47 protein-coding genes and 2 pseudogenes (1 of these 49 only partly in view) are annotated in these 57,671 nt (G+C 60.7%); 22 read left to right on the top strand and 27 right to left on the bottom strand.

Features of this window, described 5'->3' with window-relative positions; translation table 11 throughout:
* On the top strand, positions 1–1,288 hold the 3' end of the coding sequence (gene otsB, locus BDB13_RS23100) for a trehalose-phosphatase (protein WP_094273866.1). 1,955 nt of this gene lie to the left of the window's left edge; 1,288 of the gene's 3,243 nt are visible here — the last part of the coding sequence; its start codon lies off the left edge, out of view; the stop codon is at positions 1,286–1,288.
* 3 nt (positions 1,289–1,291) lie between these two features.
* Here the strand turns inward: otsB and BDB13_RS23095 are convergent, their stop codons facing one another.
* Entirely contained in the window at positions 1,292–2,053 is a 762-nt protein-coding gene (locus BDB13_RS23095; RefSeq protein ID WP_254922932.1) for an HAD family hydrolase, read from the bottom strand.
* 5 nt (positions 2,054–2,058) lie between these two features.
* The gene (locus tag BDB13_RS23090) at positions 2,059–2,949 is read right to left on the bottom strand and encodes a universal stress protein (protein WP_094273865.1); all 891 of its coding nucleotides are present in this window, start codon (positions 2,947–2,949) and stop codon (positions 2,059–2,061) included.
* A gap of 242 nt (positions 2,950–3,191) precedes the next feature.
* On the opposite strand from BDB13_RS23090, the gene BDB13_RS23085 reads away from it, so the two are divergent.
* The 4 genes from BDB13_RS23085 (at position 3,192) to BDB13_RS23070 (ending at position 7,920) form a co-directional block, all read left to right on the top strand.
* A complete protein-coding gene (locus BDB13_RS23085) occupies positions 3,192–4,163 on the top strand; it encodes an Acg family FMN-binding oxidoreductase (protein ID WP_094273864.1) in 972 nt (323 codons plus the stop codon).
* A gap of 73 nt (positions 4,164–4,236) precedes the next feature.
* Positions 4,237–4,884: a response regulator transcription factor gene (locus tag BDB13_RS23080; protein ID WP_094273863.1), complete on the top strand. Its 648-nt coding sequence runs from the start codon at positions 4,237–4,239 to the stop codon at positions 4,882–4,884.
* Entirely contained in the window at positions 4,881–6,572 is a 1,692-nt protein-coding gene (locus tag BDB13_RS23075) for a sensor histidine kinase (protein ID WP_094273862.1), read from the top strand. The genes BDB13_RS23080 and BDB13_RS23075 overlap by 4 nt, the downstream gene beginning before the upstream one ends.
* Positions 6,573–6,912: 340 nt before the next feature.
* Positions 6,913–7,920, top strand: a complete 1,008-nt coding sequence (locus BDB13_RS23070) for an Acg family FMN-binding oxidoreductase (protein WP_094273861.1) — start codon at positions 6,913–6,915, stop codon at positions 7,918–7,920.
* A gap of 3 nt (positions 7,921–7,923) precedes the next feature.
* On the opposite strand, the gene BDB13_RS23065 is transcribed toward BDB13_RS23070, so the two are convergent.
* Positions 7,924–9,381, bottom strand: coding sequence for a bifunctional aminoglycoside phosphotransferase/ATP-binding protein (locus BDB13_RS23065; RefSeq protein WP_094273860.1), 1,458 nt, complete (start codon positions 9,379–9,381; stop codon positions 7,924–7,926).
* Positions 9,382–9,434: 53 nt separating this feature from the next.
* A complete protein-coding gene (locus tag BDB13_RS23060; protein ID WP_441347207.1) occupies positions 9,435–10,061 on the bottom strand; it encodes an Rv1733c family protein in 627 nt (208 codons plus the stop codon).
* 291 nt (positions 10,062–10,352) lie between these two features.
* Between BDB13_RS23060 and BDB13_RS23055 the strand changes: the two genes are divergently transcribed.
* A complete protein-coding gene (locus BDB13_RS23055; protein ID WP_369597460.1) occupies positions 10,353–13,109 on the top strand; it encodes a cation-translocating P-type ATPase in 2,757 nt (918 codons plus the stop codon).
* Between the two features lie 17 nt (positions 13,110–13,126).
* Here the strand turns inward: BDB13_RS23055 and BDB13_RS23050 are convergent, their stop codons facing one another.
* The 9 genes from BDB13_RS23050 to BDB13_RS23010 all read right to left on the bottom strand — a co-directional run bounded on the left by BDB13_RS23050 (position 13,127) and on the right by BDB13_RS23010 (position 20,291).
* Entirely contained in the window at positions 13,127–14,536 is a 1,410-nt protein-coding gene (locus tag BDB13_RS23050; protein ID WP_094273858.1) for a wax ester/triacylglycerol synthase family O-acyltransferase, read from the bottom strand.
* A 54-nt stretch (positions 14,537–14,590) separates the two neighbouring features.
* Positions 14,591–14,869 carry a DUF1876 domain-containing protein gene (locus BDB13_RS23045; protein WP_094273857.1) on the bottom strand — a complete coding sequence of 93 codons (279 nt, stop codon included), beginning with the start codon at positions 14,867–14,869 and terminating at the stop codon, positions 14,591–14,593.
* A gap of 44 nt (positions 14,870–14,913) precedes the next feature.
* Positions 14,914–15,150: an ANTAR domain-containing protein gene (locus tag BDB13_RS23040; protein WP_254922931.1), complete on the bottom strand. Its 237-nt coding sequence runs from the start codon at positions 15,148–15,150 to the stop codon at positions 14,914–14,916.
* A 183-nt stretch (positions 15,151–15,333) separates the two neighbouring features.
* Complete coding sequence (locus BDB13_RS23035; protein WP_094273855.1) at positions 15,334–15,813, bottom strand: hydrogenase maturation protease; 480 nt, start codon at positions 15,811–15,813, stop codon at positions 15,334–15,336.
* A complete protein-coding gene (locus BDB13_RS23030) occupies positions 15,810–17,102 on the bottom strand; it encodes a Ni/Fe hydrogenase subunit alpha (protein ID WP_094273854.1) in 1,293 nt (430 codons plus the stop codon). The genes BDB13_RS23035 and BDB13_RS23030 overlap by 4 nt, the downstream gene beginning before the upstream one ends.
* A complete protein-coding gene (locus BDB13_RS23025) occupies positions 17,092–17,859 on the bottom strand; it encodes an oxidoreductase (protein ID WP_094273853.1) in 768 nt (255 codons plus the stop codon). The genes BDB13_RS23030 and BDB13_RS23025 overlap by 11 nt, the downstream gene beginning before the upstream one ends.
* Positions 17,859–18,683: an FAD/NAD(P)-binding protein gene (locus BDB13_RS23020; RefSeq protein WP_254922930.1), complete on the bottom strand. Its 825-nt coding sequence runs from the start codon at positions 18,681–18,683 to the stop codon at positions 17,859–17,861. The genes BDB13_RS23025 and BDB13_RS23020 overlap by 1 nt, the downstream gene beginning before the upstream one ends.
* Entirely contained in the window at positions 18,673–19,137 is a 465-nt protein-coding gene (locus BDB13_RS23015; RefSeq protein WP_094273851.1) for a Crp/Fnr family transcriptional regulator, read from the bottom strand. The genes BDB13_RS23020 and BDB13_RS23015 overlap by 11 nt, the downstream gene beginning before the upstream one ends.
* Positions 19,137–20,291 (bottom strand): 4Fe-4S dicluster domain-containing protein, encoded by a 1,155-nt coding sequence (locus BDB13_RS23010; protein ID WP_094273850.1) that lies wholly within the window; start codon positions 20,289–20,291, stop codon positions 19,137–19,139. The genes BDB13_RS23015 and BDB13_RS23010 overlap by 1 nt, the downstream gene beginning before the upstream one ends.
* Positions 20,292–20,463: 172 nt before the next feature.
* Here BDB13_RS23010 and BDB13_RS23005 point away from each other — a divergent pair, with 172 nt between their 5' ends.
* The 3 genes from BDB13_RS23005 (at position 20,464) to BDB13_RS22995 (ending at position 22,894) form a co-directional block, all read left to right on the top strand.
* Complete coding sequence (locus tag BDB13_RS23005; protein ID WP_094273849.1) at positions 20,464–20,964, top strand: GNAT family N-acetyltransferase; 501 nt, start codon at positions 20,464–20,466, stop codon at positions 20,962–20,964.
* Positions 20,951–21,916 (top strand): 1-phosphofructokinase family hexose kinase, encoded by a 966-nt coding sequence (locus tag BDB13_RS23000; RefSeq protein WP_094273848.1) that lies wholly within the window; start codon positions 20,951–20,953, stop codon positions 21,914–21,916. The genes BDB13_RS23005 and BDB13_RS23000 overlap by 14 nt, the downstream gene beginning before the upstream one ends.
* A 129-nt stretch (positions 21,917–22,045) precedes the next feature.
* On the top strand, positions 22,046–22,894 hold the full coding sequence (locus BDB13_RS22995; RefSeq protein ID WP_254922929.1) for an alpha/beta fold hydrolase: 849 nt from the start codon (positions 22,046–22,048) through the stop codon (positions 22,892–22,894).
* Positions 22,895–22,916: 22 nt separating this feature from the next.
* Here BDB13_RS22995 and ppsA read toward each other — a convergent pair whose 3' ends face one another.
* On the bottom strand, positions 22,917–25,214 hold the full coding sequence (ppsA, locus tag BDB13_RS22990) for a phosphoenolpyruvate synthase (protein WP_094273847.1): 2,298 nt from the start codon (positions 25,212–25,214) through the stop codon (positions 22,917–22,919).
* 229 nt (positions 25,215–25,443) lie between these two features.
* On the opposite strand from ppsA, the gene BDB13_RS22985 reads away from it, so the two are divergent.
* Together BDB13_RS22985 and BDB13_RS22980 are read left to right on the top strand one after the other, a co-directional pair.
* A complete protein-coding gene (locus BDB13_RS22985; RefSeq protein ID WP_094273846.1) occupies positions 25,444–26,022 on the top strand; it encodes a CBS domain-containing protein in 579 nt (192 codons plus the stop codon).
* A gap of 31 nt (positions 26,023–26,053) precedes the next feature.
* Positions 26,054–27,451 (top strand): wax ester/triacylglycerol synthase domain-containing protein, encoded by a 1,398-nt coding sequence (locus BDB13_RS22980; RefSeq protein WP_094275130.1) that lies wholly within the window; start codon positions 26,054–26,056, stop codon positions 27,449–27,451.
* Between the two features lie 4 nt (positions 27,452–27,455).
* Here BDB13_RS22980 and BDB13_RS22975 read toward each other — a convergent pair whose 3' ends face one another.
* The 3 genes from BDB13_RS22975 to BDB13_RS22965 form a co-directional block, all read right to left on the bottom strand.
* Positions 27,456–29,093: an ABC transporter permease gene (locus BDB13_RS22975; RefSeq protein WP_094273845.1), complete on the bottom strand. Its 1,638-nt coding sequence runs from the start codon at positions 29,091–29,093 to the stop codon at positions 27,456–27,458.
* Positions 29,090–30,016: an ABC transporter ATP-binding protein gene (locus BDB13_RS22970; protein WP_094273844.1), complete on the bottom strand. Its 927-nt coding sequence runs from the start codon at positions 30,014–30,016 to the stop codon at positions 29,090–29,092. Before BDB13_RS22970 ends, BDB13_RS22975 begins: the two co-directional genes overlap by 4 nt.
* A gap of 166 nt (positions 30,017–30,182) precedes the next feature.
* Entirely contained in the window at positions 30,183–31,439 is a 1,257-nt protein-coding gene (locus tag BDB13_RS22965; RefSeq protein WP_094273843.1) for a serine hydrolase domain-containing protein, read from the bottom strand.
* Between the two features lie 289 nt (positions 31,440–31,728).
* Here BDB13_RS22965 and BDB13_RS22960 point away from each other — a divergent pair, with 289 nt between their 5' ends.
* From BDB13_RS22960 to BDB13_RS22945, 4 genes are all read left to right on the top strand, one after another.
* Positions 31,729–32,019, top strand: a complete 291-nt coding sequence (locus BDB13_RS22960) for an SHOCT domain-containing protein (RefSeq protein ID WP_094273842.1) — start codon at positions 31,729–31,731, stop codon at positions 32,017–32,019.
* Positions 32,020–32,183: 164 nt separating this feature from the next.
* The gene (locus tag BDB13_RS22955) at positions 32,184–33,287 is read left to right on the top strand and encodes a 3-oxoacyl-ACP synthase III family protein (RefSeq protein WP_094273841.1); all 1,104 of its coding nucleotides are present in this window, start codon (positions 32,184–32,186) and stop codon (positions 33,285–33,287) included.
* A complete protein-coding gene (locus tag BDB13_RS22950; protein WP_094273840.1) occupies positions 33,271–34,194 on the top strand; it encodes a 3-oxoacyl-ACP synthase in 924 nt (307 codons plus the stop codon). Before BDB13_RS22955 ends, BDB13_RS22950 begins: the two co-directional genes overlap by 17 nt.
* Before the next feature lie 472 nt (positions 34,195–34,666).
* Positions 34,667–35,341: a TetR/AcrR family transcriptional regulator gene (locus BDB13_RS22945; protein WP_094273839.1), complete on the top strand. Its 675-nt coding sequence runs from the start codon at positions 34,667–34,669 to the stop codon at positions 35,339–35,341.
* 70 nt (positions 35,342–35,411) lie between these two features.
* Here BDB13_RS22945 and BDB13_RS22940 read toward each other — a convergent pair whose 3' ends face one another.
* The 3 genes from BDB13_RS22940 to BDB13_RS22930 form a co-directional block, all read right to left on the bottom strand.
* Positions 35,412–36,188, bottom strand: coding sequence for an SDR family oxidoreductase (locus tag BDB13_RS22940; RefSeq protein ID WP_094273838.1), 777 nt, complete (start codon positions 36,186–36,188; stop codon positions 35,412–35,414).
* Positions 36,189–36,322: 134 nt separating this feature from the next.
* The gene (locus BDB13_RS22935) at positions 36,323–36,634 is read right to left on the bottom strand and encodes an EthD family reductase (protein WP_094275129.1); all 312 of its coding nucleotides are present in this window, start codon (positions 36,632–36,634) and stop codon (positions 36,323–36,325) included.
* Between the two features lie 132 nt (positions 36,635–36,766).
* Positions 36,767–38,284 (bottom strand): fatty acyl-CoA synthetase, encoded by a 1,518-nt coding sequence (locus tag BDB13_RS22930; RefSeq protein ID WP_254923054.1) that lies wholly within the window; start codon positions 38,282–38,284, stop codon positions 36,767–36,769.
* A 207-nt stretch (positions 38,285–38,491) separates the two neighbouring features.
* Between BDB13_RS22930 and BDB13_RS22925 the strand changes: the two genes are divergently transcribed.
* The 5 genes from BDB13_RS22925 to BDB13_RS22900 all read left to right on the top strand — a co-directional run bounded on the left by BDB13_RS22925 (position 38,492) and on the right by BDB13_RS22900 (position 45,442).
* Complete coding sequence (locus tag BDB13_RS22925) at positions 38,492–40,342, top strand: flavin-containing monooxygenase (RefSeq protein ID WP_094273836.1); 1,851 nt, start codon at positions 38,492–38,494, stop codon at positions 40,340–40,342.
* A 4-nt stretch (positions 40,343–40,346) separates the two neighbouring features.
* Positions 40,347–41,294: an alpha/beta hydrolase gene (locus BDB13_RS22920; protein ID WP_094273835.1), complete on the top strand. Its 948-nt coding sequence runs from the start codon at positions 40,347–40,349 to the stop codon at positions 41,292–41,294.
* Between the two features lie 95 nt (positions 41,295–41,389).
* Complete coding sequence (locus BDB13_RS22915; protein ID WP_169635809.1) at positions 41,390–42,775, top strand: MFS transporter; 1,386 nt, start codon at positions 41,390–41,392, stop codon at positions 42,773–42,775.
* 529 nt (positions 42,776–43,304) lie between these two features.
* Positions 43,305–44,498, top strand: coding sequence for a thiolase family protein (locus tag BDB13_RS22905; RefSeq protein WP_094273832.1), 1,194 nt, complete (start codon positions 43,305–43,307; stop codon positions 44,496–44,498).
* Between the two features lie 182 nt (positions 44,499–44,680).
* Positions 44,681–45,442 (top strand): SDR family NAD(P)-dependent oxidoreductase, encoded by a 762-nt coding sequence (locus BDB13_RS22900; protein ID WP_094273831.1) that lies wholly within the window; start codon positions 44,681–44,683, stop codon positions 45,440–45,442.
* 201 nt (positions 45,443–45,643) lie between these two features.
* On the opposite strand, the pseudogene BDB13_RS33845 reads toward BDB13_RS22900, so the two are convergent.
* The 7 genes and pseudogenes from BDB13_RS33845 to BDB13_RS32600 form a co-directional block, all read right to left on the bottom strand.
* Positions 45,644–45,829 (bottom strand): annotated as a pseudogene (locus BDB13_RS33845) (hypothetical protein); the annotation flags it as partial.
* A gap of 46 nt (positions 45,830–45,875) precedes the next feature.
* Positions 45,876–47,981, bottom strand: a complete 2,106-nt coding sequence (locus tag BDB13_RS22890) for a phosphocholine-specific phospholipase C (RefSeq protein ID WP_094273830.1) — start codon at positions 47,979–47,981, stop codon at positions 45,876–45,878.
* Between the two features lie 446 nt (positions 47,982–48,427).
* The gene (locus tag BDB13_RS22885; protein ID WP_094275128.1) at positions 48,428–50,797 is read right to left on the bottom strand and encodes an acetyl-CoA acetyltransferase; all 2,370 of its coding nucleotides are present in this window, start codon (positions 50,795–50,797) and stop codon (positions 48,428–48,430) included.
* Between the two features lie 66 nt (positions 50,798–50,863).
* Entirely contained in the window at positions 50,864–51,952 is a 1,089-nt protein-coding gene (locus BDB13_RS22880) for an NAD(P)-dependent alcohol dehydrogenase (RefSeq protein WP_094273829.1), read from the bottom strand.
* A 37-nt stretch (positions 51,953–51,989) separates the two neighbouring features.
* Positions 51,990–53,483 (bottom strand): aldehyde dehydrogenase family protein, encoded by a 1,494-nt coding sequence (locus BDB13_RS22875; RefSeq protein WP_094273828.1) that lies wholly within the window; start codon positions 53,481–53,483, stop codon positions 51,990–51,992.
* 65 nt (positions 53,484–53,548) lie between these two features.
* A complete protein-coding gene (locus tag BDB13_RS32605) occupies positions 53,549–54,925 on the bottom strand; it encodes a CaiB/BaiF CoA transferase family protein (protein ID WP_217902147.1) in 1,377 nt (458 codons plus the stop codon).
* Positions 54,925–56,016, bottom strand: coding sequence for a CaiB/BaiF CoA transferase family protein (locus BDB13_RS32600; RefSeq protein ID WP_217902146.1), 1,092 nt, complete (start codon positions 56,014–56,016; stop codon positions 54,925–54,927). The genes BDB13_RS32605 and BDB13_RS32600 overlap by 1 nt, the downstream gene beginning before the upstream one ends.
* Positions 56,017–56,317: 301 nt before the next feature.
* On the opposite strand from BDB13_RS32600, the gene BDB13_RS31760 reads away from it, so the two are divergent.
* On the top strand, positions 56,318–57,271 hold the full coding sequence (locus tag BDB13_RS31760; protein ID WP_176459655.1) for a LysR family transcriptional regulator: 954 nt from the start codon (positions 56,318–56,320) through the stop codon (positions 57,269–57,271).
* Between the two features lie 157 nt (positions 57,272–57,428).
* Positions 57,429–57,509 (top strand): annotated as a pseudogene (locus tag BDB13_RS31755) (AMP-binding enzyme); the annotation flags it as partial.
* Positions 57,510–57,671: the final 162 nt, after the last annotated feature.

The following is a 57,671-nucleotide window of genomic DNA, read 5'->3' as shown; positions in this document are numbered from 1 at the left end:
CCTACCTAAGCTGACCCGGTCGTTGCTCCGGTACCGGTACCGCCGTTTGGGGGAGGCCCGCCGGGCCGCGATAGAAGCCGGTCAGCAGGGCGCGATGTTCCCGTGGCAGTCGGGTAGCGACGGACGGGAGGAGAGCCAGCAACTGCATCTCAATCCGAGATCCGGTCGCTGGAACCCGGATCCGAGCCGGCGCCAGCACCACATCGGCATCGCGATCGCCTACAACGTCTGGCAGTACTACCAGGTGACCGGAGATCTCGAGTACCTGATCGATTGCGGCGCTGAGATGTTGGTGGAAATCGCTCGCTTCTACGCGGGCCTCGCCTCCTTCGATCAGGTACGGGGTCGGTACGTCATCCGCGGGGTCATCGGCCCCGACGAGTTCCACTCCGGATACTCGAACGCTCCCTACGACGGGATCGACAACAACGCCTACACCAACGTCATGTCGGTCTGGGTGATCCTGCGGGCACTCGAGGCGCTCGACGCGGTCCCGCTTCAGATCCGGTCGGACCTCACTCAGACGCTGGGCCTTCCTACGGAGGAGATCGAGCGTTGGAGGGATATCGCTCGCAGAATGTTCGTCCCGTTTCACGATCAGGTCATCAGCCAGTTCGAAGGATACGCGGACCTTCCGGAACTGGATTGGGAAGAATATCGCTTGCGCTACGGCGACATCCAACGTCTCGACCGACTCCTCGAAGCAGAGGGCGACGACGTCAATTGTTACAAGGCGTCGAAGCAGGCTGACGTCGTGATGCTGTTTTATCTGCTGTCCGCTGACGAGTTGCGTTGCATCCTCGAAGGTTTGGGCTACGAATTTGCGGGTGATGCTATTCCGAGGACCATCGACTATTACATGGCGCGTACGTCGCACGGTTCGACGCTGAGTGGCGTCGTCCATTCCTGGGTGCTGGCCAGGGCCAATCGCGACCGGGCGATGGAATTTTTTGACCTCGCACTCAAATCCGACATTGCCGATATTCAGGGTGGAACCACCGCGGAGGGAATTCACTTGGCCGCCATGGCCGGCAGCGTGGACCTATTGCAAAGGTGCTTCACCGGGCTCGAGACACGAGGTGACCGCCTGATCTTTTCCCCGCACTGGCCAGAACCGCTCGGTACCCTGGAGTTTCCCATTTTCTACCGGGGACACCGTCTGCGTCTGCGCATTAACGGGAAGGTAGTCCAGGTCAGCGCCGGGATGGGAAATCAGCCGTCGATCGAGATCGAATGCCGCGGTCAGGTTGTGCAACTCCATCCGGGTGCCACAGTCCGACTGGCGTAGCGATCATGGTTCTAGGTAATCGATCTGGCTGACATCGGATACCGCCACGTCTGCGCCGTTCTCGGTCAAGGCTGCAAAATTCTCCGCGGGACCCAAGCCGACGCACAGTCCGAAGCCTCCGGAACGGCCAGCGCGGATTCCGGCGGTCGCGTCTTCGACGACAACACAATCAGATGGTGAAACTGAAAGTCTCCGTGCAGCTTCCACGTAGGTGTCGGGGTCTGGCTTACCTCGTAGGCCCAATTTCGCGGTGTCGATTCCGTCTACGCGAGTATCGAAGTAGTCGGTGAGTCCTGCTCGATCTAGTACATATCGCGCATTTTTGCTTGCCGACACAACAGCCGTGCGAACGCCCATCGAACGCAACTGCTGAATCCACCGAACCGTGGGAGTGATCACCTCGACGCCACTTCGATCGAGTTCGTCCAGAAAGTAAGTGTTCTTGCGGCGAAGGAGGTTACGGATTGTGATGGCGTTCGGGGCGTCGTCAGGGGTACCGGGCGGTACAACTGCGTGGCGCGAATCGAGATAGGACTTCAGGCCGCGCCCCCGGTCCTTTCCGTCGATGTATTGCCGGTAGTCGTCGTCACTGAGTTCCACGTTTCCCACATCGCCATGCTCGGTCAGGTCCTGGAACAGACGACGCCACGCCGCGAGGTGGAGACGCGCGGTGTCGGTGACCACGCCGTCCATGTCGAACAGAACCGCACGAAAGACCTTGCCGCCGATCATGATGGAGGCCCGAGATGGTGTGTCTGTGTGCACCACGGTCACCGATGACTGTTGACGACCATGAGCGGACACTGCGCGCCGTGAAGAACTTCCCGGCACGTACTTCCGAGAAGCATGCCGCTGAACCCACCGCGTCCCCGTCGGCCGAGAACGATCAATTGCGCACGTCCGGAATGGTCGATCAGATTCTGGCCAGGCTTGTCCTTGACCACGATGGTGTTCACACTCACGTCCGGATATCGGTCGCCGAATCCGGCCAGACTTTCTGCCAGCAGTGCGCGTTCGGTGTCCTGTCGCGCTTGCCAGTCGACGTTCTCGAACTTCGAGAAGACAACTTCCAGAACCACATCCGACCAGGCGTGGACCGCCACCAGATCGACGCCCCGCAGTGAGGCCTCCTCGAAGGCTGCAGCAATGGCAGGTTGACTGTGAATACTTCCGTCGACTCCGACGACCACGGGGCGCGCGTCATCTTCGAGTCCGTCACCAGCGACGCCACGAACGACGATGACCGGACACAGTGCGTGCACTGCCAGGGACGAGCTCACCGAACCCACCAGCCCACCGGTGTATTCACCGTGCCCACGGGTTCCGACGACCACGCTCCGGGCGGTCTTGGAAATCTGCCGAAGTACAGAAATTGGTGGATCCGAGGCGAGTTCGACCTCGATCTCGAGTTCGCGTTTGCCGATGGCAGATTTGGCGAGTTCGCCGGCTTCCGTCAATCGCTTCTTCGCCGCCCCTTCCTGCTCGTCGAAGTAGGTTGCGGGCATACCGATCGGAACGCCGTAGGTGGTCGGCGTGAATATCGTCGTGACCAGGAGCAGTGGCGCGCCGCGAAGAGCGGCGTCACGTGCACCCCACCACACGGCGTCACACGATTGCGTCGATCCGTCGAATCCGACGACGACCGGTGGATTGATTCTCACGACTGTTCTCCTTCGGCATTCGAGACACGAGTAGTGGGACTGTCTTTGAATCGTCGGACAGCGGCGGGTGAACTAGCAGAGGAAAAGGTCCTTTCCGTTGTCACCTTCTTTCTTCGTGTGTGCCTTCGATTCCAGATTTCGGTAAAGCGGTGACAATCGGCACTTCTGCGGATGGTCGAGTGCTGCGACGCTTCAACTGACAGCCGCATCCGGGCCGTTCATCAGTCGATATCGGAGTAGAAATGGACCCCACCCGACCCGACTCGAGCGTTCTACAACTCGCCGTTGATCTGGCGTGCCGAGCACCCTCGCTGCACAACAGTCAGCCGTGGCGATGGAAGTACGTCGACGGTCAGCTGCAGCTTCTCGGTGACCACACCAGACTCTTGCCGGCGACAGACCCGACCGGTCGACAGCTTCACATCAGCTGCGGCGCTGCACTACACCACTTGAGTGTGGGACTTCTGGGACTGCGCTGGAGCGCCGACATTCGATACGAAGAGCGTGCGGTGTCCCCGAATCTGCTTGCAACGATCAGCTTTCGGCGTGATGCCCGTCCACGCTCCCATGATTTCGACATGCTAACGGCTATCCGTCGTAGGCGAACGGATCGTCGGGCATTCGGGGTCTTCGAGGGTATCGACGCGCTGGTCGAGTGTGCTGTTGATCAGGCCCGGGAATTGGGGGTCAGCGTTGTCGCGTTGGATCCGCTCCAGAGAGAAGGACTTCTCGAGGCAACTGAATCGACGGCGTCGGCGCGGCGCTATGATCCGGAGTATCAGGCCGAGTTACATTGGTGGGCAGGGCATTCCCTGGCAACAGGCGGTATCCCGGAGACGTCGCTCGTTTCGGGTGTGGCAGGAGTTCCGATCGGTCGTACCTTCCCTTCGCGGCAGAATGCACCGCCGGAAGAATCCGGTTCGGTTGACGAGTCGACTGTACTCGCATTCGGAACGCCTTCGGACGCGAGAACCGATTGGCTGCACTGTGGGCGGGCACTGTCCGCCGTCCTGCTCGAAGCGACGGTGCGAGGGGCGGCGACCTGCCCGCTGTCACACGTGACCGAGGTACCGAGGAGTCGTTCGGTGATTCACCGGATTGTGCCCGAGATCGGGGTACCGCAGATGCTGCTGCGCATCGGACGTGCCCCGAGCGGTACGCCGCCGGTATTGACGGCCCGCAGGTCGGTGGCCGAAGTTTTCTCGCCGAGTTGATTGGGTCGGTCGGTGATGGGTAGTCGAGGAGTGTGGGTATTCGCGCCTACCTGCGTGGAGAACGGACGTCTTGATGATCGATGTATTTCTGGTCGACGACCATGAGGTCGTGCGCCGTGGTCTCGCGGAGTTGCTCGACGACGATCCAGAACTCCGTGTCGTCGGTGAAGCGTCGAACTACGCACACGCGATTGCGCGAATTCCGGCACTCGACCCAGACGTGGCCGTTCTCGATGTTCGACTACCCGATGGAAACGGCATCGAACTGTGCCGGGAACTGCTGTCGAAACTACCCGGACTGCGTTGTCTGATTCTCACATCGTTCGAAGACGATCAGGCGATGTTGGACGCGATCCTGGCCGGCGCCAGTGGATACGTCGTCAAGGACATCCGGGGTCTGGATCTGACCCGGGCAGTCCGTGATGTCGGATCGGGAAAGTCTCTGCTCGACAACCGTGCAGCCGCGGCATTGATGGCGAAGCTGCGTACCGACGCCGCAGACAAGAACGGGCCATTCGAGGAACTGACCGAGCAAGAGCGTGTCTTGCTCGGGTTGCTGGGAGAGGGCCTGACTAACCGGCAGATCGCGGCGAGGATGTTCTTGGCGGAGAAGACCGTGAAGAACTACGTATCTCGATTACTGGGCAAGCTGGGTGTCCAACGTCGTACGCAAGCGGCGATTCTCGCAACCAAGATGCGCGAACGCTTGCCACGGACATGACTGACGAAAAACCAAGTTCAGAACGTCTTTTCGAACCGGCTCGGGTCGGAGCGGGTGTCCGATCGGACGGTGGCGCTCATCTCGACGGACTCCTGGAAGCGTTGCTCGCAGTGTCCGCAGGACTTGATCTGGATGCCACACTGCGCACGATCGTAAGATCTGCAATCACTTTGGTCGACGCGAAGTTCGGTGCGCTGGGTGTTCGTGGTGAGGGCGACGAGTTGGAACAATTCGTGTACGAGGGAATTGACGAAGCTACCCGTGAACTGATCGGGGATCTGCCACGTGGACGCGGTGTACTCGGCGTCTTGATCTCGGATCCGCAATCACTTCGCTTGGATGATCTGTCGCAGCACGAGGCGTCCGTCGGATTCCCGGAGCATCACCCGCCGATGCACACCTTCCTCGGTGTCCCCATTCAAACCAGAGGCACTGTGTTTGGCAACTTATACCTGACCGAGAAGTCCAACGGTCGGTCCTTCACGGCGCATGACGAGATGATCGTTCGAGCTCTCGCATCGGCAGCGGGAATCGCGATCGACAACTCTCAGTTGTACGCACTGGCTCAGATCAAACAAGAGTGGCAGTACGCGACCAGTGAGGTGGCAACCGCGCTATTGGCGGGTGTCGACGCGCTCGAGGTTCTGCAATTGATATCGGACAGGTCCTTGTCGCTCACACAATCGGACTGTGCGTTCCTGGCGGTGCCGCCCGATCCCGAACTGACGTCGGCGGACGTGACCGAGTTGGTCATCACCGTCGCGAGCGGTCCGAATTCCGAGATCCTCGTCGGGCGTGGAATCCCTTTGGACAGTTCGACATCCGGGCAGGCCTACCGGTTGAAGAAGCCGATTACCGTCGACTCTCTGGAGTTTGATCCGGGCTTCAGTGACGAACAGACGTACGGTCCCACAATTGTTCTACCGTTGCGCGACGGTCAACAGGTCATGGGTGTACTGGCAGTTCTGAAAGCTCGAGATGCTCAGCCTTATCGGCCGGATCAAGTGTCCTTGATGTCTGCGTTTGCAGATCAAGGTGCCGTTGCGCTCCGCTTGGCCGGCAATCAACAACGGATGCGTGAACTGGACGTACTCTCGGATCGTGATCGGATCGCCCGCGACCTGCACGACCACGTCATCCAGCGTGTGTTTGCGGTAGGCCTGTCGGTGCAAGGGACTTTGCAACGCGCGCGTTCGCCAGAAGTTCAGCGAAGGCTCAAAGGGACGATCGATGACTTGCAGGACATCATTCAGGACATCCGTCGAACTATCTTCGATCTGCACGCCTCCGACGACGAAGTACCCACTCTCCGTAGTCGCCTCCACAGCGTTGTCGCAGCGGCGACTGCCGACACAGACCTGAAGGTGACCTTGCAAGTGAAAGGTCCACTCTCCGTGGTGGATCCGCAGATGGGGGACCATATCGAGGCTGTGCTGCGCGAGGCGCTGAGTAACGTGGTGCGACACGCGGAGGCATCAGCGGTCATTGTCACCGTTGACGTGCAGGACGATTTGACGCTCACCGTGGCGGACGACGGAGTCGGAATTCCGCTGGGAATCCGCCGTCGAGGATTGAACAATTTGGCTGATCGGGCGTCCGAACTCGGCGGAACATTCGAACTGCGAACTACCGCTGGAACAGGCACCACCCTGGCCTGGTCGGTTCCGCTCCCGGAAGGGACCGAGTGACGATGACACGGATTCTGATCGGATACGCGAGCGCCAAGGGAAACACGGAGATTGGCCACTGTTCGGTCGAATTGTCTTCGCACTCATGGGCGGTAGATACGGTGACGCACGAGACTGGTCGGACATCGAGATGTGGGCCGACACTATTGTCGGGCAACTTCGAAGTGGAGTACCCGACTCGGCTTGAGTTGATGGTGGCGGCTGGTGGTGCCGAGATGACCAAGGACCGTAGCGAGCACCCGGGCTGTCATTGCAGAATTGAAAGAGGCATCTGCGGCAGGCCTGCCTGAGATATCGCGGGGGGCTGCCTGCGGAAGATTTCCGACGAGAGTGGTCTGCAATGGCGCACTACGCAAGCGCATGTCCCGAAACGATCACCAGTGCAGTCGAGTACGCCTGTGCGGCACCGTCCGTTCATAACGTTCAGCCGTGGTCGTGGCGACTGCAACGCGGTCAACTCAGCCTGTACGTCGATCGTCGACGCTCGATTCCGGTCGAGGACCCAGACGGTCGGCAATTGATCATCAGTTGCGGCGGCGCGCTCCACCACTTGAGAATTGCCCTGGAACACAATCTCCTCGAACCGATCGTCACGATACTTCCGGACCGCTCCGAACCTGATTTGTTGGCCTCGATCACGTTCCGGGGGCGGGCGCATCCGGAAGGATCCAGTGCGGCCCTGTTCTCGTCCTTGGAGCGTCGACGGACCGACCGGCGTCCGTTCGATGCGCCTCCGGTGGGATCAATGGGCGTACTCTCACACGGCGCCAACGAATTCGGCACGTCGATGACTATCCTGGCGCGGCAGTACGGATCCATGCTGGAGCACGCGTCGGCTATCGCTACGCAAGAGCATCGCAATGATCCCGATTATTGGAATGAGCTCGAGGAGTGGATTCGTTCAGCCGGATCCGACGAAGGAATTCCGCGGGATGCACTGCCTGATGCGCTGTCGTCGCACGAGTCTGCCTCTGCCCGAGCATTCCCTTCCGGGCATCTGAAAATCGAACGTGATGCTCGGGACCACGCTGCGCTGGTTCTGCTCAGCACGCCTTCGGACGCGCCGATCGACTGGTTGAATGCGGGACAGGCGCTGTCCTCGGTGTTGCTACACGCAACGGCATCGCACCTGGCGAGTTGTCCGCTGACACATTTGACCGAGGTGGAGGCGAGTCGCGAGATCGTGCGCGACGTCGCATCTAGGTCCGGTGAGACATTTCAGAATCCACAGGTCATGATCCGGATCGGACTGCTGGAGTCGGACACGGAGGATGCGGACTCAGGTTACAACGAACCGGTTGCCTCGGGCCGACGCGCGATCGAGGATGTTCTGACGATCGTGCACTGAACCTTACGGCCCTTTCGCAGCCGAGTTCCACACGTCCAGAGCTGCGTCGACGCTTACGTCGACAGGGACATCGGTATCGATCGCGACGGCTTCCGGCCACGGATCATGCTCTCGTTCGATGGCCGTCGCAGTTGCCGCGGTGGCGTCGGAGAGCGATTCCGTGCGCAGCGCTATTCGTTGCACTGCAACCGGTAGGGTTGCACTGCAGTAGATTTCGATCAATGCCGAGGAAGTGGACGCCGTCAGTGCACCTGCTTCACGTCGATGCCGGGAATCAGACCACGTCGCATCCAGAATCACAGACTGCCCCAGGATCACTTGCTCGTGAGCTCGAGTGAGCATCTCGGAGTAGACCGTATCCATTGCAGCGGGGGAGTACAGGCCTTCCCGGTACTCCCGCACGCTGCCGGTGAGTGTGCCGTCGTCGACCAACTCGCGGCGTACTCGGTCACTCGAAATAATAACTGCGCCAGTATGTTCGGCGAGTGCCGCCGACAGAGTCGACTTACCCGAGCCCGGGAGTCCGCCGACGAGGCACAACCGCACCTCGGCACGTCGAAGGTGGGAATAGGCAAGAGCAAGATGACGTTCGAGCCTGGCGACACTGCCCGTGCCGCCTTGACGCATACGCAATGCGTCGACTTTTGCGCGGACAGTCGCTCGATAAGCGATGTAGTGGTCGATCAGCGCTCGCGGTGGCCGGTCTTGCGACACCGTCGCCATCGAAGTGAGAAATGCGCCTGCCAGGTCCTCTCGCCCGAGAAATTCCAGATCCATGGCGAGGAAGCTCGCGTCGTCTACGGTATCGATGAATCTGAGTCGGTCGTCGAAGTCGAGGCAGTCGAGGATTCTGGGACCGTCGGGGAGAACGAAGATGTCGTCGGCCAGCAGATCGCCGTGTCCGTCGACGATGTGTCCCTCGGCAATTCTCTTGTCGAACAATGCTGTTCGTCCGAGTATGAACGTCTCGGCTAGTTTGTCGAGTTCGTCGACGGTGTCACCGGGCACGGTCCCCGCACATATCTCTCGTAGTTCGGCAAGGTTGGTCTTCCATCGCGGGCCGATACTCTCGGCTGTTGCATGTTCGTCGATCCGAGTGTCGCGGGCCGCACGGCGGTGGAACTCGGAGACTGCAGAAGCGATGTCGTGCAATTCTTCTGTGACATCCTGACCCGACGTGATCATCGACGACAGTCGTCGATCGTCAGGCATGCGGGCCATCACCAGAATCGGCTCGTTGGACTTGTCGAGCGGATCTGTCAGGTGAGTCACACCCAGATACACGTCCGGGCACATCCTCCGATTCAATTCGAGTTCGCGGACCAGTGCAGCCTCTCGCTGCGCCGAGCTTCCGAAATCCAGGTAAGCAGTCGTTACTGCCTTCTTGATCTTGTAGGCGCGGTCACGGACAAGGATGACGACGCCCGTAGTCGTCTCGCGTACGTCGATGTAGGAATCCACCTGACTTCGCTCCTCGAGTATGTTCGGTAGCTCCGGTTCCGGTCTCGATCAACTCACGAGTGTTGTTGAAATTTGTTCTTCCACTCCAGGTCCCACATTCGATGGTTGTGGAGAGCGATCAGATTGCGGGCAACCGCGACCATGAGGTACATCGTGAGGGTGACCGCGCCCCACAACACGATCGCAACCGCGACGCCGTCGACAGCCGCTATCGACGTCTCGGGGGGTGGCTGAACCTGATCGCCCTTGCCGTTCGTCCACACTGTGATCGTGTCACCGACTTGCGCGCCGAAGTGCGCGATCAGCGGTTCGGTGCGAGATGTTCCGTTCATAGTCCACGTCACTGCCTTCTTCGCGCCACCGACGTCGTTTGCCGCAATCTCGGGGGCCGCCGGCACCACTGGTGGGGCACTCGGGGTCGTGCCATTCGACTGCACGACCGTGCCGTTCCACTCTTGATACGTGCTGTACTCCTGTTCGATACGTGCTCGGTCGGACGTGTAGGTCGAGGTCCCCATTGTTGCCGAGACAGGTACCGCGAGTGCCACTATCGCAACAGCCGCAATGACCAAGGAGGACAGGAATCGGTCAGAGGGACGCATCAATCGATTGGAGGACCACGGCGCTTGCCTCCACCATCGACTGGGCCGAGAGATCGTGCGATCCGGGTGGTTACGCATGGTGTCCGCCTTCCGGAGCGGCGTGGCTGCAGGGAACATCACGAACGGCTGACACTGGCGCCGATGCTCAATACGTGAGGCATGTCCTGTCTACCGTTCAGCCTTGCGTGCACGTGATGGTCACCTAAATGGTCGAATGTCACTTGTTGAATGGCCGTCGACCCCGATTTCTAATCCGGTAGGCCGTACGGCAAGAGTTGGCGACCGATGACCCTGGTACTGCGCTCTCGCACGGAGAAACCTCGAACGGAGTAGTTATTCGCGGAGTTTCGATCCAGGTGGGCGGTGGGCGTGTCCGAGACAGTTACTGATTCGGAATCAGACGCAGTCAATCCTCGTGAATCCATGGAGCGGATGTTTCGGGATCTGAGGTCGGGGCGGCAAGGACTCGCATCGAGGGAAGCCGAACGTCGATCAATCGTCCACGGATCCAACGAACTCCAGCGTCGGCGTGGCCGAGAGTGGCCAGGTCAGGTGCTTCGGCAGTTGACTCATCCGCTCGCACTGCTTCTGTGGATGGCCGCGGCGCTCGCTGTTGTCAGCGGGGCGTCTCCACTGGGTGTGGCCATTGTCTTCGTGATTCTTGTCAATGCGGTATTCGCATTTGTCCAGGAACTACACGCGGAGCAGGCGGTGGAGGCGCTCTCTGCATTCCTTCCTGCCCAGGCGACGGTGCTGCGGGACCGCATCGAACAGTTGGTTGATGCACGGACCATCGTTCCGGGCGATGTCATTGTTCTCGATGAAGGTGGCCGGGTATCGGCAGATGCACGGTTGGTTTCCGGTTCCGTTCAGGTTGATCTGTCGGCACTGACCGGAGAGTCCGTACCCGTTTCCGTTTCTGCCGATGCGGGTGGTGGCACGGGCCCTCTGGTGGCAGCTCGCGACATCGTCTTCAGTGGGACAGACGTGTTGGGTGGCAAGGCAATCGGATTGGTCTTTGCGACCGGTATGCGTACGGAGATCGGACGTATCGCAGCTCTGTCCGAACGGGTCGGGCGCGACGAGAGCCCGCTCGAAAAGCAAGTGAAGAAAGTGGCTTGGTTGATTGCCTGCGTGGCAGTCGTGATGGGGGCGGCATTCATACCGCTCGGGAGTCTGATTGCGGGGCTGTCCTGGGGTGATTCGGTCAATTTTGCAATCGGACTACTGGTGGCCAACGTTCCGGAAGGACTACTGCCCACTATCACGCTGGCCTTGGCCGTCGGAGTCCGCACTCTTGCCCGGAAAGGTGCTCTGGTCAAACGTATTTCGGCGGTGGAGACGCTCGGTTCCACCAGTGTGATCTGCACCGACAAGACCGGCACGCTGACCGTGAATCGTATGCGCGCGATCAAAATCTGGACGCCGTCCGGAGTTCTCGCCTTCGACGGAGACAAACAACCACAGCCTTCGGGATCCCTGCCGCGTCGGATGGCGCACGCCGTCGCATCCTGTTGCTCTGCCGAACTACGTGATGCGACGACGGCCGGGGAGAGCGAGGGGACCGGGGATCCCACCGAGTTGGCGATGTTGCGCGCTGCGGCCCTGAACGGCGAGCCCGTATCCGCGACACGGAACGACCATGACATCACCTTTCCGTTCGATCCCGAACTGCGACGGATGTCGACGGTGGATCGAGTCGACAATCGGTTCGAGATTCATGCAAAGGGTGCGCCGGAAGAGATCTTGTCCCTGTGCTCCTACCTTGCGGAACCCGAAGGCACTCAGCACCGCCTGACGTCCGCGGAGCGCTCCGACATCGCCGCGCTGGTGCATGACTGGGCGCGCGAGGGATTGCGACTGATCGCAGTGGCAGAGCGCTCGGTAGCCGTTGACGGTGGGGAACCGCTCGTTCGTCGAGATACCGAGCGAGAGATGACATTGCTGGGCATCGCAGCCATGATCGATCCACCGCGACCCGAGGTCAAGGATGCCGTCGCGAAATGCCATACGGCTGGAATACGAATCATCGTCGTGACAGGCGATCACGGACTCACCGCCCGCGGAATCGCGGAGAGCGTCGGAATCGGGAAACTAGGGCTGCAGGTGGTGACCGGCGCTGAACTCGAAGCTATGTCCGAGAAGGATCTCGACGCACTCCTCTATACCGGCGACGAAATGATCTTCGCTCGTAGTTCGCCCGAGGACAAGCTGCGGATCACGGACGCGCTGCGCGCCGGCGGCTATGTAGTCGCCATGACAGGCGACGGCGTCAATGATGCACCCGCACTGCGAAGATCGGATATCGGAGTGGCAATGGGCAGATCCGGTACCGACGTCGCTCGAGAGGCGGCGACTATGGTGCTGACCGATGACAATTTTGCCACCATCGTAGAAGCAGTCCAAGCCGGACGCAGGGTGTACGACAACGTGCGGAAGTTCATCGTCTACATTTTTGCGCACGCAACACCGGAAGTGGTGCCCTTCCTCGTCTACGCGTTGTCCGGTGGTCAGATTCCACTTCCGTTGACGGTGATGCAGATCCTGGCAATCGATTTGGGTACGGAGACGTTGCCCGCGCTGGCACTCGGCCGCGAAAGGGCGGAACCCGGGCTTATGGATCGCAGGCCGCGAAAGGCGACGGAGAACGTCGTGGACAGGGCAATGCTGATTCGATCCTGGGGGCTACTCGGCGGGGTGTCGGCGCTGGCAGTCATGGTTCTGTTCATGGCAACGCTCGTCTCTGGCGGCTGGACCTTCGGTGCGGATGTGTCGACGGGTCCTCTCGAACACACCTGGAAGTTGGCGACGACAATGAGTTTCCTCGGAATCGTGTCGTGTCAGATCGGCACGGCAGTCGCCGCTCGCACCGAGCATGCGTCCTTGCGGCAGATCGGGCTGTTCTCGAATCGACTGTTGCTGTGGGGAATCGTATTCGAAGTTACCTTCGCCGCAGTCGTCGTGACGGTGCCGCCGATTCAGCGTGTATTCGGGACAGTCACCCCAGAGTGGTATCAGGTTTTGTGGTTGCTGCCGTTGCCTATTCTGGTGTGGGGATGCGACGAAGTGTGGCGGTGGATGCGTCGGCGTCGATCTGAGCAGTCCCTTGCCAAGGGGCCGTCGTAGCCGGAGTCCAGTCGAAACTACGGCTGCTCGGCAGTGCGCTGGTCGCTGGACTCTCGCGCGCTTTTCCTTTGGGCGCTCATCAGTAGGACCCTCAGCTCACTCTCCAACCATGTTGGTAGAAGATCGATTTCGGAGACAGAATCGTAGTCGGCTGTGATTCCGAACGCTAGCTGATCGTTGTAACTGAGAATTGCGAATCCGAGTCTCAGTCGCACCGCAATGGGTACGAACGGATAGATGCTCACGATGTCTCGGCCCATCAGTCGACATTCTGAAGCCGGCCCGGGGATGTCGGTGACAACCGTGACAATGCTTTGTTGTGGAACCCGCGCAGCTAGTCGAACGAACCACGCAGACGACATGAACGGCACATACTGAGCGAGCGTCGTGACAAAGTGGCCACTGCGAGATTCTCCTCCTCGCTTGTACCGTGAGAGCCTCTCGTGAATCAACTGCAGACGGTCGACGGGATCTGGCACTTCGACGGGAAGAAACGGGAGTAGAAGCGAAACTTCGTTATGTGGTGATGTGTCATCATCCGACGTTCGAACTGACACAGGCACGAGGCAACGTACAGCATTTTCGTCGGGTTTTTCGTTGCGGTGCAGGAGAAGTGAACGTAGGGCGCTGGTCACACAAGCCAGTGCCACGTCGTTGACGGTCACCTCGAAGGTCGAACAGATCATTTGGACATCGTGCATTCGCATGTTGGCAGTGGTGTATCTTCGCTGGCGGCCGATCGGTCCGATCAAGCTCGTGAGTGTGCTCGGGGTGAGCACATCACCAATCAAGTGCGCGAAACCCTCTGCCCGGCGTAGTACCCGGCGCGTTAAACGGAGAGGTGCACCGAGAATGGATGCGGAAACGCCGATGACCGTGTCGATCAGGGATTTCGACTGTTCCGGTGCAGTAATTCCGGCGGTAGTGGTGTGTTCGGAAATCGGCTCGGATTCTGTTGGCATGTCGAACAACAGGTTGAACAACCGGGCACCGCTCACGCCGTCCAGTAGCGAGTGATGCACTTTCGTGAGTACTGCCCACTGGTCGTGTTCGAGGCCTTCTATCAGCCAGCATTGCCAGAGCGGACGATCTCGATCGAGTCGTTCGGACATTATCCACGCGACGGTCTCCGAGACATCCCTCAGTTGACCCGGTGACGGAACTGCGACCCTCATGACATGACGTGCCGGGTCGAAGTTCGGATCGGGCGTCCACGTGGGTGCGGCCAGATCGACAGGAACTGTGTGAAGGAGGTCTGTGCCGTGCGGGATGAATCGTATCCGTGAGGTCAATCGTTCGAGGTACTCGCGATCACTCGGCACTGGGCCCTCGGCAACCACCAATGCGCCGATCGCGAGACTTGCGTGCGCATCCGAGTCCTCGAGTTCGAGGAACCCGGCATCGAGCGGAGTCAACCTGTCCGACATCGACTTCTCACCTTCTTCACACTGGCCGGCTTCACACTGGCCGGGCGAAACGGGTTAGGACGTCAGCCGAATAGGTTCGTTTGTCATACTCGCGAGATCTGTAGTGGTGGCTTCGATCAATTGACGGGAAAGGTCGGCGAGTGCACGCGCGACGGCGAGTTCGTCCCCGATCTCGGGCACATCGCGGTCGGACGGGTTGCAGCGTGCAAAACCTGCTCCGGCGAAGTGCGTGTCGTCCCGCGAATGTAGGCGCGCGATGGCGCGAGTTCGGTTACCGGTCTCTGAAGTGTGCTCGTCGATGGTGATGTCCACCGACCAGTGCTTCTCGTTCATGAGTCGACTCCTCATTCTCGGTTTTTCCTGGGCGGAGCGGCGAACTACGGCGCAGTGTGTACCCGGTGGACCAGTTCGACCCATTCGGTCGGCACGTAGTCCGACGTGCCCTGGACCGCGTCGATCAATTGCCGCGCGGCCGAGACAACCGACACGTGCTGACGTTTGGCGACGTCCATCAACTCGTCGAAGGCTTGGCGCTGGTTGTATCCACGGCCGGTGGCCAAGATCCCTCGGGCCGTCGTCACCACGTCGCTTCCACTGGATCTTGTTGTATCCATCGAGGAATGGATCGGATCGTGATTCGGAAACATCTCGCTCCTGCCGACATTAGCGGCTCCACGATGTCACGTGAGCCTTGGTGTCCTTCCTGTTTCATTCTCCGCGGATCAGGTGTCCGGGAGTAGAGGCAAAGGGAGGTATTCGATGACAAAAGTCCCTGACGTCGAATGCGGGTACGAAGACTATCCGGGTGATTGCCGGTCGCGGTCAGGATCCTCGGCCAGGATCGCGGAGACGACAAGGGGGACGGAAGCCGCAACGGTGGGTGACAGTCCGACACCGTAGCCGGTGTCTTGCGCCTCGATCGTGTAGATCACCAGGTGAGGTGGTTGTCGGCCGAGTGCTGCAGCCAGGGCCAGCGCCTCCATGATGCCCAGTCCATGTGTGCTGGTGAGTTTTCCGAAGTTTTCTACCGACCGGTCTGTGATTCGGCGAACCTTCCCAGGATGTGCCGTACCGGCGGACGGATTCCGCACAACAGCGTCGACGATGATCACCAACTCCGACCCCGCCCACGTATCCAGCAGTGTCGAAGCCTCGCCGTTCTCGATCACCACGTCCATTCCGGCCGGGTTCCTGAGTTGTATTGCTTGTGCCACAACGGGTCCGACGCCGTCGTCTCGGCGGAATTCATTCCCAGTTCCGACCACCGTGACAGTCATCCGCGGTCGATTGTCAGGTCGAGAAAATGAGTGGCACACGAGATGCAGGGGTCGTAGTTCCGGATGGTCCGTTCGCACAGTCCTGTCAGCTCGGTGTCTGTCAGTCTCAGGTTCGCGGAGAGGGTGCTGCGGAGGTCGTTCTCGATTGCTGCCTGGTTCTGGGAGGTGGGCGGAATGATTGTCGCGCGCAGGATGCGGCCTTCGAAATCGAGTTGGTAGCAGTGGTACAGCATGCCTCGCGGGGCTTCGCTGACGCCGTACCCGGTTGCGGCACGGGGCGAGATGTCGACGTACGGGCGATTCGGGTATTGGTACTCGCGTATCAGGCGTAGCGCCTCGTCCACGGCAAACACCGTTTCGACGGCACGCACCACAATGCTCTGAAACGGGTTGCGGCACACTGTTCCCAAGCCCGCCTCGGTGGCAGCTTGACGAGCGGTGTCCGACAGTTCGGCGGAGTGGAGGCTGTACCGCGCCAATGGCCCGGTGAGATAGGCATGACCGTCGAGGTGCGCGTGCAGCGCGGTCGAATAGGAAACCTGACGTTCCTCGACGTGATCGCAGAATTCCTCGGGTGTGAAAGACAATCCGGATGTGGTTGTCAACATGCCGTCTTCGATCGCGTAGCGTCCCGGCTGAGCTAGTGCGAGTAGTTCGGAATCTATCTCGGCATCGGGGAATTCGAAGTGCGACACCCACCGCACCGTCGCGAGAGCGTCGTCGAGCGCCGTGCGCAATTGTTCGGCGAGGGGCGCCAGTTCACTCGGCGTCGGCGCTCGATAGAAGCCGCCGAGACGAACGTTCACCGGGTGAATTGATCGGCCACCGATCAATTCGAGAATCGCGTTTCCCGCCTTCTTCAAAGCGAGCCCACGTTCGACTTCGGGACGCGCGATTCGGGCGAGTTCGATGGCATCGGCGGCGCCCAGGAAATCAGGCGCATGCAGCAGGTAGATGTGCAGTGTGTGACTGGCGATCCACTCGCCGCAATAGAGGAGTCGTCGCAGATCGAGAATCGGTTGGGTGAGGTGCGCGCCGCAGGCCTGCTCGATCGCGTTGCAGGCGCTGACTTGATAAGCGACAGGACAGATTCCGCAAATCCTGGAGGTGATGTCGGGAGGCTCGCGGAAATCGCGTCCCCGGAGAAATGATTCGAAGAACCGTGGGGGTTCGTAGATGTTCAACTCTGCGGCTTCGACGCGGCCGTGTCGGACCGTGAATGCCAGACGGCCTTCCCCTTCGACACGGGCGAGGGAACCCAGCGTCAGCCGGGTGTTTTCACTGTCCATCTCGCCTGATCCCGTCGAACTCGGGGGAGGCGACGTTGAACGTCGAGAAGACCCGCTCGATACCCTCGTCGGTCATCCCGCAGGTTCGAAGCCACCCGGACATTGCAGTCAAATTCGGATCGGACGACGGGCCGAAGCATCCGTAGCAACCCCGCGAATGTGCGGGACACAGTGCGCCGCAGCCGGAATGGGTAACCGGCCCCAAGCAGGGTGTGCCGTCGGCGACCATGACGCAGGTGAGGCCACGTCGCTTGCATTCGGCGCAGACGCTGGTGTCCGGGATGTTCGGCTTGCGTCCCACCAGGTACGACGAAATCACCTCGAGGAGTTGCCGACGATCGATCGGGCAGCCTCGGAGTTCGAAATCGACCGGGACATGGGCGGCGATCGGTGTGGACGTCGCGAGAGTATCGATGTATTCGGGGCTTGCGTAGACCACGGACATGAACTCGGAAATGTCCGCGAAGTTCCGGAGAGCCTGTATCCCACCAGAAGTCGCGCAGGCGCCGATCGTCACCAGGTACCGGGAGTTGTCCCGGATCATGTGTATGCGTTCGACATCGGCCGCGGTGGTGATCGACCCCTCGACCAGTGAGAGGTCGTAGGGTCCAGTTTCCACCGCGCTCGACATCTCGAGGAAATGCGAGATGTGAACGGCGTCGGCCAAAGTGAGTAATTCGTCCTCACAGTCGAGCAGCGTCAGCTGACATCCGTCGCAGGATGCGAACTTCCAGACCGCCAGGGTGAGTGTGCTCATCACAACTCCTTCACTGCGAGGAGTGGCTCGGCCACGCCGTAGTCGACTACCGGACCGTCCCGACAGAGTAGAAGTTCGCCGAGTTGGCAATGCCCGCACAGCCCGGTCCCACACTGCATGTTCCGTTCCAGCGAGACTCGAATATTCTTGCGCCCAACGCCTTTGCCGAGCATGGTACGAGCTGACATCCGCATCATCGGCTCGGGACCGCACAGCAGTACCGTCGTGCGTCCGGGCTCGAGAACGAGGCGGTTCAGGGACTGCGTGACAAAGCCGACATGGCCCGGCCAGTCAGGTTCCGTCACGTCGACGGATAACTCGAGGTCGACCAGGTCTCCCTGGCTCCAGGCGTCGAGATCTGGGCGGTACAAGAGATCGGACGGTCGGCGAGCGCCCACGCTGAGGACAACTCGACGAAATCGACCGCAGGACTGTGCCTCCAGGACTGCGGAACGTACTGCCGCCAAGCCGACGCCTCCCGCGACGACGATCAGATCGTCCTTTGCGGAATCCAGATCCCATCCCTTTCCGAAAGGTCCTCGTACACCGACTACGTCTCCGACAGAGGCATCGCGCAACGCGCGGCTGACGGCACCGACAGCCCGAACGGTATGGACCACAGTGTGATCGGCGTGAGCCGGGTCTCCACTGATCGAGAGTGGAATCTCGCCCACCCCCCGCGCATAGACCATCATGAACTGGCCGGGGCGGAACCCGGGAAACCACTGCGCCGGTGCGGCGAGGGTCAGGGTCGAGGTATCGCTGTTCTCGTCCCGGCGGGCGACAACCTTGCACGGCGTCGGGACGAGTTGATCACCGAACATGTTCGCGTGCATAGAGATCGAGCAGGCGTGCGCGCGTAGCCTGCAATCGATGGAGGAGTGTGTTCGCCAGGATCGAGTAGATCGCCCGTCCGAGATCCGGATCGCTCTCGGTGACGGACTGCAACATGGTGGCATCGACCTCGGCTGCTGTCACGGAAGTGACCGCAGTCGCTGTCCACTGCCACTGTCGAGGTGGGCGGAACCAGGACACACCCAGAATCTCACCGACAGAAAGTGTTTCGACAGTTTCCTCGCCGCGTCCGGGAATCCTGGTGGTGAGCGCAATCCGGCCTGACCGAAGAAGCCAGCATCTGTCGGCGTGTTCGCCTTCGCGGAACACCACGGTACCGGCCGCGAACTGAACCTCGCGCGAGATAGCAGCGAGTCTATGACGTTGATCGTCGGCCAGAGCTTCGATTTCTCTCGGACAGTACTCGCCGGCGTGATCGTTCATCAGTGACCACCAGCATCGATGTCGGGTTCTACATTCAAGGCACCAGTGAGGCGGGCCGCTTCCGCCGTGATGTCGATTCCCACCGGACACCAGTCGATGCATCGACCGCAACCGACGCAGCCGGACGAGCCAAATTGGTCGTGCCAGGTGCCCAGCTTGTGAGAAATCCACTGTCGATACCGGCTCTCACCACTGACACGCACCGCGCCGCCGTGTAGTTGCGAGTAGTCCAGGTCGAAACATGACGACCAGTGCTGCCAGCGCTCGACATTGTCGCCCGCGAGATCGGAGACATCCTCGGTAGTTGTGCAGAAGCACGTCGGGCACACCATCGTGCAGTTTCCGCACGTCAAGCATCGCGACGCGACGTCCTCCCAGACATCGGCGTCCCGTGCGTCGCGGAGCATGCCGCGAAGATCGACGTCGGGCATTTCGCGGCCCATGTGGTGTGCTGCATCGGCGACAGCGCGTGCGGCCTCGGCAGTTTCCTCGTCCGTCGCTTGTCTGCGACGGACCAGCGCGAGTATCCGGGATCCTTCCGCGGTGCCCACTCCGGTGACGAATCGGTGGCCGTCGTTGTCGATTCTTTCGGTCAGACACAGGTCGTACCCGGTTTTTGCCTCCGGGCCGGTATTCATCGACGCACAGAAACACACCCCGCCGGGTTCCGTGCAATTTGCTGCGATCACGAACAGATTCTCGAAAAGACTTGTCGCGGACTTTCCTCCTGCGGAAAGTACTGTCTCGAGTATTCCGATCGCTGCGAGGTCGCATGCACGTACGCCGAGAAATGCGTATTTCACCGGTTCGGTCGGCGGTGCGTGGAATGTGCCGTCCTTGGATTCGCTCCAGAGTTGTTGACGCGACGGGTGGAGGTACTGCTTCCAGGATTGCGGCCCGGCGGAGTGACCGAAGACGGCAGAATCTGCTCTCTTCCTCAGTCGATACCGGCCCGGGCCAGTCTCGACACCCCATCCCGCCGGCAATTGGTCACCGGACTCGAGAGTGTCCAGGACGATCGCGCTGTCGCGGACAGTCGGGCCGATGACGCGATAGCCCTCGGCACACAACACCGAGATCAGTTTGTCGAGCCCGACTCGGTCTATGACAACGTGATCGCGCGTGAGGTCGGTGGGTGATCCGGCAGCGGTCATGGATCCTCCTTTCGGGCGACATCCGTATTCCTCCACGATCCAGCTTGGTGCATGAGCTGCCGGCAGGGGTAGGGGCGAAGGACGATATTCGATGACAAAAGTCTCTGCCCACTGCAGGCAATGCCACGGTTCAATCGGGTGGTATCCCTCCAGCCGAATCAGGTGATGATCGATGGCCGTGACTGGCAGCGGAATCGGCACGACAACGGTTCGATGCCTCGGAGCACATGACGTCGGTGCGGTTCAGCGGTTACATGCGCGTCTCGACCAGCACGATTCGTACATGCGGTGGTTCGGGCCGCAGCCGAAACAGCTCACTGCCTTTTCCGATCAGTTGTGCGAGTGCAACGATCGGCGATGCGCTCTAGGCGCGTTCATCGGCGAAGAATTGGTGGGTGTCGGAAGCTTTGCCGTGTTGGACGGGGTTTCACCGACCACCGTGGAGTTCGCCCTCGTAGTAGCGCAAGACGAGCGGTTGCACGGAATCGGTACCTTGATCTTGGATCGGCTCGAGGCTCAGGCTTACCGATACGGTGCGCGATGTATGGTGGCCGAGGTGATGGGGGAGAACGCACCCATGCTTCAGGTCATTCGTGAACGAGGCTGGGCACATTCACTCCGTCGTGACGGATCCACACTTCACCTCGAGGTGAAACTACATGTCGCAGAATAGCTCTCGTGTCGTGACGGTGACGATGAATCCGGCGCTCGATATCTCGACCAGTGCGCCCGCGGTGCGTGCCACGGACAAGATGCGCTGCACTGCTCCCCGTCGTGACCCTGGAGGCGGCGGATTGAACGTCGCCCGAGTTCTGCACTCTCTCGGGGAAGACGCGACAGCGGTCTTTCCATCGGGTGGACACTGCGGACGGGCGATAGCGGATCTGCTCAGTGGTGAACAGGTGCGGTTTTCTGCCGAGCCGATTTCCGGTTCTACCCGCGAGAGTTTTACCGTCGACGACATCTCGACGGGTCAGCAGTACCGCTTTGTTCTGCCGGGGCCGACGCTGACGGATGCCGAGGTGGATTCGTGTCTCGCGCGGGTGCGCGAATTCGCAACAGGATCCCGCTTTGTCGTCGTGAGTGGCAGCCTGCCACCAGGAGTCGGTTGCGATTTCTGTCAGCGGCTCGCCGACCTGCTCACCGACGCGGGGGCGCAACTGGTTGTCGACACCTCCGGCGGTGCGCTGCGCGCGTTGCAGCGAGGCGTCTACCTCGTCAAACCGAGTATTCGAGAGCTCCGTGAATGGGTTGACCGGCCTCTCGAGACGAAGGCGGAACAAGCGGCTGCGGCGAGCAGCATCGTCGAACGAGGCGTGTCCGAAGTGGTGGTCGTCTCGCTCGGCGCCGACGGCGCACTAGTGGTCACGGCTGACATCTGCGAATACGTCCCATCGGTGGATATTGCGTCGATCAGTGGGGTCGGCGCCGGTGACAGCATGGTTGCGGGCATCGTGTATTCGCTCGTGCATAACCGTTCGCTGGTGGAAGCGGTGCAGTTCGGTGTTGCGGCGGGGGCTGCAATGCTGCAGACGCCGGGTACTGCGGCATGTAAACCTGCCGACGTCGAGATGTACTACGCGCGGATACAAGAACTGTCTGACCTGGGGGTATTCCCGTCCTGACCCAGGTCATTCCAACTCTGTGAGCCGAAAAACAGGTATGTCCCAGGTAGTTCGGCCGTCGTCTCGCGCAGGTATCTGCGAAAGGCTGTGACTCAGTCCAGTCACTGCTATTTCGAGGAATGCCCACCTATGTCAGAACACGATCTTCGCCGAGCCGGCCGCGTTGCGTGGCATCAGGTGGTTACCGGAGTCGGAACCGTGTCCTACGGTGCTGTTGGGCAGGGTCCTCCGGTGGTGTTCCTTCACGGATGGGGTTTGACTCCACGGTCCTACGATCACGCGCTGCGTCAACTGGCGGCGCATGGCAGGCGGGTGTTCGCGCCGGCGCTTCCCGGCTTCGGCGGTACCGCCGAACTACCACCGGGCGAGCGGAATTTTGTCGGCTACGCGCACTGGCTGGAGCGTTACCTCGATTCGGTCGGTATCGACGAGCCGGTCACCATCGTCGGACATTCATTCGGCGGTGGTGTCGCGATCGCGGCCGCACACGAGTTCTCGAGCCGAGTGTCGCAGCTCGTGCTGGTCAATGCAGTGGGCGGCGGTGCCTGGTCGACAGATGACAACGTTGCACGACCGATACACGAGCGACCGTTGTGGAAATGGGGCGCCGCCGCCGTCGGTGAGGCGTTCGCTGTCCGGTCGGTCCTGGGGATGACAGCGACCATTGCAGACTGCGCCATATCCAACGTTCTCGGCAATCCCGGTGCGTTCTGGCGTGTCGGCCATCTGGCGCGGACCGCTGATTTCACGGCTGAACTCGAGCAACTCGTGCTGCGGAGGGTGCCGATCGCACTGCTCTGGGGCCTCGACGATCGGATCATTCCTGCGGCCAGTTTCCAATCGATGCGATCGGTGTTGACGGATTCGCCCGTGATCACGGTTCCGGGAGCCCACAGTTGGCTGATCGACGATCCAGAACGCTTTGGTGCGGCAATGAAAACAGCGTTCGACAAGTGCCCTCAAGAGGTACTGGCATGACGGCGGTTTCTGGGCGGCACGTTTACCCGGCGCGAGCCTGACCGAGAAGAATTCGGCGCTCGGCTACCGCAATTGCGCGCCGAGTCGTATCGGCCGCATCGGGAGTGACGGAGACAGACGTGATTCCTTGTCTCACCAGGTGTTCCGCCAGTGCAGGATCCGTGGATACCGCTTGGCCGCAGAGTGAGGTAGACATACCGGCGGCGGTGGCACGTTCGATGATCGTGTCGATGGCGTCGAGGACCGCAGGATCCATGGTGTCGAAGAGGTCCTTGCAGATCTCCGAATCCCGGTCTACGCCGAGAACCAATTGCGTGAGGTCATTGGTGCCGATGGATACTCCGTCGATTCCCATTGCCGCGTAACGGGGAATCCAATACGCCACCGAAGGTATCTCGGCCATGACCCATCGCAGCATCCGATGATCTGACCCGAGGGGATGGGCATCCAACTGTGCCAGGCACTGGGACAGTTCCCAGCCGGTCCGAACGTACGGAATCATGAGATGCACGTTGGGGTAGCGCTTTCGGGTTTCGGCGATGACATCGAGATCGAGTGCAAACAATTCGGGTTCCCGGATGTAGCGGAAACATCCGCGGTAGCCGATCATCGGATTGTCTTCGTGTGGTTCGACTTCGCCTCCTTCGAGGTGCGCAAATTCGTTAGTACGTAGGTCAATTGCGCGATAGATAACGGGCCGTGAGCCGAACGCGGCCGCGATGCGCGAGAGAGCCGAAGACATTTCGGTTACGTACTTCTCATGCAGTCCACGCGCAATCATCGTGCGGGGATGTAGGCCTTCGAGGGCGTCCATGATCAGGAACTCCGCCCGAAGTAGACCGACACCGTCGACGTCCGTGGCGGCCACTCTTTCTGCAGCTTCCGGTGTTGCCAGGTTGACGTAGACGGATGTTGCCGTGGTCGGTCCGCGGGTCGACGCCGCCGAAGGTGCGGTTGGGGTCGTCGGTGCGCTCGTAGTGACGGCAGTCGCCGCATCCGCTTCCCTGACCGTTCCCGCGGTGCCGTCGACAGTGATCAGCATTCCGTCGACAAGATCTGTTGTTGCCGTGCGCGTTCCGACGATAACGGGTCGACCGAGCTCGCGGCCGACGATGGCGGCGTGGCACGTGATGCCGCCGCCGTCGGTGACAATTGCGGCGGCACGTCGGAGAACAGGAAGCCAGTCCGGCCGGGTCATCGGTGCCACGAGAATTTCACCGTCAACGAGATTGCGGCCGTCTGCTACTGAACGTAGGACCCGTACCCGGCCGGTGGCTTTTCCCGGTCCGGCGCCCAATCCGTGCGCCAGGATCTGTGCACTCGAACCATCTGATTGCGAGTCAGGCGGTTCTGTTTCTGCGTGCTGTCCGAGCGTAGTGATCGGACGTGTTTGGACAAGCCACAGTTGCTCTCCGCTGTAGGCGAATTCGAGGTCCTGGGGCCGCTGATAGTGCTCTTCCACCGCTGCGGCGAGCACCGCGAGCCGATGGATCTGATCTTCGGTGAGTATCTGTTGTTCACGTTGCAGTAGAGGAATTTCCGACGATTTCTCAGTCCCGCCGGACAATGTGATCGCGAAGGACTGCGAACCGATGTGCACATCGAGTACCGACAAATCCGGTTTCGACACCACATACGTGTCTGGTTCCACCTGTCCGCCCACGACCACTTCACCCAAGCCGGTCGCAGCTTCGATCACGATGCGATCCCTCGCGCCGGTGCGGGGGTCGGCAGTGAACACGACACCAGACTGGTCGGCGTCGACCATGCGTTGCACAACAACGGCCAACGACGGTTCTTCGTGTACTCCTTGGAGACTGCGATACGTCAATGCTCGATCAGACCACAGCGATGCCCAGCACTTTCGGACCGCATCGATGAGATTCTTGTCTCCGGACACGTTTGTGTAGCTCTCGTGAATGCCGGCATACGACGTATCGGCCGCGTCTTCGGCAGGCGCTGACGAACGGACGGCGACGCGTGTGGTCGAAGGCCCTAGTTCACGATAAGCGTCGATAATTTCCGCGCGCATTGCGTCGGGAACGACGGCGGAGCCGACCGCGGCCTCGGTGCTGTCGGCGCGCGGCAGAGGTCCCTTTTTCAACGTTTCTCGAAGGCCGGAAGCATCCATTGCATCGAGATAGCCCGCAGTGTTGATCACGAATGCAGGCGGAACCGGGAACTTCGACCGAATCAACTCGCCGAGGTTGGCGGCTTTGCCACCGATAGTAGGTGCATCGTCGGGTCCGACGGCATCGATCGGTACAACCCACCGGTATGCGGCGACTGGATGCGTGGCGGTTGAACGACTCGTCTTCATGGGCTCTCCCGATCCGAGTGGGGCCGCTTACCGGATCGCGGCCGACAGTGTTCAGCGAACTCTGATGCGTGTCGAGTCGACAGAGGCGGAAGTCACTGCACTCGAGGTCGATTACCGGTACACGCACGGTGCCCATGGCCCTTCCGCCGCGGGATAGGAGTTTGTCACGCTGGATACATCAGTCCTTCGATGTCGGCTGCCTCAACCGGGCAGCTAAAGGAGAATCGGCATGCTTGCACGACACATCATGAGTAGTCCTGCGACGACGATCGATCAGGCGACCGGTACGGACGAATGTCTACTGGTGATTTCACGGTCGGGATTTTCGGTTCTTCCCGTGATCGACGAACAGAAGCACCTTGTCGGGATCGTTTCGGAGGGTGACCTTCTCCGGAGTAGGTTTCAAGACTTGTCGCAGAATGATCAGCCCGCCTCCGGCGGCGACTCGGTCGCGGATGTCATGACCAAGCCTGTGATTGCGATGACTGCAGATGCGGAGATCAACGCCGTCGCCTCGGCGATGCTCCGCTCCGGCTTGCGCGCGGTGCCGATCGTCCATGAGGGGGATGTCATCGGAATCGTGACGCGCCAGGACCTGATCGGGGTCTTGGCGCTGGACCCTGATCGCATTGTCGACGAAGTACGGCATCGACTTGACCTCTACGGTGGGCCGGACCTGTGGGCGGTGGAGTTTGCCGACGGAACACTCACTATCAGTGGTGTTTCCGAGGATGACCCGCAGCGAGGAGTTGTCATTGCACTTGCATCGTCGGTGCCGGGAGTGGATGAGATACGGCTACAGCCCTGAGGGTGGGTGACGACAAGGGAATCGAGTGGTGATGAGCGCAGTGGACGTGCGATCGATGACGCAGACGGATCTGATGTCGTGGCGGATGGAGGAGGATCCGATCCTTCGCTCGACAATCGTCTCAATTGTGCTGTTGGACAAGGTTCCTGACCAAGATCGATTGGTCGATGTCATGTACCGCGCCATCGACGCGGTACCGATGTTCAAGTGTCGAGCCGTTGCGAGTTCGTTTCCCTGGACTCCGCCTCGATGGGTGGACGATCGCGACTTCGACCTCAGCTGGCACCTGCGTCGGATGACACTGCCGGAGCCAGGTACTTGGAAAGAGGTTCTGGAATTCGCGCGCATCGCCGGGATGGCCGCATTCGACAAGGATCGTCCGCTCTGGGAGTTCACAGTGCTCGACGGACTGGCCGACGGCGCCGCGGCACTGGTGGTCAAGGTCCATCACTCTCTGACCGACGGTGTCGGGGGAATGCAACTGACACGTGAAATCACTGACAAGACAAGGGAAGGCATGTCAAGAGACGGCACATCGAGTCTGTCCGCGCCGACCGCGGTAACGCCTATCGATCATCTGACCGGCGCGAATGCTGTGGCGCACTCGGTTGGGACTGCCGCGGGGTCTGCTGTTCGAGCGGGTGCGCGTACATTGCGCCACCCTGTCGATACCGTCCGCGGCGCCGCCCGAATTCTGGGTTCGACATCACGTATGGTGCGACCGGCGACAACCACATTGTCGCCGGTGATGACTGAGCGTAGTGCGCGTCGTAGTTTCGGCGTGCTCGAACTTCCGGTTGCGGCCCTTGCCGCTGCCGCGACAGCTACACAGTGCTCGATCAACGATGCGTTCTTGGCTGCTGTTCTTCTCGGAATGGCTGAGTACCACCGACGCTGCGGTGCTGTACCGCCGGAGCTGATGGTGACCTTGCCGATAAGTTTGCGCACCGATCGAGACCCGTTGGGCGGCAACCGCATTTCGTTGGCAAGATTTGCGCTACCGCTCGATATCTCGGATCCGGATCCGCTGATGCACCGGGTCCACACCACCGTAGAGAGCTGGCGGAATGAACCTGCAATTCCGCTTTCGCCCCACCTGGCCGCGATGCTGAATCTGCTGCCGGTTGCAGTGACGGGCAACATGCTCAAGCACATGGATTTTGTCGCCTCAGACGTGGTCGGTTCCACGACTCCGCTGTATCTTGCGGGCGCGGAGATCACCCGGCAGTGGGCGTTCAGTCCTACTCTCGGTTCAGCATTCAACGTGACGTTGATGTCGTACACCACGCATGTGTGTGTCGGAATCAACGCCGATGCGGGTGCAGTTCCTGATCTGCCGGCGCTGATCGCGGCGGTTTCCGATGGATTCCGTGCAGTGTTGGCCGTAGGTCCGCCGGGAATCGACGTCGCAGTGACGGTGGCATGCTGAATGGTCAGCGTAGGTCCCGTCGTCGGAAAGCGGCTAGACCTGTCGCAATCAGTGCCGCTGCGATGAGCGTCAACCACACGAGAGGTGTTGCTTCGAATGGTGCACCGGGCAGTTTCGGTGCGTGGGTGAACGGTTCGAGATCGAGTACCAACTGGGGGAGTTGCGCGATCGATCCGACCAGGAAGATGAAGAGAAAAGCAACGAAGACGCCCCACGCGACCGGCGTGAATCTCGGGATCACTCCGAACAGGAAGACAGTGACTCCGGTGAGTACCCACACCGCCGGCAGTTGCACAAGTGCAGCACCGAGAATGGACGGCAAGGTGCCTCCCACATCGCCGTTGGCCACTCCGTACGTCACTCCTGCTGCAACTCCGGCAACGAGGAGTGCGATTGCCGGGCCGAGCAGTGCAAACACGATGTGGCTCGATGCCCAGCGGATTCGGCCAATCGAGCCAGCGGTTACGGGTTCGACGCGTTGGGCAGTTTCCTCGGAGTGCAGGCGTAGCGACGCAGACACCGTGTAGGCCGCAGCTGCTATTCCCAGCATGATGAATGCGTAGCCGATGAATGACTTCTCGAGTGAAGGGGATCCGCCCATACGCGTGATGATGTCGCGGATGGCTTGGCTGTCACCGACTTGTCCGCCGACGCCCTGTGCAGCACTGCCGATGAGCAGACCGTACAACCCCAGACCGACAGTCCACGCTGCAAGTGTGCCGCGCTGCATTCGCCACGCCAGCCCCAGAGTTCCCGTGAGGCTCGAGGATGCAACCGCTGGGCCTTCGCGCTCGGCAATCAGTCCTCCGCCGACGTCGCGTCTGCGTAGGAGTGCGTAGGCGCTCCAGGTAAGTGCGGCAGCAGTAACGAGGGTGGGTAGTAGAACCCACCAACGTTCGTCGGCATAGGCGCGGATCTGCAGGGCCCAGCCCAAGGGTGAAAACCATGAGAGCGTCCCCGATCCTGCGTCACCGATGGCACGCAGCGCGAACGCGACGCCAAGCGCCGACATCGCGATTCCGCGGGCGACTCGGGCGCTGGGAGTCAGTTGCGCCGCGACGGCTGCAACACCAGTGAAAACCATACCGGAACCGGCGAGTGCGGCGCCGAATGCGACCGAACCTGCAGTAGGAAGATTGTGAGTGAGAAGTGATGCGGTACAGAGAATTCCGGTGAGGATCGATGCACCGCCGGCGACAATCAGCGCTGCGGTCAGACTCGAGTATCGTCCAACGGAGGTGGAGTCGAGAAGCTCGGTTCTGCCGTTTTCCTCTTCGGCTCGCGTATGACGAATGATCGTGAGGATCACGGCAATTGCGATCAGGGTGGAGTATATTCCAGCCTTCCAGACCCCGACCGATCCCAGACTGGAGTTGAAGATCGGGCCGTACATCGCGATCTCGGCCGGACTTGCCGCTGTTGTTGCCGCGAACGCGGCGAGTTGCTCAGGGGAAGTGTAGATGCCGGAGATGCTGGCCACGTACAGACCAGGCGCAGAGGCGAAGATCAGAATCCACAGGGGGAGTGCAATTCGATCTCGGCGGAGGTACAAGCGCAAGAAGTGAAGGGTTCCTGTGAAATTCGAGTTCGAGACTGGTTCGTGCTCGCTGAACTGTGGGCGCGAGATCGTGGGGGTGCTCATGCCTTCACTTCCTCCGCAGGCTCGGGGGACGACGTCGCGTCGTCGATCCCGTAGTGGCGCAAGAAGAGTTCCTCGAGAGTGGGCGGCGCACTGATGAGACTGCGCACTCCGGTATCGCCCAGCACACGGATGAGCGCGCCCAGATGCTCGCTGTCTACCTGACAATGCAACGTCGACCCGACGAGTTGGATGTCTTCCACACCTTTGATTTGGCTGAGATCGCCAGGGTCCCCGAGAAGTTCGGCGGTAATGGAGGTGCGACTCAGATGCCGCATGGACTCGAGTGTTCCGGATTCAACCGTCCGCCCGGACCTGATGATGGTGACGCGTTCGCAGAGCGCCTCCACCTCGGACAGGATGTGGCTGGACAGTAGGACGGTCACTCCACGGTTACTGGCCTCCGAGACGCACTCGCGAAAGACCTTTTCCATCAAAGGATCCAGGCCGGAAGTCGGTTCGTCGAGAAGGAGCAGTCGAGCGTTTGAAGAGAGCGCCGAGATCAGCGTGACCTTCTGACGATTGCCCTTCGAATACGCGCGACCCTTCTTCCGCGGATCAAGGTCGAAACGCTCGATCAGCTCCTTCTTGCGCGGGCTGTCCAACCCTCCTCGCATTCGCGCCAGGAGATCGATTGTTTCCCCACCCGACAACGACGGCCACAGTGTCACGTCGCCTGGGACATAAGCCATGTCGCGGTGCAGTTCGACGGCATCTCGCCACGGGTTGCGTCCGAAAACGGTAGCCTCGCCGCTGTCCGGATGCAGGCTGCCGAGCAGGACACGGAGGGTGGTCGATTTACCCGCGCCGTTGGGGCCGAGGAATCCGTGTACCTGCCCTTCGTCGACGGTGAGTTCGAGCTCGTCCAACGCCCGAGTTCGTCCGAAAGTCTTCACCAACTCGTGAACTTCGATGATCGTGCTCATTGCTACTCCTAGTTCGTGGAGTCTGTGTTTTCGTTGAGACCGTGGCAAAGCTGTGGTTGCGCCTCGAGCAAATGTATGCGGACTCGAGCGCATACTGACTACGCTAAACGGCCGTTCACCTTTGGTACAGGGTTCCCAGACCAATCGCTGACAGTGCGTTGCCGGTTCACACTCTGCGTGCGATCGATTCCGCCTGGGCGCCCAGTTTTGCCAACCTGAGGTCGGCAAACGGAGTGAGGGCACCGCCCATTCGGTTGGTCACGAATGCCACAGACAAGCCTGTCTCCGGGTCGGCAAATGCCCCTGATCCGCCGAGTCCGTAGTGCCCGAAGGCCTGCAGCGACGAATTGCGGCTGGCAACAAAGGCCGAGTGATAGCCGAGTCGCCAGTTCATGCGGATTCCGAGCACATAGTCGCGCGCCGTGGTCTGTACCTCGCCCATCTGTTCCAGGGTTTCTTCACTTAGAAATCTGTTGCCTCCCACCATTCCCTGGTTGGCAAGTGCTGCGTACATTCGGGCAAGGGCGCGAGCACTGAAAACGCCGTTCCATCCGGGCATGACGTAATCGTGGATCGAGGGATTGCGGACCAACTGGTCGAACCCCGCCGGCATACCGGCATCCGCGATATTCCTGAGCGCTGGCAACCGGGTCAACGCGAAGGAAGCGGTGTCCCACGGAACCTTGAACTGATTGATGCGGGGGAACAGCTTTGCGATGCGATGGCGTTCGTCCTCGGGTACCTGGAACCAGAATTCCGGAATTCCGAGAGGTTCCGCGATCTCTGTGCGGACCAGGTCCGTAAACGATGAACCAGTTGCGCGAGTTGTCAGTTCGGCGACCAGCGAACCGAATGTGACTGCGTGATAACCGGGTGTGGTGAGACGGCGACGGTCCGGTGCGGCCAATGCGAGGGCGCCGACGATGCTGTCGTGATCGAGCAGCGCCAATCGGCCCGGAACCAGGCCGCGTACACGATGCAACCCGGCCTGGTGGGTCATCAGTTGCCGCACCGTCACAGTTTCCTTGCCTGCACTTGCGAACTCCGGCCAATACTCGGCGACCGGTGTGTCGTAATCGATCAGCCCACGTTCCACGACACGGTGCAAAACCGTACTGGCAACACCCTTTCCAGTGGAGAAGGACACAGACACGGTGTCGGGTAGCCAGCGGGTATCCCGAGTCGACCACCCTGCCCAGATATCGACGACGGGCTCCCCGCCGAGATAGACCGCCAATGCTCCACCGCCGCTGGAAGGGCGTTCGAAGAGGCGAAAGAATTGCCCCGCCAGCTGGCCGAACCGCGGGTCGACCAGCATGACGCGTGGCGTGGAAACAGTGGGAATCACGGCTGAAATGTCGCGACGGACCGTCGGTGCAAGGTCGGTCGGAAGCAACTCCTCGAACTCGGGGAGGTTCGTCATAATGTGCACTTCTCATTCAACCGGGGGTCGCTGATTACCACCCTGTTACTTCTCTGAAACGCTCCGGAAACCGGCAGGATTCCACGGTTGGGGCTAGTGGGGCAGATGGAGCAGAAGTGCCCTAAGACAAGGACTTGCGGCAGGACGGATGACACTTTTTTGCTCGTGGAAGTCGAGCAGAAAGACCCTGTGGATGCGTCGGGGAACAGCGCATCCTGAGGGAAGGCGCGTGAGACGCCCCTTCGAGGGAGTGCGCACGGCCGCATGGAGAACTTGGAGGCCCGTTGTGATGTACGACCATTATTCCGGTAGTTGGGGTTGGGGTTACGTACTGATGTTCGTTGGTATGGCCCTGTTCTGGGGCCTGTTGATCTTGGGTATTTTTCTGCTGATTCGCTATGCCGGACACGGACCCGCGGAGTCTGGGAGTAGGTCGTCCGGAAGCAGTCCGTCGGCAAGTTTTCCGCCGCCGCATCACAGCGCAGAGCAACTTCTTGCCGAGCGTTACGCGCGTGGGGAGATCGACGAGGCCGAGTACAGGAGCCGCCTGACTGTTTTACGAACAGAGCCGTCCCCCTGAGTAATTCGCAGTGAATCTCGAAGGAGGTGATGGCAATGGATGCGATGCAGATGTTCCACATGTTCATGATGTTTCTCCACGGCATGGGCATACTGCCGCCCATGCAGATGATGCCGATGAAGTAACTCCGGAGTGAGGAATCCCAGAGCGAGGAATCGAGTGAAATGGTCAAACACTGGCTGGTGACGGACTCGGAATGCCACGACACACGAGAGCCGTATCGAACGAGGGTGGCCGGGGCAGGTCGGCATCTTCCCGTCACACGACTCACGACCGAGGATTTGATGGCAACAACACGCCACGAAACTCATGTCGACCTCGAACGACTGACTGGAATCCACGAGCGTCGGGTCAGTGTGGGCGACGAGGATTCCTACACACTTGCGATTGCAGCCGCGCAGGATGCATTGCGACGGTCGGGTTGTGCCGCCGAGTCGATAAACGTGGTGATCAGCTGCAGCATCACCAAGTTTCGTGGCGGCCTCACTCAGTGGCTCGAGCCGACAATGAGTAGTGGCGTTGCGCAGGCTCTCGGGGCCGACAAGGCTATGACTTTCGATTTATCGAATGCTTGCGCTGGGATGCTCACCGGTGTGATGGTGGCCAACAACTGGATTCGCCAGGGCTTGATCGAGCGGGCGCTGGTCGTGAGCGGTGAGTACATTTCGCAGCTCGGTCAGAATGCAGCGAAGCATATTCACAACATCATGAGCAAAGAGTTAGCTTCCCTGACCTTGGGCGATGCGGGCGCGGCGCTTGTCCTCGAACGTGCGCCCGCCGGTGCGGCGGGGATCCGGCTCGCCGGATTTACGACTGTCGCCGATTACAGCCGGTTGTGCCTGGCTTACCCGAAGGGCAATGCGCCGGGTGCTCGCATGTTCACCAATTCGCGAGCCATTCAGAAGGCCGCTATCGCCGACACTCCGTTGCTGCTGCACGAAGTACTCGACACACTCGGGCTGTCGATCCACGACATAGACCATGTGATCACCCATCAAACTTCGGCGCGGGCAATCAAGAAGGGTATGGCGCAGATGGAGGCGTCGTTCGGTGACAGTCCGCGGCACGACGCGGTCATCACTGTCGATCGATACGGGAACACGGCATCGACAACCCACACCGTGGCGTTGGTCGAAGAACTCGAGGCTGGGCGGATCAAGCCCGGCGAGACTGTCGCGTTGATCTCCTTGGCCTCCGGGTTGGAGATCGGGGTAGTGCTGGTGGAAATCGACGAAGGACTGGTGGCGCGCTATGGGAACGATCATTGAGCAGCTGTACGTCACTCGGGCTGGATGGCTGAGTCGGCACAGCGCACTTCACCTTGCGGTAGCGGCGGCGAAGTCTTGCCTCGAACAGGCCGATTGCCGCCCGGACGAACTGGATCTGCTCCTGAACGCCGGTCTGTATCGTGACCGCAACCTCGGTGAGCCGGCCCTCGCGGCGATGATCCAGGACGACATCGGGGCGCATCCGGAGGATCCGCACACCGGCGAGCACGGCACCTTCTCCTTCGATATTGCGAACGGCACCTGTGGTGTCCTGACCGCACTGCAGATTGTCGACGGATTCCTTCGCTCTCACGTGATCGAACGTGCCCTCGTCGTCGCCAGTGATGCTGACCCGGGACATCGGCTCAGTGAGCGGTTTCCGTTTTCAGCAGTCGGGGGAGCTGCGTTGTGTCGTTGGACCGACGATGAGTACGGGCTCGGCCCGGTGCAGTGGCTGAACAATTTCGACGGTGGTGATTCTTTCCGGGCAACGGTCAGCCAATCCGAAAACCGAAATATACTGCGTTTCAACGAGTCTGATTCGCTCGACGACGACTACGCCGCAGCAGGCTACGAAGTAGTCGCTGCCTGTCTGCAGCAGGCGGAACTCGATCTGGCGGCGGTCGATTCCATCGTGGCCGCTCCCGCCTGCCCAGGTTTTCGTTCGGCATTGGCAACAAAGCTGGGGATACCCAGTTCAGGCGTCACCGTTGCCGAAGACGAGCACATACATACCGCTGCACTGATCGCAGGTTTGGAGAGGGACGAACCCCGACGGTCTGCGGGTACACGGATAATTCTTGTAACAGTGGGAGCCGGCGTGACAGCCGGTGCCGCTCTATACAACGTCCCGCCAAACCACGAAGCGCACACGGCGACAGGACTTGACGGTGCCGGGTCGGAATAAGTCCACGACAGGGGTTGCGTGAGACGTGGTGTCACACTAAGTTTGGGCGTAATCGAGTTCGTTGATCACGATCGACGGACAGGCCCCGGCGAGATACGGGACCCATACAGCAGTGGCGGCCCTCGCCGTCGCCTGAGATGAAGAATCTCTCTTATTTGTTGCAGCTCAGTGCGTTTCGTTGTTTCAAATGCGGAAGGATCAGAAGTCCCGAGGGTCTATGTGCTCGACTGTCAGTGAGAGTAAGCGTTCGTGGACGCTGCTCATGGAGGTCCGGCAGGAACTCCCGTCCTGTTGGAAGGTCGGACACGTCACGCCCGCATTGGCGCGCGGACAGGACCTCTGCGGCGGCAGGCCGCTGTAACCGTTGGGCAAGTCTGGGTGGTCCGGACCCGTCCCGGCGAGAATCGATCGTCTCACGGGCATAGCGCAGCATGTCAGTCAGTCGTTCGGGTGACCTCGGTATGATCTAGTCATGCCTATGATCGAGAACCATGAACCAGCCTCGAGTTCTCGACGCCAGCATCCTTCGAAGGGTGAGCTTCAAAAAAGAGCAATCTTAGACGCGTTTCGCGATCTCCTCGCAAAAGGGAACTTCCTCGAACTCTCTGTGGCAGATATTGCTACTGCAGCCGGTATCAACCGTTCAAACTTCTACTTTTATTTCGAATCGAAGTATGAGGTGCTCGGTGATTTGGTGGCGGAAGTTTGGGACATATGGATCGAGCGGACGGGCGGAGTTCCCCGACGCGCTCACGAATCGATCGAGGACTACCACGACCGACTGACAAATGCCTCCTATTCCACGTGGGTTGACCACGATGCAGTTATGATCGCCGGAATGCAGGCCGTGAGTATCGATGTCGATATTCGTCGCCGGTGGTCGGCGTTGCTGGAATCGTTCGTCCGCGAATACGCGCATCAGATCGAAATGGACGCGTTGGCGGGTGTGGCGCAGCCCTGTAGCTCTGATTACGTGGGATTGGCGACTGTCCTGAATGACATGAGCATAAACGCCTATTATCAAGATCGCTTGGTGAAGCCTGAGCCGAGTGAAACCCGGCGAATGCTGGAGAATCTGCGTTCAGTGGCGTTCAGTTCCGCATGGGGGATAGATCCACGACGTCGAAATGACGATTGTGGTGCATAGTGAGGCCCTCCCGATTGCTCGAGAGGGCCTCATTTTACTCCGGAGCAAGTGCTCCGACGGGTATCGTGGGTCAGAATTCGTCAGAGCGGGATGCTGATTCTATTCCTCCGTCCACATAAAGTACCTGGCCGGTCGTAAATGAATTTTCGGCACTCGTCAGAAAATCCAATGCGGCGGCGACGACTTCAGGGTTTCCTGCCGGTGCATTGAGTGGGATTCCTGAGAAGATCTCACGCCCTGCCTCTGAGCTGAATCCGTGGTCCGTCATCGGGGTGCGAATCACACCGGGCGACACCGCGTTCAACGCAATGCGAGAACCGGCCCACTCCGGCGCCGAGGCATTCTTTCGGACCCACAGTGACAACGCGCGTTTGGTTGATGTGTACATCGGATTATTTCCGGTGGCATCTACCGCATCACCGATGCGGTCGACCTCGAGTTTCGCTGCCGCTTCGTCACCTGCGAGGAGGAGCTCGAGAAGCTTCTCGTCGACCGGCTGTAAGGCGGCCAGCGACGACACCACCGCTGCACGGGGCGCATCCGACTTGGCCAGCAACGGGCGGAGGAGTTCGAGTGTCCGAACCGCCCCGAAAAAGTTGACGCCCACGGTTTTCGCAGTTGGGGCGGTCGTACCTGCGACGGCAACGACGGCATCCACCTGGCCGTCGCAGAGTGCCGTCACCGCTTGTGTCATCTCGTCACGACCTTCCGAGGCTGAAAGGTCGACGTTGATATCGGCACTGGTGATATCAACTGTGATGACTCGATGACCTTGACCGCGGAGTCGTTCGACACTCGCTCGTCCGATGCCTGAGGCGGCGCCTGTGACCACATATCGTCGTGTCATTTAGTCTCCATTCGTTTCCTGTTATTTGGATGCGCCTGTGTGGGGTTCGTGCCCGACGCGCCTGTCTAACCCACTAGGTGTGGTCCTGCATCAGGCGTGTGCGATGTGAGCGCGATGTTCTGCCGCAGTCGATTTCACGGCCAGACGTGGTCCTCGTTGCTGAAAGAGATGAGCGCGTCGTCTGCTGAATAGTTGGCGACGTCCGCGGAGGCTGCTTTGCCTTCCTTCGAGGTGAGTGCGCCAATCGCCGTTTCCTTCGACTCGAAGTACATGACGGCGATTCCGTAGTGCTCGGGGGCGGACCCATCCAGCGTCTCGCACTTTCCGAAAGTGACCTTCGCGAGGTTCGGGATGGCGCGCACGATCGGAAGATGATTGTTGACGAAGTACTCGTCAAAAGCGGCGGGATCGCTGGGGTGGTTGTAGGCGATGGTGACTCGGTACATGATGATCTCTCCTGTTGAGTTTCGCTCGTCGTCGGCGGTTGAGAACGACGAACTTTTTTCATCGGCACGAACCGTGTGGTCCATGCCGGGGCTTTTGGCTTGCCGGTGTGAAATGTGGCTTTGCAGAACGCGTTACGCTCGCAGTTCCCGTTTGAGGAGCTTGCCGCTTTGATTGCGGGGGAGGGATTCGGCGAACCTGATCTGCTTGGGTACCTTGAACGGTGCGATCTGTTCTTTGACGTGCTCGATCAGTTGCTCCTTGGTAGCCTGCGCGCCGTCGCGCAAAACCACGACAGCGCTGATCGCCTCTATCCACTTGTCGTCAGGGGCGCCGATGACTGCGACCTCCGCGACTGCTGGATGCGAGTAGATTGCGTCCTCGACTTCCCGGGAGGCGACGAGGATGCCGCCGGTGTTGATGACGTCTTTGATCCGGTCGACGACGGTCACAAATCCCTTTTCGTCGCGCGTAACGAGGTCGCCGGAGTGGAACCAGCCATTACGGAACGCTTCCGCCGTCGCATCTGGGTTCTCCCAGTACCCTCGGCAGAGTTGTGGGGAGCGGTAGAGAATTTCGCCTGGCTCGTCGGCGGCGACGTCGGTTCCTTCCGTGTCTACGACTTTGGCCTCGACGAAGAAGACCGGTCGACCGCAGGAAGAAGGCCGGTCCTCATGGTCCTCGGGGCGGAGCACCGTTGCCAGCGGACCGATCTCGGACTGGCCGAAGCAGTTGTAGAATCCGAGATCGGGGTAGCGTTCACGCAGTCGATTGAGCACCGTCACCGGCATGATCGACGCGCCGTACTGTGCCTTGCGTAGCGAGGACAGGTCGCGAGAGTCCAAATCGGGGTGGCTGGCGAGCGGAACCCATACGGTCGGGGCGAGGAACAAGGATCCGATCCGGTCCTCCTCGACGCGGCGCAGTATTTCCGGAATGTCAGGCGCTGCAATCAAATTCACGGTCGCGCCTACCGAGAGGTAAGGCAGCATGAACACGTGCATGCCTGCCGAGTGGTAGAGCGGCATTGCGACGAGCGGGTTGTCGTCGGCCGTCAAGTCGAGTGCCATCACCGCCGAAACGTACTCGTAGACCAAAGCCTCGTGGGTCATCATGGCGCCCTTGGGCTTTGAGGTAGTGCCAGAGGTGTAGAGGAGCTGGGCCAGGTGAGTTGGTGAGGAAGCCGGCATCAGGTTCGGAACGGCGTCTTCTGCGGCGACCTCGAGTATGGAACCCTCCGCCTCGCGTAGCAGCAGGATGTGTTCGACAGCGACCAGGTCGCTCGACACGGTAGTGAGGACGTCCTCAAGGGTTGGGTCGACCAGGACAGCCCGTGCCCCCGACTGGCTGAGGAGATACGTCAACTCCCCGCCCCTGAGTGCGTAGTTAACCGGCACATGTACCAGGCCTGCGCGTGTACAGGCCAGGAAGCTGATCACGTATGCATCGGAGTTGGTGCCGTACGCCGCGACGCGATCACCCGTATTCAGGCCGAGTGAGATCAGGTATGCAGCCACTTTGGTGACGGCGTCATCGAGTTCGCGATAGCTATGCGCCCTTCCGGCGAAGGTGAGGGCCGTGTTGCCGGGAAACCTCGCGGCGGAGCGGCGCAGGACACCGTCGACAGTACCGCCTGTCGCTGCAGCGGACACAAGTTCGGGTTCCAGTGAAATGTGCTTTGTCACAATGAATTTCCTCATCTCGACGATTATCAACCTTCAGTCCAGGCTCGATTGCTGTGCGGACTGGGTGGGGTTTACAGATCCCATCTGGGTCTGTAACTTATGTCACTACTCGACAGGCTGTCAAGAAATTTCGACGCCGTGTCGGTTTTCATTCAATCTCTCAGAAGGATTTCGATGAACAGCAAAGATGTCGTCGTCAAAACCCCAGTCGTGTTGCCCGAATCCGGAGTTCCGGTCGATGTGGACTTCGACTACGCAGAACTGCTTGCCCGCTACGACGAAGAGCGTGACGCGCGGCTAGCTCGACCCACGAGCAGATCGAAGGGCGCGGACGCGCACGACGAAGAGGCCCTCCGGACCTGGGACCCGTACGCGCCTCGATTCGACCGGGAAGGTGTCGACCTGGACCTCGACGTCGTGGTACTCGGCGGCGGCTTCGGCGGTATCACTGCGGGAAAGTGGTTGAAGGAACAAGGCATTGACAATTTTCGCATCGTCGAGCAGGCGAGCGACTTCGGCGGCACCTGGTACTGGAACCGATACCCGGGTGCACAGTGCGACGTCCAGTCGTACCTGTACCTGCCGTACCTCGAGGAATCCGGCTACATGCCGACCAAAAAATACGTCGGTGGGAAAGAAATCTTCGAACACGCCCAACGACTGGGGCGGCTCTTCGATATCTACCCCAACGCGCTGTTCCAAACCGTCGTCAGCGACGTCCGTTGGGATGAGTCACACAACGCCTGGGTGATCGCAACCGACCGCGGAGACACCATTCGCGCCAAGTTCGTCATCAGGGCCAACGGTCCGTTCAGCAAACCGCAGTACCCGACTGTGCCGGGAATCGATGACTTCAAGGGCAAGATCATCCACACCAGCCGATGGGACTACCAGTACACCGGAGGCGATCAAGATCTCCCGCTGGACAAACTCCGGGACAAGCGGGTCGCACTGATCGGTACCGGGGCGACGGGCATCCAGGTCGCGCCGCACCTTGCCGATGCCGCGGAGCAGGTGTTCGTCGTGCAGCGCACCCCGGCGCTGGTCGCCGAACGAAACAACGCCCCAACTGATCCTGACTGGGTTGCAACTCTCACTCCCGGCTGGCAATCGCAGATGCACGAGAACTTCACCGACCAATTGTCGGGTCTCGTGCACGTGGAGGACCTCGTTCAAGATGTGTGGACGCAGATCTACCGTGCCCTCCCCGGGCACGATTTGGTCGATGTCGACGTGTCCTCACTGCCGGAGAAAGACCAGATTCATCTTTCCATCCTGTCCGACTTGAAGATCGTCAACGCTGTTCGCGAACGTGTCGACCGGACGGTCTCAAACCCGGAGACAGCTGAGGCGCTGAAACCATGGTTCGGCGTGGTCTGCAAGCGCCCCGGGTTCCACGACGAATACCTGCCGATCTTCAATAAAGAATCAGTCACCTTGATCAATGCACGACAGGGCCTCGATCGGATCACCGAAAACGGGTTCGTTGCCAACGGTGTCGAGCATGAAGTTGATTGTTTGATCTTCGCCACCGGGTTCGAAACCGGACCGCACACGGTGGGAAGTTACGGCTACGAGATTCTCGGGCGCGACGGGCGCAACCTTCGCGAGCATTTCGCCGGCGGTCTGAAAACCCTGCATGGATTCTTCTCGCGAGATTTCCCCAACCTCATCGAACTGGGGTTGAGCCAGAACGCATTCAACGTGCACTACACCTACATGCTCGATCGCAAGGCACGGCATGCCACCCGAATGATCAAGCACGCGCTCGACGCCGACATCGTGAGCTTCGAGCCCACGCATGAGGCGGAATCCGAGTGGGGCGAGGTGGTCCGTCTCGCCGGCGAGTCCCATGCCGCCTACCAGGCGACCTGCACGCCCGGTTACTACAACGGCCAGGGAAACGTCACCCAGGGAATCTTCCGGGAGATCTATCAAGCGCCCGACCGGGACTACTGGGGGCTCATCGAAGAATGGTGGGAAAACGGTGAATTCACCGGACTCGAACTCAACAAGAACGGATAACATCATGACCGAAGTTTCACTCCAGACCCCGCTAGCCGCAGATTCCCAAGCGGTCGCAGTCGCGTTGGCGGCAGTTCTGCCCGCTGAAGGCCTCAGCGGATTCTCTATCGCCGACGTGCGCACGGCCATCGATCAAATGGGTGTACAACTGCCGGAACTCCCACAGGTCGGCGAGGTGTCGGAGCACAGCGTGCATGCGAATGAGGTGACCTTCACCGTCCGGGTCTACCGTCCGGACGTCGACGCTCGACCAATTCCCGCACTGCTCTACTTCCACGGAGGTGGGTGGGCCACTGGCGGACTTGACGGCGGAGTCGACTACTTGTGCCGAGATATCGCATTGCGCAACAACATTGCCGTTGTATCTGTCGACTACCGACTTGCTCCCGAGAACAAGTTCCCGGCCGCTGTCAACGATGCAGTTGCGGCACTTTCATGGGTCCGAGAGAACGGACCGGTGCTCGGTATCGATGTAAATCGGCTAGCGGTGGGCGGCGATAGTGCCGGCGCAAATCTTTCCGCCGTGCTTACCCATCTCGATCGCGGAGCGATACCGGCATTGAAGTCTCAGGTACTTTTCTATCCGGGGACCGAGTACGCGATTGCGCGCCCCTCGTGGTTCGACAACGAGCACGCACCAGTACTGACCACAGCTGACGTTTTGTGGTTCTTCGACATGTACGCCACAAGCGATGAGCGTTCGGATCCGCGCGTTTGCCCTTCTCTCAACCAGTCATTTGCCGACCTACCAGAAGCGTTGGTAATCACGGCGGGGCATGACCCCCTTCGTGATGATGGCATCAACTACGCGTCCTTGTTGGAGCGCGACGGCACTTTCGTGAATCACATCAACATCAGAGACACGATTCACGGATTCATGACGATGCCGAACCTGAGCTCGTACGGCACCGCAATCGACCTGGTTACAGCGCATCTAGGCGCGACGATCTAGCGGATCTGGGTACGGAGTCTTTGCGGGAGCTACAGCAGGGACGCGGTGACACACACCAATTGAAACCTCCTCACCGAATGAGAGATGACAGCGCGATGAACGACGAAAATGCACTCGCCGAACACTCCCCACCGTTTGTGTCGTCGAGAGGTGGCAATCTCACCATTGAGGCAACGATTGACCAGATGCCTCGGGTCGGGCTAAGTCGTGGGGGCTGGCTGGCGTTAGTGTTGGCATTCTTCTTCGCCAGCTACGACGTCACAGTGTTCCCTTTGATTATTCCCGGTTTGAAAGAAAATCTCGGGCTGCAAAGTGCAGACCTCAGTTGGCCGGTTATGTGGAACCTCATCGGCTTCTGTGTAGGCGCGTATTTCATCGGCCGCGTAGCAGATCGTGCTGGGCGTCAGAAGGGCCTTTTCCTCACGTTCCTGATTCTTGGTCTCGGTGGCTTTGCGACCGGAATGGCTTGGAACGTCGCATCGCTGTCGTTGTTCCGGTTCTTAGCGGGATGCGGCATGGGCGCGGTCGTTGCACTGTGTTCGGGCTACATCGGTGAGATGGCCCCGCGCGATCGTCGCGGTGAGTACCTTTCCCGCATCTACCTGATCGGCATGGTGTTGATTTTGGTATGCGGGCTGGTTTCACTTCCAATACTCAACGGATTACCTACAGTCGGCTGGCGCTTGCTGCTCATGTTCGGGGGGCTGGTTCTGGTCGTCTTGCCCTTCATCAACTCAAGATCGTTGCCGGAATCGCCGCGCTGGCTCGTTGCACAGGGGCGTGTTGACGAGGCCGCAACGATTGTGCGACAGATGCAGCGCAATGCCGGTGTCGATCCAAGTGAGGGTTTCGCGGAGACGCATCGCGCAGATCCAGGCGAATCCAGTCTGAGAGCCTTGCTTCGTAAACCACTGCGACGGAGACTCGCGATAGTCCTTGGCTACTGGTTCATCTTCTACATTGCAATGTACGGAGTCGTGAGCTATCTGCCCTTGATACTTGAGAGCGTCGGAATCCAGATGTCTCAAGCACTCGAGATTTCCGCTTTTGTCCGTGTTGCACCGATCATTGCGGCTGTGATGGTGGCACTGTTGATCGAACGGATAGAACGTCGCAGCCTGATTATTGCGGGAACCCTCACCTTCGCCGCTGGCGTCGGCTTGATCATGACCGGCGGAAACACGTTCGGCGCCGTGGGGGCTTTGGTCGCCGCCTACGGGGTCGGCACCATGACGGCACCAGCATATATGTATACGGCTGAGATTTTCCCGACTGCTCAACGCGGTACCGGCACGGCGATCTGTGACGGGGTCGGCCACCTCGGCGGCGCAGTTGCGCCATTCATCGTGCTTCCACTCCTGGCTGGTCCTGGCGGCTACACGACTTGTGCTGTGGTTATCGTTCTGTTGCTGGTCTCAGCCGGGATTATCAGCATGGGTGATCGCACCAAAAATCGAGATCTCGACGCGATTTCTCGATAACAGATTTTACAACTGCTCGGTGCGGTTGGTCGAGTGTCGAGGAATCAAAAGTGGTTGCGGGGCAACCGGATACGGCGTTGATCGAATTCGGATGACTCTCACCAACGAGAACTGGCGGGAATCATCGTAGTACCCAAGGTTACGGCTGGCGCTGACTAGCGGCGATGCCGGCGGATGGACCTGAACAACTTCGGTTGCGGGTATTACCTTGGTGCCGTGCGCATTGCGCACGGCACCAAGCGATGATGAACCCCAGAATTGCAAAGCCTGCATGCTTCTGTGAGTGCGTAAACCTGGTCTGGCTCGCCTTTCGGGGTCTAACCCAACTCCGCCGGTAGGAGTTTGGTGGTCGGGGCCGAAGCAAGGCGTTTGGTGCGGAATTTTTGATATGAGCGCAGCACTATGTGTGCAAGCCGCTACCTGACAGCGAATGCAACGACTCTGCTTCTTCGAGAGTGGGTGCCGCGGTGATGCCACTGATGGAGACCTCTCGTCCGAGGGGTTCAAGACGACCGAAGGAAACTCAGCAATGACACGTGCAGTAATCGTCGATACATTGCGGCTCGCCTCCGGGAAGGGGAAGCCTGGCGGGGCACTGTCGGGTACGCACCCGGTCGAACTGCTCGCGCACGTCCTGCGCACACTGGTCGAACGTAACGGGGTCGACGCCGCCCTGGTTGACGACGTCATCGGCGGCTGCGTCTCTCAGATCGGTGAGCAAGCGGTGAACATCGCGCGAACTGCTCTGCTTTCGGCCGGTTTCCCAGAGTCGGTCCCTGCGACCACCGTTGACCGCCAGTGCGGATCGAGCCAGCAGGCCGCGCACTTCGCCGCGCAGGGTGTCATCGCCGGCGCCTACGACATCGTGATCGCCGCGGGAGTGGAGTCGATGTCGCGGATTCCGTTGGGCAGCTCGACGATCGGACAGGACGCCTTCGGTCCTGGCATCGCTGCCCGCTACTCCGAGGGCCTCGTCAACCAGGGTATTTCGGCTGAACTGATCGCCGCGAAGTGGAAGTTCGACCGCGAGGCCCTTGACACCTATTCCGCCGAATCTCATCGCCGGGCCGCCGAGGCCGCCGCAGCCGGGCTGTTCGATAGGGAGATCATTCCGATCGACGTGACCGACGCGACCGGGGAGACGGTGCCGCACGCGGTCGACGAGACGGTGCGCGCGTCCACCACGGCTGAGGGGTTGTCGGGACTGAAGTCGTCGTTCTTCTCCGATAAGTATGCGGACAGGTTCCCGGAAGCGCAGTGGGCGATCACCCCCGGTAACTCGTCGCCGCTGACGGACGGTGCCTCCGGGGTGTTGATCATGAGTGAGGAGATGGCGTCGAAGCTGGGCCTGACGCCGCGAGCGCGGTTCCATTCGTTCTCGGTCGCCGGTGACGACCCGGTCTTCATGCTCACTGCGCCGATCCCGGCGACGAAAAAGATCCTCGCGAAGTCGGGGCTCAGCATCGACGACCTCGACGCCTATGAGGTCAACGAGGCGTTCGCGCCCGTGCCGCTGGCATGGGCGCATGAGTTCGGAGCCGACCCGGCCAAGCTGAACCCGCGCGGTGGCGCGATCGCGCTCGGGCATGCGCTCGGCTCCTCCGGTACCCGCCTGCTCGGGACCTTGGTGAACCACCTTGAGGCCACCGGCGGACGTTACGGATTGCAGACGATGTGTGAAGGCGGCGGGTTGGCCAACGCCACGATCATCGAACGCATCTGACTCCACGATTGTCGGCACGTTCAGTAATGGCGGTGCACGTGTCCAGGGACAACCCAAGTATCCGCGTCCCGACCCGACGCACTGAGTATTACCGGTCCGTTCTGTGGGCCGACTTATTCCCGCATCGGTAAGTACCGCGCGTGAACACACCTTTCGTACCATCATCCAAAGAGGAGAAGTGCATGAATATCTCGGGAGCGGTCGCTGTCGTGACCGGAGGAACATCAGGGTTGGGCAACGCGACCGCCCGAGCACTACATGAGCGTGGCGCTCAAGTAGTACTTCTTGATCTACCGGCGTCCGGAGGGAATGTCGCAGCCAAGGAGATCGGCCGGGGTGCCCACTTCGCGCCGGCCGATGTCACCTCGGAGGGAGATATCGTCTCGGCGATGGACTTCGCTTCATCGCTCGGAGATCTGCGTGTGCTGGTCAACTGTGCTGGCGTCGGGACGCCGGGCAAAGTCCTCGGTAAGGCTGGAGCGCTTCCTCTTGTCGATTTCGAACGAGTGATTCGCATCAACCTCATCGGCACCTTCAACGTGCTGCGTCTCGCCGCAGAGAAGATCGCGCAGACCGACCCCATCGACGGCGAACGTGGCGTCATCATCGACACCGCGTCGGTCGCGGCGTTCGACGGGCAGATCGGACAGCCTGCGTATGCGGCCTCGAAGGGCGGAGTTGCTGCCATGACACTGCCGATTGCCCGCGAGCTCGCTCGCCATCTGATCCGGGTAGTGACCATTGCGCCCGGAATTTTCGAAACACCAATGCTGGCAGGTCTTCCCGAGGAGGCGCAGCGTTCCCTCGGGCAGCAGGTTCCGCATCCGTCACGTCTTGGTAAGGCCACTGAATATGCGGCTCTTGCCGCGCACATCATCGACAATGCCATGCTCAACGGTGAGACCATTCGGCTCGACGGTGCAATCCGTATGGCTCCGAAGTAGCAGCGAGTGATGCGGCGGATTCTTTCATGGGACACGGGCTCAGGTGGCGGGTACGCGGTGACGTCGTTCCAGGTGGCGAATCGGTTGGTCATTTCGGAGCGGTAATCGCTCGGGTAAGCTTGTGTCGGCGGGGCCGGAAGTGCGGCGAAATCGCGCTGAACACCGCTACCAGCACCCTCGGCGCGCGGCCCTGTTTGCGCACCACGTGTGGATCGTCTCGTGCGAGACGACGATGCCGCGGGCGAGCATCAACTCTGCGACATCGCGCAAGCTCAAGGCGAACCTGTAGTACAGCCACACGCAATGCGCGATGATCTCCGCGGGATAGCGGTGCCGTGTGTACAGCGACCGCGTCGCATCCGCCCGCGTTTCGTCTCCACGACTGATCCGACCATCATCCCTGACTCACGGCAGTTAAGTTGACAGAGCCGTGTCACGTTCGTTGGCTGACGCTGGCCCGTCCGCTTTCGATGTGCCCGACGAGCCGGCGGCGGAAGTCCGGATCCTCGTCGACGGCCACGGTGGCCTCATACCAGCCGTCTACTGACGGCACCGTCCACGACGCACTGCCGCCGGCCGCGATCAGACGGCTCTGACCGTCGATCACGACGGTCAGAGCGCGGGACCCTGAATTAGCCGCAGTCACATCGAGCACTCCGCCCGCCGCGTCGATTCGGGTGGACACGTCGAGCGCAGCTGCCGCGCCGTCGATCGACCCGACAAATTCGCGCCGGAAACCGTTGGGGCCCAACAGAGTCAGGCTGTACTGCGAACCCTCGAGGGCTACGGTGTCGTCAGTCTGCCCGAGGACGTCGTAGTGCCGCGGTAGGTCGAACTCGTCGGCGTAGGGATACAAGGCCAGGTGCGCCGACTCGGCACCGCCGTTGACCAGGTGCACCGTCAGAGAACGCGCACCGGAGTCCACGGTGGCATACGCGTCCGGCTGATACGGCAATGCCCGAGCGGGACGGGTACCGCTCTCCTGTACCGGCATGTGCTGCAAGGCCGGTGGGGTCGGGGTCCACCGCGGCTCGAGCGGTGGAGTGGGCTGCGGGCGAGTGACATTCGGCCGGCTTCGCGGGTTCGCGAAGTCGAAGGCCGACGTCAGGTCCCCGCTGACCGTCCGCCGCCACGGATCGATCTCCGGTTGGGTGATCCCGAATCGCTTCTCCAGGAACTGATTCACCGACGTGTGGTCGAAAACCTGCGAACACACGAACCCGCCGACGGTCCACGGCGAAATGATCGTCATCGGCACCCGGGGGCCGAGCCCGAGCGGCTGACCCCCCACCCACTCCGAACCGACCGAGAGCGGCGGACGAGGCGGCGGTACATGGTCGAAGAAGCCGTCGTTCTCGTCGAAGTTGACGATCACGGCAGTCTTCGCCCAAATCGTCGGATCGGAAGCGATCGCGTCGAGCACCTGGTACAGCAGCGTCGCGCTCGCCGCCGGCGACGATCCGGACGGATGCTCCGAATCAACCTCGGACGGAACGAGATAACTGACCTGCGGCAGTGTTCCAGACTCGACGTCCTTACGGAACTCGGCGGCAAGCGTGCCCGGCCGTGACCGGTACAGCGCGCGGTCGTACAACTCGCGGTCGGCGGGAGAGAGCCCGTCCGCCGCATTCGCGAGGGTGGTCACTGCCGCATTCTGCGCCGCGGCAGGCAACTCGGGCAACGCGAGGTAGAGCCCCGCCAAGGTCCGGAGCTCGTACGGGGTCACGCTGAGTAGCTGAGCCGCCACCTTCTTGAAGGTGGTGAAGTACTCGAGGTTGTTGTCTCCGAAGTTGTCCCACTCCTGGTACGTCTTCCAGCTGATGCCGGCGGCCTGCAGCCGCTCCGGAACGGTGGTCCACCCGTAGCCAGCATGCCACGGATTGTAGGCGGCGTTGGTGACGGCGCGACCCCCGGGACCTCCGGGTTCCGACGACCCCGCCGAACCCAACGAATCCATCGAACCCAACGGATTCAGGCCGGCGGGTTCGAATCCGGTGTACCCGGACAGCCAGTAGTTGCGGTTCGGGCTGGTCGATGTCGGCACCGAGCAGTGGTAGGCGTCGCAGATCGTGAACGCGTCCGCGAGCTCGTAGTGGAACGGCATGTCGCGGCGGTCGTAGTAGGCCATGGTTGAGGCAGTCTTGGCTTCGATCCAGCCGTCGTGCCAGCCGTCCGCAAGGGTGTTGTGGCCGCCCTCCCAGCTGTGGTCGAGTCCGCTGATGTTCTGGGTGTCCATCTGCTGCGCGGCAGCGGAGTCCCGGATCGGGAACGGGAGCACCGGGCCGTTCGGACCCGGCTGCTCGAACACTGAGGTCCCATGCCGCAATGTCAACGCGTTGGGATCGCCGAATCCTCGTACGCCGCGCAGCATTCCGTAGTAGTGGTCGAACGAGCGATTCTCCTGCATGACCAGGACAACGTGCTCGATGGAGTCGAGCCCTCCCGGCGGTACCGGCGAAGCCATTGCGCGCTGCAACGACGGCGGCAACATCGAGGTGGCAGCGACAGCTGCCGCGCCGGCGCCGGCGGTCAAAAACATTCGTCGAGAAAAGGAATTCAAAGGCACGTGGGCTCCATCGCCAGATCGATCAGTGCAGGGCTTCCAATTTCGGAACTGTAGACCAATCGTCCAGTTGGTGTGGTGGATTTAGCCAAACCCCTGATCTAGAAAATTCTCGCAAACAACTAGTCCGACGTTGTCAAGTTGTTTGGGGTGCAGCTATTTTCGAGTGCAGCAGGGAAGTCTTTCGTGATCTGGGTTCAGCGGAGCTTTGCGTTTGTGGGCAACCGCGACCACGTTCACCGGAAGAATAGGTCGCCGATTCAACAGCGGAGTAGATCGGGGCGATGTTGTGTCGTAAGCCCAACGTGGCGTGGTTGATTCGAAACTATCAGTACATTAGTGCAGCTAATTCGACGAGCAAACCCCCGAAAGTCCGCGGACTTTCGGGGGTTTCACTCACGGTTCGACGTTGTTCGGCAGAATCAGCGGTTCTTCCACTCGGGTGGACGTTTGTACCCGAACGCCGTCAGTCCCTCGACGAGGTCCTCGCTGACCAGTAACTCGTCGAGAGCGGGCGACCGCTGATCGATCGCGTCGACTACGTCAGATACCGCACGAGTCTCATTCATGATCTGAAGTGAAATGCGTACCGACGTAGGTGATCCGGTCAGGATCTCGTCCGCCAACGCACGGGCTCCATCGAGTGCGGTGCCCGCCGGGACGACTCGATTGACGAGGCCGTAAGTCTTGGCAGTCTCCGCGGATATCCTGTTGCCGGTCAGGATCATCTCGGTTGCCAGCTTCTCGGGGACGGAGCGTGGCAGCCGGACGAGTCCACCGGCTGCGGCGACGAGGCCCACGTTCACCTCGCTGAGTGCGAACTGCGCCGTTTCGTCGGCGACAACGAGATGGCAGGCCAGAGCAATTTCACATCCGCCGCCCATGGCAAAACCGTTGACCGCGGCAATGACAGGTTTGGTCATGTTCCGTCGGCTCGTCAGCCCAGCGAAACCGTTCTTGGGCACCCACATGGGTTTCCCGCTCGCCGAGTAACCGAGATCGTTGCCCGCGGAGAATGATTTGTCGCCGGCTCCCGTGAGGATCGCGACCCAGAGGTCCGGGTCGGCGAAATAAGCGTCGAATATCTGGTCGAGCTCGTCGTTGGCGTGCGGGGTGAGACTGTTGCGTGTCTCGGGGCGGTTGATCGTCACTTCGAGGAGATGGCCCGTACGCCGGACTGTGGCGAACTGATAGTCGTTGCGCAGCTGCGGCATGGCTCGAGGACGAAGTTCGTCCATGCGCTCCTCCGACAACGTGACGACGTTGCCCGGTCCGAACGATCTCGCGAACACTCTGCTCCCGATCGGCTCCCCGATCTGAAGACGGGCGAGAAGTTCGCTGTCGCCGTCGATGCCGGTGGCCAGGAAGCGGCGTCCGTCGTCGAGGCGACCCACTACGATCCCGAGCACCTTGTTACGTCGGTGCTGAACTGTGTAGGTCTCGATCTCTGCCCAGCCGTCCGCTCGGATTGCGACGTGCACGTTCGGTGCCGAGTCGAGTTCGACCTGCAGTCGGGTGCTGTTGTCTTCCCGCAAGTTCATCGGTGTGGTCGAGTAGATTCCGGTCGAATACTTGCTGAGTAGACCGCCGTTGGCACCGACGAAGCCGTAAGTCCCTGGTGCCGCGCGAAGCGCCTGCACCACTTCGGCTATGGCATGCATCGAATAGTTGTTGCCGGCACCGCCGAAGAAGGGCAGCCCGCCGGTCAAGGTGAGGTTGCGAGGGTCGTCGGCCTCCAGCCCCAGCCCGTCGCACACGTTCGACACGGCAATCGGGAAGCAGCTGTACAAGTCGAGCACGTTCAGGTCGTCGACGCCGATGCCGGCGACCTCGAGTGCATGCCGGGCAGCAGTGATCGCGGCGGGGCTGGTGCCGAGGTCGGCGCGATCGAGCAGGTCCTTCTCACGGAGATCGGCCTGACCGTGCAGGAAGACCCACTTCTCCTGCGGTATCCCGAGTTCGGTGGCGACTGCCACTGACGTCAGCACAACGGCGGCTCCCTGGTTCACCTGGTCGCGTGCAATCAGGAATCTGGGGTACGGGTCGGCGATGATTCTGTTGCGTTCGGTGACGGTGGCCAACTCGTCCGCGCTTCGTTCCGTCGGAGCGGCGGCATGTGGGTTCTTCGCCGCCACAGTGGTGAATGGTGCGAACAGTTCACCCATCGATTGCGCATACGCTTCGCGAGTCAACCCGAGACGGGCGCGGCGAGCGTTGTCGAACAACGCGTACTGACTAGGGATGTCGGTGAGCCCGTGGCTTGCCGTATAGCTTGAGGCTAACCCGTTCAATCCGAATCCGCGGTCGTCCAGTTCACCCCCGCGGGTTTCGCCGAAGTCCGGTTTGTCGTCGGTCCCCGCGAGGTGGCGGGTGGTGGAGATCGCCTCGGATCCGAAGATCAGCACAGCATCCGCGTCGCCGCCCGCTATGGTGCGTGCAAATTCCGTGACGAGATGCTGAGGTGACTGCCCGCCCACGACCTCGAGAATTGCGCGGGTGGGGTCGGCACCAATGCGATCTGCCACCGAACGTGGATAGTTGTCGGACTTCCCCAGCGGGGCCGACGCACCCGGACTCGAGATCTCGAACTGTCGGACTCCGGCAACGGTGTCGAGTCGGGCACCGACCAGGACGGGGTCGACGCCCGTATCGACGAGCGCGGCATGTGCCGCCTCTGCTGCGAGTCCGACTGCAGACAGTTTTCGGTAGTCGGGATCGTCGAGACGTTCGGACGCTTGGCCCACGCCCACCAGAACTGGTGTTCGGGGATCGATATCATGAAGTGAGTTCATCGGTACTGCTTCTCCTGCAATAGATGTCATGTTGAATGAGCGTTCGGGCAACCAGGGCGCTCAGGTTCAGAAGATGAGAATCGGTTTGACCGTTGCCCCGGTCGCAGCTCGCACGGCCTCGTTGATCGTCTCGAAGGCGTACGTCGTCACCACCTTCTCCAACGGAAACTTTCCCTCGGCATGCCAGGCGAGCAGACGTGGAATCAGAATCGCCGGATCGGCATCACCCTCGATGCAGCCACGGATCGTCTTTCCCGACATGATGATGTCGGAGACGTCGAAACTCACTTCTGGTTGGCCGATGCCCACCAGAACCAGGGTTCCCAGGGGTCCGAGTACGTGTGCGGCTGTACGTATCACCTGGGGAACGGCCGTGGTGTCGATCGCCGCCGTCGGTCTCTCTTTCGTCAGTGCGCGAACCTTTTCCGACAGATCGGGATCGGAACCGTCGAATGCGTGTGTAGCGCCGACGTCGAGAGCGAGTTGTCGACGCTCGGCGTGGAGATCGACGGCGATGATCGTCTCCACGCCGAGTGCCGAAGCCGCCATCACCGCAGCAATTCCGACACCGCCTGTACCGAAGACGGTCAGGCTCGAACTCGGTTCCGGATCGACGATGTTGACGACTGCACCGGCCCCAGTCTGAAATCCGCATCCCAGTGGAGCAACCATCGTCAAATCCACGTCAGGTGGCACGACGATCACATTCGTGCGTCGGGCAATCGCGTGTCGCGCGAAACTGGACTGGCCGAAGAAGGACGACCACACCTCGGTTCCGTCCAGCGTGGTCAGCGGCGACGTACCGTCGAGCCGTCTCCCGGAAGCATTGCGCAGACCGAATTCCCGGCAGTAAGCCTGATGCCCGGCAACGCATCTCGGGCAGCTACCGCAGCTGTCGAAACTGATCACTACGTGATCGCCCACTCGGACATCTGTGATCTCGGATCCGATTTTCTCGACCACACCTGCGCCCTCGTGCCCGTAGACAGCTGCGACATCAGGTGTCGAGACGGCCTTGGCGCCGAGATCGGTGTGGCATATACCGGTGGCGACGAGCCGTATCAGTATCTCGTCCGAGCGTGGATCGGAAATCTCGATCTCGTGGAGTTCGAACGAACTGTTCGGACCGGTGGAAACGGCGGCGGTGGTGCGCATGGTGAACCTATTCGGGTGGTCGGGTCGACGTAGAGCCTCAGGACTTGTTCAGGCGCTGCTGGATTGCGTCCAGGGCGTAACCGATTGCGGCCCGGATGGTTTCGGCTTCGATGTCACCGGCGGGCGGAATGACTCGGGCTGCCAACGCCGTCTCGGTGGTACTGGCCGTCACGGTTCGATGGTGTGAGAAGGTATCGAATCCTACTTTGCCGCTGTACGCCCCCATTCCGCTGCGCCCGATTCCTCCGGACGGAGCTCCTTCTACGCCCCAGTGGACCGCGAGGTCGTTCCGGGTTACTCCACCGGATGTGGTGCGGCGTATGTACTCTCGGAAGTCGGCGCTGTCGGACCCGAACCAGTACGCTGCCAGTGGGCTGGGTTGCGCGTTGATGTGGTCGATCGCTTCGGTGAGCTCGTCGTAGGGATGCACGACGATGACCGGGCCGAATATCTCTTCTGTAGCAATTGTCATCTGGGATGTGACATCGAGCAGCAAGGTGGGCGCGATTCGTCGAGATGCCCTGTCCGGAAGGGACTTCTGATCCTCGTCGGTGACGAGAGAGATCGCGCGTGCGCCCTTGCTCACCGCGTCGTCGATGAGCGCAGTGACTCGATCGAAGTTGCGGTCGTTCACGATCGTGACGACGCCGGGGTTGTTCGGGTAGTCCGAGAAGTGATTCTCGATTGAACTGCGGTATTCGTTCACGAAGTCGTCGACTTTCGCACGAGGCACGAAGACGTAGTCCGGGCACAAGCAGATTTGTCCGCCGTTCATCATCCGAACACCCGAGATTCGCTCGGCAGCGAACGCAACGTCGGCGTCGTCACCGAGGACCACCGGATTCTTTCCGCCCAGTTCGAGAGTCACCGGTACCAGGTTCCGGCCCGCGTTTTCGGCGACGAGGGCGCCGACCGCTGGTGATCCGGTGAAGATGATGTGATCGAAAGGCAGATCCGAAAATGTCGATGCCGCCGACACTCCGCCTCTGATCACTACCACTTCCTCCGGGGACATTCTCGTGGCAATCGCCTTGGCGAACACGTCTGCGGTTCTCGACGGGATCTCGGAGAACTTGATCATGATTCGATTTCCGGCGGCCAGCGCCTCGATGGCCGGATGTACGACCAGAAGTACCGGGAAGTTCCACGGTCCGATGACCCCGACCACGCCCTTGGGGCGGATCTGCACGAAGGTTGGGGTGCCTGCAGCATCCGAGCCGGTCACTTCCTGATCTGCCATCCACTCGTCGATGTTGTTGCGGATGTGCTCCACTCCGGGGATGACGCCGGCTATGTCGCTGAGCAGGCTCGCAATTCGTGGACGATTTCCGAAATCGGCGTCGAGGGCCTCGGTCAACTCGTCGCCGTGCTCAAGGACGGAGGCGAGAAACCGGTCGATCCGATCGAGTCGAACTTCGGCAGACGGCGGTCCGTCGGCCAGGAAGTCGTCACGCTGTGCGCGCAGCAATTCGAGCTGACGGTTCGCGGAAGGATCGACAGGTACGACGGGATGGGCGGGGATGACGGTCATGGCGCTGTTCTTTTCTGTAGTTCGCTCTGGTGTTCGCGGTGACCGTCGGCACGGTGACCGGGTTTTCAGTAGTTTGTGACCGACCGGTTGTCGGTGTCGGTCGGAGGGAGTTCTTCCTCGAGGACGCCAGCGGCGATCATGCGATCGATGTCCTCGTCGGACAAGCCGAGAAGGGTCGACGCGATTTCGCGGGTCTGTTCGCCGAGAAGCGGAGCCGGTCGTAACTCCACATCGGGAATGTTCTCGAAGTGCGCCGGTGTGTTCTCGCTGGGCAGGAGGCGATCGATCAACGGATGCCTTGCGACTCTGAAGGTTTGGCGTGCCTGCAGGTGCGGATCTCCGGGTAGTTCCGGAAGCCTCAGCATCATGGCGCCCGGGACTCCGTTTTCCTGGAGTAGATCGACTGCTGCCCGTGGTGATCGACTGCGGGTCCAGTTCTCGATGACGGCGTCGAGTTCGGAGCGGTGTTCGAGGCGTTTCGCCGCAGTCTCGAATCGGGGGTCGGATACGAGTTCGATCGAGCCGATGCACTTGGCCAGTCGTTCCCAGTCGTCGGAGTCGCGGACGTCGATCACGATCCATTCGTCCGTGCCTGCGGCGGGATACAGTCCGCTCGGCGCGCTGCCAGTTCCTCTGTCCGGCTCCGCGCCGATGCGTACCGATGCGCTGGCAAACAGATCCGAGTGTTGAGCCAGAATCACTTCGGCTTGGGCCACGCTCACTGTTCCGCCGCGGCTGGTTCTGAGGCGTCGGACAAGCTGCGCGAGAACACCTATCGCTGAAACTCTCGCCGCTGCGTGATCAGGATAGATGGTGGAGGCGTCAGCGAATCCGCCGTTGTCGTTGTCGTACTTCCAAGCCAGGCTCAGACCGGTCGAGGCGCGGACCAGCGGACCGTATCCGAGTCGGGCGTTCCAAGGGCCGCTGTTACCGAATGCGCTCGAGTCGGCAACGACTATCCGAGGATTGATCCGGGACAGCTCCCGATAGGACAAGCCGAGTTTGTCCATTGTTCCTGGTTTGAAGTTCGAGAGGACGACATCGGATTGTTCGACGAGCGACGCAATGTAGGTACGGCCTTCGGGAGAACGGAGGTTGATACCGATGCTCTTCTTGTTTCGGTGGCCCCAGGCGAAGACCGGAGTGATGAGTGCGCCGGACATGGACTGTCGGCTACCGTCACGGAAGGCGGTGTTTTCGATCTTGATCACCTCGGCGCCCATGTCCGCGAGAAGTCGACCTGTTTCGCCACCTGCGACGATGACGCCGAGATCGAGTACCCGAATTCCGTCCAGCGGTCGCCGTCGGACGGGGTTCGCTTGTGGCGAGTTCGCCGTCGACGGGCCGGCCAGGGGTGGTAGATCGGAGAGAATCTCGGTGTCGTATTCTCCGTGTTGCGGTGCCCGCCTGCGAATTCCGGCTCGCGTGCCGTCAATCTCCATCAGTCCGTTCGGGATTCGGAGTGCGCCCAGGGGGTGGGGACCGCAGCGAAAGCATCTCGCTCCGAATAGTGTTCGGAGTCGAGAACCTCCGCGAAGTCGAGTAGTTCGCCGCACGGCACACCGAACTGCTGGCCTTCCGTCACCGCCTGCGTGCGACTCTTGGAAGAAAGGAATACTTCGATCGCGGGATACAGTGTGCCCACTGCGGCGTATCTGTGTTTCAGTTGACCGAGTTCGGGATCCGCGAACTCAGCAGGCCTACCCATCCATTCGAACATCCCCTGCCATTGCCGAGGGCTGAGGATGCACAGGCGTACGTATCCGTCCGTGCACGGGAAGATCGGGTACAGATGGCTCGAATCGGGTCGTCCGCGGGGGCCGTCGGATGTCGGTACGCCGCCGGCTGCGGATCCCGCCATTCCGAATCCCGGATCGATGATCTGAACGGTGCTTTCGAACACCGAGACGTCGACGTCGTCCCCCGAATCGGTCAGCAACCGGTTGTAGTAGGCGAGTAACGCGGCCCATGCGGTGGTGACTGCGGCCGATTCGAGTGCGATCGGTCCGGGAGGAACCAACGGCGGGCGCCCGGGCAGGCCCGACCGTGACAACACACCTCCGAGTGCGACATGTACCAGCTCCGTTGCCGTCCAGTTCCGGTACGGTCCGGTGCGGCCGAAATCGCTGAATGACACGATCACCAGGGTCGGGAACTCCCGCCGAAGTGCCGCCGGTTCCAGACCGAGATCGGTCAGTCTGTCCACTCCGAGACCCTCAATGAGAATGTCTGCCGTTTGCAACAGTCGTTGTAGGATGTCGATGCCGGCAGTCGTGTCGAGGTCCAGCGACACCGAGCGCTTGTTCGCATTGTGGGTCTCGTGATGGACGTCGACTCCGGCGAGATCCTGAGGATCGGCGCACGGCCGGTCGACTACGATCGGCGCGACTCGAATGACGTCGGCTCCCAGATCGGCGAGGATACGTGGACCCATCTCGCCGCTCCGCCCGGTGAGGTCTACGACCCGGACGTTTGCCAAGGGAAGATCGTGTTCGTTCGGCAGATCGGACGTGGGGTCCTGCGGCATGCTCATGTGGAGAATTCCTTTCGTGACGGAACTCGTGTCCGGGACCGAGGGGAAGCTACGGGTTTGTCCGGCATGTGGATGCTGGGTGCCGTCGCCTGCAAGTTTTCGTGAATACGTTTGCTGCAGTGTGGAATTGGGGATGTCTGTGGATCGCGACAAGGCCGGGGGCTTCCTGCTGCTCGTTCAACGATCACACGAATGTGGTCGCGGTGGCCATCACTCATTTCGACGCTCGCATATGCTGCAAAACGCAACGTGTAGGAATTCCCGAGTTGACTACTGCTCGATCGACGAACATTCTCGACGGATGGATCTGTCGCACCTGAGGTGTTTCGTTGCCGTTGCAGAGGAGCTGCATTTCGGCAGAGCCGCTGCCAGAATGCACCTCACGGCGTCACCGGTGAGCCGGATGATCAAGGAACTCGAACGCGAACTCGGTGGCGAACTGTTCGTCCGCCGCTACCACGAGGTGCAGGTGACACCGTTGGGCCGGGCACTGCTCGAGCGAGTCCGCGACGTCCTTCGTGGTATCGACCAACTCGACGTCGTCGCCGCGGAGTTCGTCAACGGCAACCGGGTGATGCGTATCGGGGGAACACACCGGGCGCCGCCCGCGATGACCGACAGTTTCATAGCAGTCGTAGAAGACGCGGCGGCGCCGTGTTCGGTGGATTTCGTCGTCGCTCAGTCAGCGGATCTGATTGCCGATGTCGAGAAGGGTCATCTTGCTGCTGCCCTCGTTCATCTACCCATCAACACCGATCTGCTGGACAGCGTGATTATCGGGTCGTACTCGTTCGTGGTCGCCATGCTCGCCGACGATCCATTGGCGAGTAGCGAAGTGCTCGCGCTCGAAGATCTCGCTCATCGCACACTGACGGTGCCTCCCGCGACCCCGCACCCTTTCGCGATGCGCCGAGTGCGCCAGCGTTTCGTGGAGTCCGGGATCAAGAAGTTCCACCGGATGCCCGACTACGACACGGTGCTCCTGGCGAGTCACATCAGGCGCAACAAGGGCATCACAATTTCTTTGCACCCCTCGACCGGTGGCGCAGCCGGAATCTTTGCCGATCCGGGATTCGCTGTGGTTCCGTTGAGTGACGAGCTCGAACTGCACGTGGGTATCGTCTGGAATCGAGAGTTGGTCGACCTGGATCCGCTTCTGCAGTCCGTTGTCGCGTCGATCAAAGCCACCTGGACGGCTGAAAGCGTGGGCGGCGACGCCGAAGTTCTGACGACGCCGAGTTTTACTGTCAGGTAGCAGGACTGGCTTGACCACTTCGCCGCTCGACGACGCGACTTCGGCCTCGTATATGTTGCTCAACGGTAATGTGGTGAGCATGGTGTCGGACGGAAGCGGCATTCCTTCCAGGACGATCAGCTGTGGAATGTACGCCTTCGGATCGACACTGCCTCGAACGAGCACCGGCGATATCGGATACCTCGATGACGACGGTTACTTGTTTCTCACCGACCGAAAGTCGTTCATGATCATCACTGTGGTGCAACCCGCCGACCGGGGCAGTCGCGTTGGATTCGACAGTCGTCTCGACATGGGCGCGGATGCGCTACCGCAAACCGATCGTCGACGCAGACGCGGACGGTGTGCCCCGCCCGATCATCCCCGTGCCCCCGGACTCACGCCATCCGTACGCCCGTAG

Source organism: Rhodococcus sp. OK302 (genome assembly GCF_002245895.1).
GTDB lineage: Bacteria > Actinomycetota > Actinomycetes > Mycobacteriales > Mycobacteriaceae > Rhodococcus_F.
The sequence above is the reverse complement of the archived record's forward strand: the minus strand, read 5'-3'. Positions and strand labels throughout refer to the sequence as shown.

Coding starts and splice junctions, on each gene's coding strand:
- BDB13_RS23085 (WP_094273864.1), top strand. CDS start 3,192: ATGGACCCCACCCGACCCGACTCGAGCGTTCTACAACTCGCCGTTGAT.
- BDB13_RS23080 (WP_094273863.1), top strand. CDS start 4,237: ATGATCGATGTATTTCTGGTCGACGACCATGAGGTCGTGCGCCGTGGT.
- BDB13_RS23075 (WP_094273862.1), top strand. CDS start 4,881: ATGACTGACGAAAAACCAAGTTCAGAACGTCTTTTCGAACCGGCTCGG.
- BDB13_RS23070 (WP_094273861.1), top strand. CDS start 6,913: ATGGCGCACTACGCAAGCGCATGTCCCGAAACGATCACCAGTGCAGTC.
- BDB13_RS23060 (WP_441347207.1), bottom strand. CDS start 10,061: ATGCGTAACCACCCGGATCGCACGATCTCTCGGCCCAGTCGATGGTGG.
- BDB13_RS23050 (WP_094273858.1), bottom strand. CDS start 14,536: ATGTCGGACAGGTTGACTCCGCTCGATGCCGGGTTCCTCGAACTCGAG.
- BDB13_RS23045 (WP_094273857.1), bottom strand. CDS start 14,869: ATGAACGAGAAGCACTGGTCGGTGGACATCACCATCGACGAGCACACT.
- BDB13_RS23040 (WP_254922931.1), bottom strand. CDS start 15,150: ATGGATACAACAAGATCCAGTGGAAGCGACGTGGTGACGACGGCCCGA.
- BDB13_RS23035 (WP_094273855.1), bottom strand. CDS start 15,813: ATGACTGTCACGGTGGTCGGAACTGGGAATGAATTCCGCCGAGACGAC.
- BDB13_RS23030 (WP_094273854.1), bottom strand. CDS start 17,102: ATGGACAGTGAAAACACCCGGCTGACGCTGGGTTCCCTCGCCCGTGTC.
- BDB13_RS23025 (WP_094273853.1), bottom strand. CDS start 17,859: ATGAGCACACTCACCCTGGCGGTCTGGAAGTTCGCATCCTGCGACGGA.
- BDB13_RS23020 (WP_254922930.1), bottom strand. CDS start 18,683: ATGTTCGGTGATCAACTCGTCCCGACGCCGTGCAAGGTTGTCGCCCGC.
- BDB13_RS23015 (WP_094273851.1), bottom strand. CDS start 19,137: ATGAACGATCACGCCGGCGAGTACTGTCCGAGAGAAATCGAAGCTCTG.
- BDB13_RS23010 (WP_094273850.1), bottom strand. CDS start 20,291: ATGACCGCTGCCGGATCACCCACCGACCTCACGCGCGATCACGTTGTC.
- BDB13_RS23005 (WP_094273849.1), top strand. CDS start 20,464: ATGGCCGTGACTGGCAGCGGAATCGGCACGACAACGGTTCGATGCCTC.
- BDB13_RS23000 (WP_094273848.1), top strand. CDS start 20,951: ATGTCGCAGAATAGCTCTCGTGTCGTGACGGTGACGATGAATCCGGCG.
- BDB13_RS22995 (WP_254922929.1), top strand. CDS start 22,046: ATGTCAGAACACGATCTTCGCCGAGCCGGCCGCGTTGCGTGGCATCAG.
- ppsA (WP_094273847.1), bottom strand. CDS start 25,214: ATGAAGACGAGTCGTTCAACCGCCACGCATCCAGTCGCCGCATACCGG.
- BDB13_RS22985 (WP_094273846.1), top strand. CDS start 25,444: ATGCTTGCACGACACATCATGAGTAGTCCTGCGACGACGATCGATCAG.
- BDB13_RS22980 (WP_094275130.1), top strand. CDS start 26,054: ATGAGCGCAGTGGACGTGCGATCGATGACGCAGACGGATCTGATGTCG.
- BDB13_RS22975 (WP_094273845.1), bottom strand. CDS start 29,093: ATGAGCACCCCCACGATCTCGCGCCCACAGTTCAGCGAGCACGAACCA.
- BDB13_RS22970 (WP_094273844.1), bottom strand. CDS start 30,016: ATGAGCACGATCATCGAAGTTCACGAGTTGGTGAAGACTTTCGGACGA.
- BDB13_RS22965 (WP_094273843.1), bottom strand. CDS start 31,439: ATGACGAACCTCCCCGAGTTCGAGGAGTTGCTTCCGACCGACCTTGCA.
- BDB13_RS22960 (WP_094273842.1), top strand. CDS start 31,729: ATGTACGACCATTATTCCGGTAGTTGGGGTTGGGGTTACGTACTGATG.
- BDB13_RS22955 (WP_094273841.1), top strand. CDS start 32,184: ATGGTCAAACACTGGCTGGTGACGGACTCGGAATGCCACGACACACGA.
- BDB13_RS22950 (WP_094273840.1), top strand. CDS start 33,271: ATGGGAACGATCATTGAGCAGCTGTACGTCACTCGGGCTGGATGGCTG.
- BDB13_RS22945 (WP_094273839.1), top strand. CDS start 34,667: ATGCCTATGATCGAGAACCATGAACCAGCCTCGAGTTCTCGACGCCAG.
- BDB13_RS22940 (WP_094273838.1), bottom strand. CDS start 36,188: ATGACACGACGATATGTGGTCACAGGCGCCGCCTCAGGCATCGGACGA.
- BDB13_RS22935 (WP_094275129.1), bottom strand. CDS start 36,634: ATGTACCGAGTCACCATCGCCTACAACCACCCCAGCGATCCCGCCGCT.
- BDB13_RS22925 (WP_094273836.1), top strand. CDS start 38,492: ATGAACAGCAAAGATGTCGTCGTCAAAACCCCAGTCGTGTTGCCCGAA.
- BDB13_RS22920 (WP_094273835.1), top strand. CDS start 40,347: ATGACCGAAGTTTCACTCCAGACCCCGCTAGCCGCAGATTCCCAAGCG.
- BDB13_RS22915 (WP_169635809.1), top strand. CDS start 41,390: ATGAACGACGAAAATGCACTCGCCGAACACTCCCCACCGTTTGTGTCG.
- BDB13_RS22905 (WP_094273832.1), top strand. CDS start 43,305: ATGACACGTGCAGTAATCGTCGATACATTGCGGCTCGCCTCCGGGAAG.
- BDB13_RS22900 (WP_094273831.1), top strand. CDS start 44,681: ATGAATATCTCGGGAGCGGTCGCTGTCGTGACCGGAGGAACATCAGGG.
- BDB13_RS22890 (WP_094273830.1), bottom strand. CDS start 47,981: ATGTTTTTGACCGCCGGCGCCGGCGCGGCAGCTGTCGCTGCCACCTCG.
- BDB13_RS22885 (WP_094275128.1), bottom strand. CDS start 50,797: ATGAACTCACTTCATGATATCGATCCCCGAACACCAGTTCTGGTGGGC.
- BDB13_RS22880 (WP_094273829.1), bottom strand. CDS start 51,952: ATGCGCACCACCGCCGCCGTTTCCACCGGTCCGAACAGTTCGTTCGAA.
- BDB13_RS22875 (WP_094273828.1), bottom strand. CDS start 53,483: ATGACCGTCATCCCCGCCCATCCCGTCGTACCTGTCGATCCTTCCGCG.
- BDB13_RS32605 (WP_217902147.1), bottom strand. CDS start 54,925: ATGGAGATTGACGGCACGCGAGCCGGAATTCGCAGGCGGGCACCGCAA.
- BDB13_RS32600 (WP_217902146.1), bottom strand. CDS start 56,016: ATGAGCATGCCGCAGGACCCCACGTCCGATCTGCCGAACGAACACGAT.
- BDB13_RS31760 (WP_176459655.1), top strand. CDS start 56,318: ATGGATCTGTCGCACCTGAGGTGTTTCGTTGCCGTTGCAGAGGAGCTG.